The 57,671-nt window shown below is 55.8% G+C and carries 49 protein-coding genes and 1 tRNA gene; 27 read left to right on the top strand and 23 right to left on the bottom strand.

The features are described from left to right. Window positions 1-167 precede the first annotated feature (167 nt). Entirely contained in the window at window positions 168-1,820 is a 1,653-nt protein-coding gene (locus tag VFA76_07340) for a carboxypeptidase-like regulatory domain-containing protein (protein ID HZR31651.1), read from the bottom strand. 502 nt (window positions 1,821-2,322) lie between these two features. On the opposite strand from VFA76_07340, the gene VFA76_07335 reads away from it, so the two are divergent. From VFA76_07335 to VFA76_07295, 9 genes are all read left to right on the top strand, one after another. Continuing rightward, window positions 2,323-3,078 carry a hypothetical protein gene (locus VFA76_07335; protein ID HZR31650.1) on the top strand — a complete coding sequence of 252 codons (756 nt, stop codon included), beginning with the start codon at window positions 2,323-2,325 and terminating at the stop codon, window positions 3,076-3,078. 379 nt (window positions 3,079-3,457) lie between these two features. Continuing rightward, complete coding sequence (gene recA, locus VFA76_07330) at window positions 3,458-4,564, top strand: recombinase RecA (GenBank protein ID HZR31649.1); 1,107 nt, start codon at window positions 3,458-3,460, stop codon at window positions 4,562-4,564. A 120-nt stretch (window positions 4,565-4,684) separates the two neighbouring features. Next, the gene (locus VFA76_07325) at window positions 4,685-5,011 is read left to right on the top strand and encodes a GIY-YIG nuclease family protein (GenBank protein HZR31648.1); all 327 of its coding nucleotides are present in this window, start codon (window positions 4,685-4,687) and stop codon (window positions 5,009-5,011) included. A gap of 318 nt (window positions 5,012-5,329) precedes the next feature. Continuing rightward, complete coding sequence (gene coaD / locus VFA76_07320; GenBank protein HZR31647.1) at window positions 5,330-5,854, top strand: pantetheine-phosphate adenylyltransferase; 525 nt, start codon at window positions 5,330-5,332, stop codon at window positions 5,852-5,854. A gap of 1 nt (window position 5,855) precedes the next feature. Continuing rightward, window positions 5,856-7,058, top strand: a complete 1,203-nt coding sequence (locus tag VFA76_07315) for a pyridoxal phosphate-dependent aminotransferase (GenBank protein HZR31646.1) — start codon at window positions 5,856-5,858, stop codon at window positions 7,056-7,058. Between the two features lie 98 nt (window positions 7,059-7,156). Beyond that, window positions 7,157-8,161, top strand: a complete 1,005-nt coding sequence (locus VFA76_07310) for a type I phosphomannose isomerase catalytic subunit (GenBank protein HZR31645.1) — start codon at window positions 7,157-7,159, stop codon at window positions 8,159-8,161. Between the two features lie 56 nt (window positions 8,162-8,217). After that, complete coding sequence (locus VFA76_07305) at window positions 8,218-9,324, top strand: mannose-1-phosphate guanylyltransferase (protein HZR31644.1); 1,107 nt, start codon at window positions 8,218-8,220, stop codon at window positions 9,322-9,324. 27 nt (window positions 9,325-9,351) lie between these two features. Then, window positions 9,352-10,776: a phosphoglucomutase/phosphomannomutase family protein gene (locus VFA76_07300; protein HZR31643.1), complete on the top strand. Its 1,425-nt coding sequence runs from the start codon at window positions 9,352-9,354 to the stop codon at window positions 10,774-10,776. 31 nt (window positions 10,777-10,807) lie between these two features. Further along, entirely contained in the window at window positions 10,808-11,962 is a 1,155-nt protein-coding gene (locus VFA76_07295; protein HZR31642.1) for a M48 family metallopeptidase, read from the top strand. Here the strand turns inward: VFA76_07295 and kdsB are convergent. After that, entirely contained in the window at window positions 11,932-12,687 is a 756-nt protein-coding gene (gene kdsB, locus VFA76_07290; protein HZR31641.1) for a 3-deoxy-manno-octulosonate cytidylyltransferase, read from the bottom strand. The genes VFA76_07295 and kdsB overlap by 31 nt on opposite strands. 125 nt (window positions 12,688-12,812) lie before the next feature. Between kdsB and VFA76_07285 the strand changes: the two genes are divergently transcribed. Beyond that, window positions 12,813-12,889: transfer RNA gene (locus VFA76_07285), tRNA-Met, on the top strand. Between the two features lie 165 nt (window positions 12,890-13,054). Here the strand turns inward: VFA76_07285 and VFA76_07280 are convergent. Next, window positions 13,055-13,612: a dihydrofolate reductase family protein gene (locus VFA76_07280; GenBank protein HZR31640.1), complete on the bottom strand. Its 558-nt coding sequence runs from the start codon at window positions 13,610-13,612 to the stop codon at window positions 13,055-13,057. Between the two features lie 166 nt (window positions 13,613-13,778). On the opposite strand from VFA76_07280, the gene VFA76_07275 reads away from it, so the two are divergent. The 3 genes from VFA76_07275 (at window position 13,779) to VFA76_07265 (ending at window position 16,867) form a co-directional block, all read left to right on the top strand. Further along, on the top strand, window positions 13,779-14,891 hold the full coding sequence (locus tag VFA76_07275; GenBank protein ID HZR31639.1) for a PP2C family protein-serine/threonine phosphatase: 1,113 nt from the start codon (window positions 13,779-13,781) through the stop codon (window positions 14,889-14,891). A 110-nt stretch (window positions 14,892-15,001) separates the two neighbouring features. Further along, window positions 15,002-15,802 carry a methyltransferase domain-containing protein gene (locus tag VFA76_07270; GenBank protein ID HZR31638.1) on the top strand — a complete coding sequence of 267 codons (801 nt, stop codon included), beginning with the start codon at window positions 15,002-15,004 and terminating at the stop codon, window positions 15,800-15,802. Between the two features lie 9 nt (window positions 15,803-15,811). Then, window positions 15,812-16,867, top strand: a complete 1,056-nt coding sequence (locus tag VFA76_07265; protein HZR31637.1) for a radical SAM protein — start codon at window positions 15,812-15,814, stop codon at window positions 16,865-16,867. Between the two features lie 17 nt (window positions 16,868-16,884). Here the strand turns inward: VFA76_07265 and VFA76_07260 are convergent, their stop codons facing one another. The 9 genes from VFA76_07260 to VFA76_07220 all read right to left on the bottom strand — a co-directional run bounded on the left by VFA76_07260 (window position 16,885) and on the right by VFA76_07220 (window position 24,358). After that, window positions 16,885-17,619, bottom strand: coding sequence for a hypothetical protein (locus VFA76_07260; protein ID HZR31636.1), 735 nt, complete (start codon window positions 17,617-17,619; stop codon window positions 16,885-16,887). Window positions 17,620-17,649: 30 nt separating this feature from the next. Beyond that, on the bottom strand, window positions 17,650-17,811 hold the full coding sequence (locus VFA76_07255; GenBank protein ID HZR31635.1) for a GIY-YIG nuclease family protein: 162 nt from the start codon (window positions 17,809-17,811) through the stop codon (window positions 17,650-17,652). 599 nt (window positions 17,812-18,410) lie between these two features. Next, entirely contained in the window at window positions 18,411-18,992 is a 582-nt protein-coding gene (locus tag VFA76_07250) for a type 1 glutamine amidotransferase family protein (GenBank protein ID HZR31634.1), read from the bottom strand. Between the two features lie 196 nt (window positions 18,993-19,188). Continuing rightward, window positions 19,189-19,539: an extradiol dioxygenase gene (locus VFA76_07245; GenBank protein HZR31633.1), complete on the bottom strand. Its 351-nt coding sequence runs from the start codon at window positions 19,537-19,539 to the stop codon at window positions 19,189-19,191. Window positions 19,540-19,700: 161 nt separating this feature from the next. Then, the gene (locus tag VFA76_07240; protein HZR31632.1) at window positions 19,701-20,942 is read right to left on the bottom strand and encodes an epoxide hydrolase; all 1,242 of its coding nucleotides are present in this window, start codon (window positions 20,940-20,942) and stop codon (window positions 19,701-19,703) included. A gap of 139 nt (window positions 20,943-21,081) precedes the next feature. Beyond that, window positions 21,082-22,386 (bottom strand): glycosyltransferase 87 family protein, encoded by a 1,305-nt coding sequence (locus VFA76_07235; GenBank protein HZR31631.1) that lies wholly within the window; start codon window positions 22,384-22,386, stop codon window positions 21,082-21,084. Then, window positions 22,383-23,111, bottom strand: a complete 729-nt coding sequence (locus tag VFA76_07230) for a TIGR04282 family arsenosugar biosynthesis glycosyltransferase (GenBank protein HZR31630.1) — start codon at window positions 23,109-23,111, stop codon at window positions 22,383-22,385. Before VFA76_07230 ends, VFA76_07235 begins: the two co-directional genes overlap by 4 nt. Window positions 23,112-23,128: 17 nt before the next feature. Then, the gene (locus VFA76_07225; protein HZR31629.1) at window positions 23,129-23,836 is read right to left on the bottom strand and encodes a glycosyltransferase family 2 protein; all 708 of its coding nucleotides are present in this window, start codon (window positions 23,834-23,836) and stop codon (window positions 23,129-23,131) included. Between the two features lie 15 nt (window positions 23,837-23,851). After that, window positions 23,852-24,358: a DoxX family membrane protein gene (locus tag VFA76_07220; GenBank protein ID HZR31628.1), complete on the bottom strand. Its 507-nt coding sequence runs from the start codon at window positions 24,356-24,358 to the stop codon at window positions 23,852-23,854. A gap of 325 nt (window positions 24,359-24,683) precedes the next feature. Between VFA76_07220 and VFA76_07215 the strand changes: the two genes are divergently transcribed. Beyond that, on the top strand, window positions 24,684-26,351 hold the full coding sequence (locus VFA76_07215; GenBank protein ID HZR31627.1) for an FAD-dependent oxidoreductase: 1,668 nt from the start codon (window positions 24,684-24,686) through the stop codon (window positions 26,349-26,351). Further along, the gene (locus VFA76_07210) at window positions 26,352-27,740 is read left to right on the top strand and encodes an ATP-binding protein (protein ID HZR31626.1); all 1,389 of its coding nucleotides are present in this window, start codon (window positions 26,352-26,354) and stop codon (window positions 27,738-27,740) included. Window positions 27,741-27,832: 92 nt separating this feature from the next. On the opposite strand, the gene VFA76_07205 is transcribed toward VFA76_07210, so the two are convergent. Then, the gene (locus VFA76_07205; protein ID HZR31625.1) at window positions 27,833-29,374 is read right to left on the bottom strand and encodes a radical SAM protein; all 1,542 of its coding nucleotides are present in this window, start codon (window positions 29,372-29,374) and stop codon (window positions 27,833-27,835) included. 277 nt (window positions 29,375-29,651) lie between these two features. On the opposite strand from VFA76_07205, the gene VFA76_07200 reads away from it, so the two are divergent. The 3 genes from VFA76_07200 to VFA76_07190 all read left to right on the top strand — a co-directional run bounded on the left by VFA76_07200 (window position 29,652) and on the right by VFA76_07190 (window position 32,937). After that, window positions 29,652-30,644 (top strand): transglutaminase domain-containing protein, encoded by a 993-nt coding sequence (locus VFA76_07200; protein HZR31624.1) that lies wholly within the window; start codon window positions 29,652-29,654, stop codon window positions 30,642-30,644. A gap of 169 nt (window positions 30,645-30,813) precedes the next feature. After that, window positions 30,814-31,536 (top strand): response regulator transcription factor, encoded by a 723-nt coding sequence (locus tag VFA76_07195; GenBank protein ID HZR31623.1) that lies wholly within the window; start codon window positions 30,814-30,816, stop codon window positions 31,534-31,536. 21 nt (window positions 31,537-31,557) lie between these two features. Further along, on the top strand, window positions 31,558-32,937 hold the full coding sequence (locus VFA76_07190) for a family 1 glycosylhydrolase (protein ID HZR31622.1): 1,380 nt from the start codon (window positions 31,558-31,560) through the stop codon (window positions 32,935-32,937). Here the strand turns inward: VFA76_07190 and VFA76_07185 are convergent. The 3 genes from VFA76_07185 to VFA76_07175 form a co-directional block, all read right to left on the bottom strand. Continuing rightward, window positions 32,934-33,593, bottom strand: coding sequence for a glycosyltransferase family A protein (locus tag VFA76_07185; GenBank protein ID HZR31621.1), 660 nt, complete (start codon window positions 33,591-33,593; stop codon window positions 32,934-32,936). The genes VFA76_07190 and VFA76_07185 overlap by 4 nt on opposite strands. Next, a complete protein-coding gene (locus VFA76_07180) occupies window positions 33,529-34,338 on the bottom strand; it encodes a UDP-2,3-diacylglucosamine diphosphatase (GenBank protein ID HZR31620.1) in 810 nt (269 codons plus the stop codon). The genes VFA76_07185 and VFA76_07180 overlap by 65 nt, the downstream gene beginning before the upstream one ends. 360 nt (window positions 34,339-34,698) lie before the next feature. Then, window positions 34,699-35,106 carry a TraR/DksA C4-type zinc finger protein gene (locus VFA76_07175; protein ID HZR31619.1) on the bottom strand — a complete coding sequence of 136 codons (408 nt, stop codon included), beginning with the start codon at window positions 35,104-35,106 and terminating at the stop codon, window positions 34,699-34,701. A 48-nt stretch (window positions 35,107-35,154) separates the two neighbouring features. Here VFA76_07175 and VFA76_07170 point away from each other — a divergent pair, with 48 nt between their 5' ends. The 3 genes from VFA76_07170 (at window position 35,155) to VFA76_07160 (ending at window position 38,823) form a co-directional block, all read left to right on the top strand. Beyond that, window positions 35,155-36,105: an NADP-dependent oxidoreductase gene (locus tag VFA76_07170; GenBank protein ID HZR31618.1), complete on the top strand. Its 951-nt coding sequence runs from the start codon at window positions 35,155-35,157 to the stop codon at window positions 36,103-36,105. Between the two features lie 143 nt (window positions 36,106-36,248). Next, a complete protein-coding gene (locus VFA76_07165) occupies window positions 36,249-37,016 on the top strand; it encodes an SDR family oxidoreductase (GenBank protein HZR31617.1) in 768 nt (255 codons plus the stop codon). A gap of 127 nt (window positions 37,017-37,143) precedes the next feature. Further along, complete coding sequence (locus VFA76_07160; protein HZR31616.1) at window positions 37,144-38,823, top strand: tetratricopeptide repeat protein; 1,680 nt, start codon at window positions 37,144-37,146, stop codon at window positions 38,821-38,823. A 3-nt stretch (window positions 38,824-38,826) separates the two neighbouring features. Here VFA76_07160 and VFA76_07155 read toward each other — a convergent pair whose 3' ends face one another. After that, window positions 38,827-41,574 carry a PIG-L family deacetylase gene (locus VFA76_07155; protein HZR31615.1) on the bottom strand — a complete coding sequence of 916 codons (2,748 nt, stop codon included), beginning with the start codon at window positions 41,572-41,574 and terminating at the stop codon, window positions 38,827-38,829. A gap of 339 nt (window positions 41,575-41,913) precedes the next feature. On the opposite strand from VFA76_07155, the gene VFA76_07150 reads away from it, so the two are divergent. From VFA76_07150 to VFA76_07140, 3 genes are all read left to right on the top strand, one after another. Next, the gene (locus VFA76_07150; protein ID HZR31614.1) at window positions 41,914-45,231 is read left to right on the top strand and encodes a TonB-dependent receptor; all 3,318 of its coding nucleotides are present in this window, start codon (window positions 41,914-41,916) and stop codon (window positions 45,229-45,231) included. 62 nt (window positions 45,232-45,293) lie between these two features. Further along, window positions 45,294-46,175, top strand: a complete 882-nt coding sequence (locus VFA76_07145) for a creatininase family protein (GenBank protein ID HZR31613.1) — start codon at window positions 45,294-45,296, stop codon at window positions 46,173-46,175. A 158-nt stretch (window positions 46,176-46,333) separates the two neighbouring features. Continuing rightward, window positions 46,334-46,924, top strand: a complete 591-nt coding sequence (locus VFA76_07140) for a DUF4256 domain-containing protein (GenBank protein ID HZR31612.1) — start codon at window positions 46,334-46,336, stop codon at window positions 46,922-46,924. Between the two features lie 209 nt (window positions 46,925-47,133). On the opposite strand, the gene fdhD is transcribed toward VFA76_07140, so the two are convergent. Genes fdhD through VFA76_07110 form a run of 6 tightly spaced genes read right to left on the bottom strand, consistent with a single transcriptional unit; the run spans window position 47,134 to window position 53,808 of the window. Beyond that, complete coding sequence (gene fdhD / locus VFA76_07135; GenBank protein HZR31611.1) at window positions 47,134-48,072, bottom strand: formate dehydrogenase accessory sulfurtransferase FdhD; 939 nt, start codon at window positions 48,070-48,072, stop codon at window positions 47,134-47,136. Window positions 48,073-48,128: 56 nt separating this feature from the next. Further along, a complete protein-coding gene (locus VFA76_07130) occupies window positions 48,129-48,935 on the bottom strand; it encodes a formate dehydrogenase accessory protein FdhE (protein HZR31610.1) in 807 nt (268 codons plus the stop codon). After that, window positions 48,932-49,612, bottom strand: a complete 681-nt coding sequence (locus VFA76_07125; GenBank protein HZR31609.1) for a formate dehydrogenase subunit gamma — start codon at window positions 49,610-49,612, stop codon at window positions 48,932-48,934. Before VFA76_07125 ends, VFA76_07130 begins: the two co-directional genes overlap by 4 nt. After that, complete coding sequence (gene fdxH, locus VFA76_07120; protein HZR31608.1) at window positions 49,609-50,481, bottom strand: formate dehydrogenase subunit beta; 873 nt, start codon at window positions 50,479-50,481, stop codon at window positions 49,609-49,611. The genes VFA76_07125 and fdxH overlap by 4 nt, the downstream gene beginning before the upstream one ends. Before the next feature lie 24 nt (window positions 50,482-50,505). After that, window positions 50,506-53,178 (bottom strand): formate dehydrogenase-N subunit alpha, encoded by a 2,673-nt coding sequence (gene fdnG / locus VFA76_07115; protein ID HZR31607.1) that lies wholly within the window; start codon window positions 53,176-53,178, stop codon window positions 50,506-50,508. Window positions 53,179-53,226: 48 nt separating this feature from the next. Then, a complete protein-coding gene (locus VFA76_07110) occupies window positions 53,227-53,808 on the bottom strand; it encodes a twin-arginine translocation signal domain-containing protein (GenBank protein HZR31606.1) in 582 nt (193 codons plus the stop codon). Between the two features lie 1,006 nt (window positions 53,809-54,814). Between VFA76_07110 and VFA76_07105 the strand changes: the two genes are divergently transcribed. The 3 genes from VFA76_07105 to VFA76_07095 all read left to right on the top strand — a co-directional run bounded on the left by VFA76_07105 (window position 54,815) and on the right by VFA76_07095 (window position 57,448). Then, the gene (locus VFA76_07105) at window positions 54,815-55,723 is read left to right on the top strand and encodes a hypothetical protein (GenBank protein ID HZR31605.1); all 909 of its coding nucleotides are present in this window, start codon (window positions 54,815-54,817) and stop codon (window positions 55,721-55,723) included. A 19-nt stretch (window positions 55,724-55,742) separates the two neighbouring features. After that, window positions 55,743-56,270 carry an Hsp20/alpha crystallin family protein gene (locus VFA76_07100; protein HZR31604.1) on the top strand — a complete coding sequence of 176 codons (528 nt, stop codon included), beginning with the start codon at window positions 55,743-55,745 and terminating at the stop codon, window positions 56,268-56,270. Window positions 56,271-56,401: 131 nt separating this feature from the next. Continuing rightward, on the top strand, window positions 56,402-57,448 hold the full coding sequence (locus VFA76_07095; GenBank protein ID HZR31603.1) for a sigma-70 family RNA polymerase sigma factor: 1,047 nt from the start codon (window positions 56,402-56,404) through the stop codon (window positions 57,446-57,448). Window positions 57,449-57,671: the final 223 nt, after the last annotated feature.

Raw genomic sequence — 57,671 nt, 5'->3', positions numbered from 1 at the left:
AATTTGAAATTTGAGTTTTCAGAGGAAAATGTTCGGGAGGGTGAGCGCGTTGTTTCTCGGGCCCAAATACGTACGGGATCAAAGAATATAGTCTTTAGAACGCGGAATGCACCCGCTCCTGGGATTGCTGTCATTGTATGGCGAAGCAATTGCGAACGGATTAGTGGCTATTCTGCAAAGAACATCACTTTCTTCACGTGAACTGGCTTACTCCCCTCAGCACCAAAATGAAATGGGTTGTCAGGCGTAAAACTCTTTTGCAGTTTCCAAACTCCTCCCAATACCCGGCGTTGCGACAACTGTGCGATGTACTCTGTGAGTTCTGTATTATCCGGGTCTCGATTGTTGGGAATAAACGGTTCCCTCTCGCATAGGTCACATCCTGTACTCGCGAGGTCCTCCATAGTGTCAAGTTCCACGACAATGTACCCGGGTGGCAACCTCGTATCAGTCTGAATCGTAGCCACCATCGCATAGGAAAGGCCTTTGTCATTGGCAGGTACTTGTCCTTCCGAGAATCGAAGTTCTTTCGGGTCGGGCCGTGGAGCGACTTGTAGTTTTAGTTTTTTTCCCATTCTTTCCAGATACTCTGTCACCCACAGTGCTACGCCACACTCACTCGGTGTTTGGTCGGGACGGAGATTCCTTTTGAAGTGCTGCTCATAACTGAACTCACCCTCACCTTCCTTCGCAGACGGAAGGCGATTCAAGATCGAGTCATGTAACTTTTGAGTCTCTGCGGCACAGCATTCCCTTATCTCGCTCCAAAAGGAAAATTTAGCGCCCTCCCCGCTGGCACCTGCGTCAAGTTCCCGACGCCGTGTGTACTGGCATTCGTGCTCCTTATCGTTTATCTTCTTTGTTTCTTGAATCATCCATTCGGCCACCTGCAAGTCGATGCTGTTGGGGAAAATAGGGTCGTTCGGAGCGACGGGCCCAGGCAGATTTAGCGTATTCCCAACCACATTGCCATTGCCGATTACCGCATTGTTTCCGCCTCCGCTCTGATTGATGTTTCCTGTCCTTTCGATTTGGGATGCCAATGCCAGACCAAAACCATTTGTTATTAGGATCGAGCCGCCAACACGTTCAACATCGGCCAATTTCAGGATATTGGCCGGATTAGCATTTCTCGGCAGAAAGACCAAAGAGACATGTGCCATCTGAGGGGCATGCGTCGAGGCCCGCTGTAGAAAAGACTGACTTAGCGTCATCTCCATTTCAAACTGCGCTTGTGTCGGAGAAAATAAGACACTCTTTTCAATTGCTGTGTCCTGCATCTCGTCAATTGTGTTATCAACTACTCGGCATATCAACATTAGATGGACAGCCCCTCTATATGGAAGGAATGGCTCTGCTCTCGCCACGACGCGCACTACATTCGGTGGTTTGGCACCCCACTCAGCCATCCATCCATCTCTCGGCATCTTGATATTAACTTCACCGAAATGAGCGCTATCCGTGTGCTTGACAGGGGCCCGCGGTGATAGCGGCTCCAATGGAACCTGAAGTGGAATGGTGGTGGAGACGGCTACCCACTTGTCGTACACCTTATAACCGGCCTTTTCCACGCGAATGCGAACGGAGCTGCCTTCCTGTACCCCTACAGATAGGTTCAGGACAAAGGAACCTTCTCGATCGGTCGTACCCAGATTGGCTTGATTTCCAACAAGGGTAATTGCAGCACCCTCAACTGGGGCGTGGGACTGCTGATCGCTGACAACGCCGGACATTGTCAGCCTCTTTTGCACCTGAGCGTCGGCAAAGACTAGGAGCACCAGGGTAAACAGCACAACCGCTGCTCGGGAATACTTTCTCATTGTTTCTGAAGCTGTAGCACTAGACTTTCGGCGGGAGGGTTTACGCTGGTGTCAGCCGGTTTAAAACCGCTCTTAGTGACGTGCAGGCGAAGAGGCTTTGACGCTGTGCGCAGATCAATCCTGAAGTTCCCCGAGTCCTCCGTTACGTACTGCTCGGTTCGGCCTGCTATTGTAATTATGGCTTGACCTATACCTTGATTCGTATCTTGATTAACCACAATTCCAGCGACAACGACGGATTCGGGTATCATCTTGTGATCCCGGAAGGAGGGAAAGATTCCTATCAGCGCCGCCACAATCAGGGCAACGGACGTTATGATGGCCGCAATTATTGTCGCCTTGCGCATGTTCTTCGGGAACAATGATTATAGTGGAAAAATTTGCGCTAGGCATTCTACTGCAAGAGATTGCTACTCAACGAGTTGCTTGCATCAGCTACTTCTAAATTTGTAATTCCCACCCCAACAAAAATTGCTATTCTTGGCGTTGCCCTTGGAGGAGAATGCTACCCTGCGTTGAGATGATCAAGACGAGGGTTAAGGCCTCCTTACTGTTGGTACTGTTGGCTTGCGGCGGTAGCGCAACGGAGCTTGTTGTGCTCTCTGCGCCCAACATGATTCTCATTGGAGCAGATAGTAGATACTCCAGGATCGGGCAAAATCCCGGAGCCGAGCTAGCGTGCAAAATCCACCAGTCCCACAATCTTTTTTTTGCATCGACGGGCCTCTATAGCGACAACATAAGCGGCTTCAATGTCGAAAGAATTGTGGAAAAAGCTCTCGCGAACAACAGCGGCACACCAGAGCAGTTGCTACAATCTCTTCGTGCGCGACTTATCGCCCCCCTGCAGAGAGAAGCGGCATTCATCAAACGTAAAGACCGAGCGCTTTACAACTACCTCTTACATGACAGAAGCATCCTGACTCTTGTAATTGTGCCTTACCCAAGCACCACATTTGCTGTGTACAGTTTGGACTTTCCTTTTGTCGGGACGAAGGTTACCGCTAAACCTGTCGAGCGTATTTGTGAACAGGGAGAGTGGTGCATACGAGTCATGGGGTCAGCTGCCGCCGCAACCTATGTTCGGTCTCATGACGAGCTTTTTAACATGGACGGCGTAAAGGTTATTGATTCGTTAATGGAAGTTGGTGCCAGGAACGACCCACAATTTATAGGCCTTCCCGTCAGCATCATCCAATTCTTGCCTTCTCAACCTGCAAAGTGGTTAAGGCAGAATGGGTGCCTTTACGTTCGGTGAGCGGCAGCAAGTTGAGTGATCAAGTCTCTTCAATATTGGCCGAACAATCCCGCACGGAATCAGCTCGAACTCACGAATAGGGGGCTCTGACTGCCCGCGACTTACGGAGTTTCCACCAGAGATGGATTATCCTCAAAACCCTTTCCAGCATGCCAAGTCCGTGAAGGCCGTATAACTGGCTTAGTCAGTCGATGCCAAAGGTCACCACCAAAAGATCGCGATTCTCCTGCCTTTGTGTCTCGGTGGTGACCCCCTTTTCCACAAACCGTGCCAAAGTGGGCCAAAAATAACAATGGCCGGAATGCATATTTCGCTTTTTATTCGCTGTGCAGCAGATTTATAATGCGCCTAAATCACCACCTCACAAGGAGCAGCAATCATGGCCGATGAGCGGACGGAGAAGGTGCGGGCAATTGATCTGGCCCTTTCCCAGATTGAGAAGCAGTTTGGCAAGGGTTCGATCATGCGGCTGGGAAGCAAGGAGGCGGTGGTCCCTATTGCCATCATTCCCACCGGCGCCATCTCTTTTGACGCAGCTCTGGGTGTGGGCGGCTTTCCCCGCGGCCGGGTGGTAGAGATCTTCGGACCGGAGTCGTCCGGCAAAACCACGATTGCGCTGCAGGTGATCGCCGAAGCACAGAAAACCGGGGGCATGGCAGCTTTTGTTGACGCCGAGCATGCCCTGGATCCCATCTATGCCAAGAAACTTGGTGTAGATGTGGACAATCTGCTGGTCTCGCAACCGGATTATGGGGAGCAAGCACTGGAGATCGCCGAGGCGCTGGTGCGCTCGAACGCCATTGACGTGCTGGTGGTGGATTCGGTGGCGGCCCTGGTGCCTAAGGCTGAACTGGAAGGCGAGATGGGCGACAGTCACATGGGCCTGCAGGCCCGGCTGATGTCGCAGGCTTTGCGCAAGTTGACCGGAATTGTTTCCAAGTCGCGCACCTGCCTTATCTTCATCAACCAGATTCGCGAAAAAATCGGCGTCATGTTTGGCAATCCCGAGACCACCACCGGCGGGCGCGCGCTCAAGTTTTATTCTTCGGTGCGCATTGATATCCGGCGCATCGCCGCCATCAAAGAAGGCGATGTGGTCGTGGGCTCGCGGACGAAGGTGAAGGTCGTAAAGAACAAAGTAGCGGCACCCTTCCGCGAGTGCGAGTTCGACATCATGTACGGCGAAGGAATCTCTCGCGAGGGGGATCTGATTGATCTCGCGGTGGCCCACAATATCCTGGAGAAGTCCGGCTCCTGGTTCAGCTATAAGGGCGAGCGCATCGGCCAGGGACGGGAGAATGCGCGTGCGTTCTTAAAAGAGAACAAAGACATTACTGCCAAGGTCGAGCTTGAACTGCGAAAGACGCTGGGTTTGATTAAAGACCCGGCCAAAGAGCCCACAAACGGTGCGGAAAAAGTTGCCGTGGGCGGTCCTGTTCCGCCACCCAGCCGTGCTGTGGCCACCATGCCATCGGCGAGACGGTAACTTAGGGTTGTCATCCCGAGCGTAGGGTTGGAAAAAATGTCATCCCGAGCGTCGCAACGCTGAGCTTGCGAAGCGGCGCAGCGAGGGACCTAGGTCTTTCTCTCCCCAGAAGGGACGCTTGTGTCCGGAGGGAAGTCCTACTACGTCTACATTGTCACCAATCCTTCCCGTACGCTGTACACCGGAATTACCAATGACCTGTATCGCCGAATCGCAGAGCACAAGCACAGAGAAATTCCCGGATTTACCGCGAAGTACCACATCTCCCGGTTGGCGTACTACGAGATTTTTCTTGATGTCCGCAAGGCCATAGATCGAGAGAAGCAAATCAAAGCGTGGACTCGAGCCAAGCGCGTTGCGCTAGTGGAGTCAATGAATCCAAGGTGGGATGACCTCAGCCGCGAATGGGAGGTGGGGCACGTTTACAGTCCTTCGCTTAAAACCTAGGTCCCTCGCTGCGCTCCTTCGCAAGCTCAGTCGCCCTACGCTCGGGATGACATTTATTTATGGGGAAATGGCGAAATAGCTATTTATGGGGGAATGGCGAAATAGCACAAAAGGCCTAGCAGTCCTGACAAGCCTTCTGTCTCCCAAATCCGTCCCTTCCCAATGTCATCCCGAGCGTCGCACCGCTGAGCCTGCGAAGCGGCGCAGCGAGGGACCCAGGTCTTGTTCGTTCTACAAGTGCGGCCACCCAATTCGCTTTGCTGCTACGCGCCGCTCAGTTTAGAATCCACTTTCACGAAATTTCTTCGCTGAGGCCGATTGAAGCCGGTCATTGCTATCTATCCGGGCTCTTTTGACCCGCTCACGAACGGGCATCTGGATCTCATCGAGCGGGGCAGCAAGATTTTCGACGAGTTGATCGTGGCCATCCTGCGCAATCCGGAAAAGGAGGCCCTGTTCAGTCTGGATGAGCGCCTGGAGATGCTCCGGGCAATGACCAAGGGTCACGCTAATATCCGGGTGGATAGCTTTGACGGCCTGATGGTTGACTACGCGATGAGGGTGAACGCCAGCGCCGTACTGCGTGGCATCCGGGCGATAAGCGACTACGAATACGAGCTGCAGATGGCACTCATGAACCGCAAGCTGGAGCCGCGGTTGGAAACTGTGTTCATGATGCCTGCCGAAGCTTATTCTTACTTAAGCTCGCGCCTGGTAAGGGAAATTGCGACCTTGGGTGGCTCCGTAAGCGGCCTGGTACCCAACATGGTGGAAGAGAAATTACGCAAGAAGTTGCACCCCGCCATCAAACGGCGGGAACGCAGACAGAAAACGGGGAGATGACATGGCATCCACGACGGAAGCGCGACCGGTGACTACCTTCACAGAACGGATCGGCAGGATCGAAGTCTCCGCCACCATGGCCGTGGTCAGCGAGGCTGATAAGCTGCGCGCCCAGGGCATTGATTTGGTGGACTTTGGCGCCGGCGAGCCCCATTTCTCCACCCCGCAGCATATTAAAGAAGCTGCCATTGCCGCCATTCAGGCGAACTTCAGCAAGTACACGCCGGTCGGGGGCACGGCCGAGCTGCGTGACGCAATCGTGGCCCGCCACGCGGCGGATTTCAATTCGGGGTATCGCCGCGAGGAGGTCATGGCATCGGTGGGCGGCAAGCACGCGCTGTTCAATGCCGTTCAGGTGCTGGTGGACCACGGGGACGAAGTCATTATCCCGGTTCCGTACTGGGTGTCGTTCAAAGACATCGTTCGCTATGCCGGCGGCAAACCGGTTTATGTCGAGACCGACGAACGTAAGGACTTCGCGCTTACTGCGGAGATGATCGAGCGCGCCATCACCCCGCGCACCAAGGTGATCATCCTTAATTCACCGTCCAATCCTTCGGGGGCGGTTCTGAGTCCGGAAGACATGACGGCCATCGTCCGCATGGCTGCCCAGCGAGGCATTTGGGTAATCTCCGACGAGTGCTACGTCTATTTGAACTTCACCGGCAAGAGATTTTCCGTAGGAGCGTTACGCGAATTCCGCGACAACATGGTCATAATCGGCTCGCTCTCTAAGACTTACGCCATGACCGGCTGGCGACTCGGCTATTCATTGGGGCCGGCAGCGGTGGTCAGCGCCATGCAGAAGCTGCAAAGTCAGTCCACTTCTAACCCGACTTCTATAGTGCAGAAGGCGGCAGTCGCGGGGCTCAAAGGGCCGCAGCAGTGTGTGGAAGAGATGCGGGCGGAGTACATCAGGCTACGCGATCACGTGGTGGCGGGACTGCGTGGTATTCCGGGAATTGGCTGTGCCAAACCGGAGGGAGCCTTTTATGCCTATCCGAATATTTCGGCATTTTTTGGCCGGGGCGGACTCGATTCTGCTTCCCAGGTGGCCAACCGCCTGCTTCGCGAAGCCCACGTGGTAACCGTCCCAGGCGAAGGCTTTGGGACCCGAGAGCATGTTCGCGTCTCCTACGCCACCTCGGCAGCCGAAATTGACCGAGGGTTGGAGCGGATACGTAAGTTCTTTGCCTCCTTATAGCCAAGAATGCTGATCCTGCGGCAACTACTCTGCTTGGATTGAGCTTCTATACTTAGTGGACAGGCCTGCGCTAAGGCCAGCCGTGTCTCTTATCCCTAATGGCGGAACTATATCCACTTCTATTATTGCCTGAGTTCAGCCCCCGTCCGTGGGGTGCGCTCGACCTTTCTCCTATCTACAGCGGCCGCAAGTTCACAGAGAAGATTGGCGAGGCCTGGCTGACCGGGGACGAATGTCGGGTGGCGAACGGCCCCCTAGCGGGACAGCGCTTGGCTGACGTCTCCGCGAGGTACGGGCGCGACCTGGTCGGCAAGTCGGCGCGAGACGCGAATCAGTTCCCTCTGCTCCTGAAGTTCTTATTCCCACACGACAAGCTTTCTGTTCAGGTCCACCCGGACGATGAGTGCGCCCAACGCGTGGGTCAGCCTTGGGGAAAAACTGAATGTTGGTATGTGCTGGCTGCGGAGCCGAGGGCCCAGGTAGCCTTAGGACTAAAGCCGGGAACCACGCGGAACCAATTGCGCGAGGCCATCGAGCAGACCCGTGCCGAGGAATTGCTCAACTGGATTGACATCCATGAGGGCGAGATGATCTATGTGGCCGGGGGCACGGTGCACGCGATTTCGCCGGGATCCATCCTGGTGGAGACGCAGCAAAGTTCCGATACCACCTATCGTTTATATGACTACGGAAGGCCGCGTCCTCTGCATCTGGATCAGGGGCTGAACGCCGTGAAGGAACGCACTGGATCAGGCAAAGTGGTGCGCTCGTCAGAGGACACTCTCAGGACAAGCAACAATGGGAACTCCTCAGAGCTCATTACGTCGCCTTACTTTGTGGTGGATAAATTTGCGCTGAAGGAGCCGAAAGAATTCTCGGCACATGGCGGAGTAGACCACGCTTCGGTGCAGATTCTGGTTGCCTTGGAGGGCTGCGGCGTGGTGGAAGCCGAGGGCACGGAACCGGTGACGTTTGCTCGCGGTGATGCGGTCGTCATACCAGCATCCATTGACGACTACCGCGTGCGGCCGCAGTGGACGCTTGAGTTTTTGCGGGCCCGCGTGCCTTCGGGGCCGCTTCCCGAGCCTGTAACCAGGATTTGATTTACGATGGTCGCTTCGCATGAGTCGTCAGCAGCCGTGATTCGGCGCCAACACACGTGAAAAAAAACAATTTCTATCCTGTAATCCTGGCGGGAGGCCGCGGCACGCGTTTCTGGCCGCTCAGCCGCAAACGTCGCGCCAAGCAATTGCTCTCCCTCGACGGGAAGCGGAGCATGATCCAGCAGACCGTGGCAAGGCTGCGTCCTCTGGTCGGCCCGCGACATTTTTGGATCATCACTAACCAGGACCTGTATCGTGAAATTAACCGCCAACTCCCTGGCATTGACCGAAAACAAACCATCCCCGAACCTGTAGGCCGCAATACGGCGCCAGCCATTGGGCTGGCAGCATTTATCCTGCTACGTCGCGATCCTCAGGGCGTGATCGGAATGTTTCCTTCCGATCATGTAGTTGCGGACGAAAGCCGCTTTCGTGCTGTCCTTGCCAAGGGGGTTGAACTCGCGGCCGCGGGTGACAACATTGTGGTGATGGGCATCAAGCCCACCCGGGCGGAGACCGGGTATGGCTACATCGAAACTGGGCAGCGTGTTTCGCCCGACGTGTACCACGTCCGGCGCTTTACCGAAAAACCGAATCTGCAGCGCGCTGAGGAATTCCTGGCAGCGGGGAATTACTTCTGGAATAGCGGCATGTTCTTATGGCGGGCCAGCACTCTCGCCCGGGCTCTGAGGGAGCACCTCTCCGAAACCGCGCCCTATCTGGAAGAGATTGCCGCAACCTTCGGTACCTCCAAGTTTGCGAGCACATTCCGGCGGCTCTATCCGAAATGCGAAAACATCAGCATTGACTATGCCGTGCTCGAACCCCGCTCTGCCAAGGGGGAACATGCATCCAATCTTTTTTGCATTCCGGTCGAGGTGGGATGGAATGATCTGGGCTCCTGGGCGGCGCTCTACGAGTTCCGAGCGCCCAACCGGTCACGCACAGAAACGAATGTAGTTGATGCTGCGGGCGGCTTCGCTTTGAATGCGCGGGGCAACTTTGTGCACGCCCCCGGCAAGTTCGTGGCCACGGTCGGAGTGAGCGACCTGGTGGTCGTGGAAACCGACGACGCTTTGCTCATCACCACCCGTGAGCACTCCCAGGATGTGGGAAAAATAGTGAAATATCTGGACGACAAGAAAATGGCGAATCTGGTATGAGCCGACGATCAGGAAGTGAACAAATATATGGCTGAGATTAAATTCGGCACCGATGGATGGCGCGGCCTGATTGCCGACGACTTCACCTTCGACAACGTTCGCCGTGTCGCCGGTGCGATCGCCTCCTACGTGCTGAAACACGAGGATGCCCAACGCGGTGTCGTGGTCGGCTATGACACTCGTTTTGCATCACCACGCGCAGCCGAGGTTGTCTCCGAAGTGCTGGCCGGCGCGGGGGTGCCAGTCACGCTGGCCAACGACTACACTCCTACCCCGGCGGTATCTTTTGCAGTTCGGCAGCGAGGCGCAGCCGGCGGAGTGGTAGTCACCTCCAGCCACAATCCTTTCAACTGGAACGGAGTGAAGTTCAAAGCCAAGTTTGGTGGCTCGGCAACGCCCGCGATCATGAAGTTAGTAGAAGCAGAATTGCACTCCGGCGCGAGGCCCAAGGCGGCGGTTCCCGCCCGCATTGAGCGAACCGACCTGAAGGATGCGTATCTTTCAGCCATCTGCAAATTCGCCGACTTGCAGAAAATTGCCAAAGCCAATTTCAAGCTGGTGATTGACACCATGTACGGCTCGGGTCGCGGCGTATTGGCCCGCGCCTTCGATTCCGCCGGCGTGCGTTACATCGCCATCCGGGATGAGGTCAACCCGCTTTTTCCCGGCATCAATCCCGAACCCATTGAGCCGCACACCGCGATGCTTCAGGAAACCGTAGTGCGCGAGGGCTGCCACGCCGGTCTGGCTACGGACGGTGACGCGGATCGAATTGGCGCAGTCGCCGAAGATGGCAGCTTCGTGGATTCGCACAAAATCTTTTCCATCTTGCTGCGCTGGCTACTCGAGCGTAAGAAATGGCCAGGGGACGTGGTGCGCGCGTTTAATACTACCCGCATGCTGGACCGCATCGCCGCTCGCCACGGCCGCAAGCTGCATGAGACCAGCATCGGCTTCAAGTACATTGCTGACATTATGCTGGCGAGCGAGGTCCTCATCGGGGGTGAGGAGTCCGGCGGGATCGGATTCTCCCGCCACCTGCCAGAACGCGACGGAATTCTGAATTCGCTGCTGCTGGCGAACGTGATGGCCGATGAAGACAAAACCCTGGGCCAATTGGTCGCCGACCTACAGAAGGATTTCGGGGAACATTACTACGGCCGTCTCGACCTGCACATTCCCGATGACGTGAAGCAAGCCGCCATCGTGCGAGCACGAGGCGATCTCAACCGCCTTGGCCGCTACCCGGTGCTCCGCAAAGAAGGCCTGGATGGAGTAAAGTTATTTCTAGACGCGCCGACCAATGGCCAGGGCGCGGAAGCCTGGATCTTGTTCCGCGCTTCCGGCACCGAGCCGCTTTTGCGGCTTTACGCCGAGGGCGCCTCCCCCGAGCTGGTAAAGGAGATGTTGGGCAATGGTGAGGCGTTCGTATTGCAGCGGTCGGCGGCTTAGTTAATCTGATTCTCTGGCCCCTACTTATCGAATGACAGTCGTAGATTTGCAGAATTCCACCGACACACCCGAAGCGCAGCGCTACAACCGTATTCGCCGATACTTGGGGATTGCCGACGTTGCAGTCGGCCTGGGGGTACTGCTGGCGTTATTGATTACCGGCTGGACGGGCACCCTACGCGACATTGCCTATCAGGGCGCTCACCAGAATTACGTGCTCGCAGTATTTCTGTATGTGGCCGCGTTGATGGTGATCAGCAAAATTATCGGATTCGGCCTGGATTATTACGGCTTCCGGCTGGAGCACCGCTTCAAGCTCTCCAATCAGCGCTTTAGTTCCTGGCTTTGGGACGAATTCAAAGGCTGGCTTGTGGGATTGGTTCTGGCGGTCGTGCTGGTGGAGATCGTTTACTACATCATCCGCGCCTCGCAGCAGTACTGGTGGTTGATCGCTTGGGCGGTATTTATCGGATTCTTTGTCTTGATGGCGCAAATCGCGCCGGTGGTACTGTTCCCAATCTTCTACAAATTCAAGCCGCTGCAAAACCAATCGCTAAAGGACCGTCTGTTGCGGCTCAGTGAGCGCGCCGGAACGCGAGTACGCGGGGTCTATGAATGGAAGCTCTCGGAGAAAAGTAAGAAAGCGAACGCGGCGCTGACCGGACTTGGCAAAACGCGGCGCATCATCCTCGCCGACACGCTGCTTGAAGGCTACTCTGAAGATGAAATTGAGGCGGTGCTTGCCCACGAGCTCGGTCATCACGTTCACCGCCATATCCTGAAAAGCATCGGTATACAAGTCGCAGTAACCTTTGTGGGGTTCTGGGCAGCAAATGAAGTGCTGCGTTACGCGGTGAGCCACGGCCAAATGTTCATTGGACTGTCGGATTTCGCCAATCTTCCGCTGCTGATATTGGTCTCAACCATACTTTCATTGTTGCTCGTTCCGGTGCTGAATGCCTATTCGCGGCACAACGAGCGTGAAGCCGATCGCTATGCTTTTAACTCCATAGCCAGCGTGGAACCATTCATCTCGTCCATGAACAAGCTGGCTGACCAGAACCTGGCGGAGCGCACCCCCTCAAAGTGGGTGGAACTCTTGTTCCATTCGCATCCGCCGATCTCGAAACGTATCACCGCCGCCAAAGCTCACGGTCAGCGTACTCGAGTGCTGGCCCGTCGCTGATCGGCGCGCGCGGTCAGGGCCGCTTCGGCCCTGGCGAGATCCTCTTCCGTGTCCACCCCGATGGTGTCGTAAGGTGTTTCGGCAACGTAAATGGGAATTCCATTCTCCAGAAATCGCAACTGCTCCAGTCGCTCACTGCGTTCCAATGCGGACTCAGGCAGCGAACAGAAACGGTCGAGCGCCGCTTTGCGGTACGCATAAAAACCCAAGTGCTTGTAATAACGCGAAGCGCCGCTGTGGTCTCGATCGAATGGAATGGTGGCACGCGAAAAATAGAGTGCCCGCAGGTTAGCATCGGCGACAACCTTGACGGCGTTAGGATTGTTTACATCTTCCGGCGCGCATGGTGTGCACAAAGTCCCCACCTCCACCGCCGGATCTTTCATGCGCTCCAAAAGCGACGCAATGTGCTCCGGGCGCACCATCGGCTCATCGCCCTGGACATTTATGTAAACATCGGATGCCAATGATTCCGCAACTTCGTGCACGCGCTCGGTGCCACTGCGGTGAGTCGTGGAAGTCATCCGCGCGTGCAAATCCTTTTCCCGGCACACTGCCATGATTTCTTCCGAGTCCGTGGCCACCAGCACGTCGTCGAGGAGATCGCAGGCCCTCACTGCGCGATACACCTGGACCAGCATGGGCTCACCCGCGATGGTGCGCAATGCTTTGCGCGTAAGGCGGGTAGAAGCAAGACGCGCCGGGATGATGGCAACGGCTTTCATCGCAGAGGTCAATGTAACATTGTCCGCGAGCCATTCCACCCGCGGGCACGAATCCTGCAGGGCTGCGGGTGCCCCAAAACCGGATGTTAGAATTGATTCTCGTCTCTATTTTTGGGGGCGTAGTGGGCGGCGTAGCTCAGGTGGCTAGAGCGAGGGTCTCATAATCCCTAGGCCGTTGGTTCGAGTCCAACCGCCGCCACCAATTGTCTCAATCACTTCCGGCAATTTCTCATCAATGCGAGCTTCACGTGGTTGCGCTACCCAACTCCCGTGCAGCCATCCGAAGAACTCGTGGTCGAGCTTGATATGGGATGGTTTAGGAAAGTGGGGAAGATGAACCCCGGTGTGGGTGAGGCTGAACAGGTGATCAGTACGAACGGCTTGTAGAGCGATACCGCAGAGCTACCGCCCCCGAGCTGAACTCCAGCCGGCCCACGAGCCTCAAGTCAATATGCTTCGATAGCCCCGCGAACAACCTCGGCCCCTGGCCCACTAGCCTGGGCTGCACTACGAACTCGTACTCATCGATCAATTCTAGCTCCGCCAAGGCCAGCGGGAGCTTCACGCCTCCCACGAGCAATCCCTTACCCGACTCCCGCTTGAGCTGCCGAACGGCCTTCCCTAGATCCCCGCGCACGAGCTCAGCGTTCCAATCGACCCGGTCCAGGGTGCTCGATACGACGTACTTCTTTGCCGCGTCTATCGTCCGGGCGAAGGGTTCCATCCAATCAGGCCTCGCTCCCGCCCGCGCCGGCAGCCGGAACGCTGCCTCCATCATTTCGTAAGTCACCCGCCCAAAGAGGAGGGCATCGGCTTGCTCGAGGTTCTCGACCGCGTGACGATGCAACTCTTCGTCTGCGGGAATTGCACGATGATCGCAGCACCCGTCCAAAGTGACGTTGATGGAATACCGAAGGGGTCGCATTACAGAAGGGTACCTCCGATGGGATGGCATGCGCCATCATGCGGAGACCACAGCATTCGACCCGAGGTAAAGCGATCGCGGCCCTCGCGTTACAATCGGTTGAGTCCCTTCACGGCGGTAACACCGGGTCCAAATCCCATCGGGAATGCCACGAATCGGAGGAGTGTTGAAAGGACAGAACTCAGAACCACCGGTTTTGACGACGGCGTACACCGTTCCGAGTATTGATGAATACTTGCGTGAGCGGTTGATGCCCGTCGAAGGTGCGATTCCGCACATTCGCGGCATCGAGATGTTTGGCAATTCCATCCCTGCAGGAACTGTCGGTGGCGACCTTTTCGAGTACATCAATTTTCAACAGCGTTACGACATTACGGTGCGTATTCAGCGGGCCCAACGCCTAGCGAAGGAGTTTCTCGAGCCGCTTCCGCCAGGCGTCCCGGTGCGCAATTCGGTTGACGATCACGTGCAATGGCTGAAACAAACCCCCGACTACAGGCCCGAGATAGAGGCCGAGTATAGATTTGCCAGGAGCTCCGAGCAGTTGCGAGTGGCGGAGGACTTGCGCGAGCTTTGCTCGACGGCGGGTGTTCTGGTTGTGGACGCGGAGGGACACGGAATCATCTCAGCCAAGATTGCGTCTACGGTGCACGACACATTCCATGCTTTGATGCTCACCGAACTGGATCGCTACGGAAGAACCACGCCGGACCTTCTGGAAAACCTCAATCTGCGGCTGGCGCAGTCGGTCACCGCGCGTAACGCACTGGGAATGACCGAAAAAGAAAATGCGCGTGAAATCGCGACCATGCTATATGGCGAAGTACGGCCTGGCGGCCATTTTCGTTTCGTGAATTTTGGGCATCCTCCGCCGCTGGTGTTCTCGGCGGAGTATCGCAAATTCATGAACATAGGTGAAAGCCGCATGGTGCAATTCCTTGCGCTCGGGCTGCAGATCCCGGCAGATCATCCGGACCGTAAGAAATACTACTCCGTGAGCGTCCGGCACAAAGAGTTCGACCGTTCCGATGTCGCCGAGATCACGCTATTGAGCCCGGGAGACATTCTTGTTCTCTACACTGACGGAGTTTACGACGGCAGCGACAAGCAAGCACGCGAGCAACTTGAAGCGGTTTTGCGTGAGCATTACCGAGAGTCGGCTAAGGACATCTGCAATGCTTTGCTGGATCAGGCGATCAAGCAAGATGACGAACTCCGAGCGAACGGCGACGAGGCGTTGATTGACGACAAGACTGTGCTTATAGTCAAACGAACATGAAAACGCCGAAACTACTTATACCGTTGCTCCGCTCGGCGAGCGATAACAAAGGATGCCCAATCCCGTACCTGCGATAGTATCGTCTCCATTCTCAGTGGCATTTTAAGAAAATGATTACCGATTCCGACGGCGAACGCTTCCGGAGTGGCGCGGACAAGTACGCCGCCTACCTCAAGACGCCCGAGGGGAGATTGCGCCTCGACCTCGGCTTCGCCAATTTACAGGAGTTTCTCCCGCCGGCCACGCGGTCTTTGCTCGCTTTAGATATTGGCGGCGGTACGGGCACGACCGCGGTGCGCCTGGCCCGGCTCGGTTTTCACGTCACGGTGCTGGATGCGTCCATGCCAATGCTGGATTTAGCCACACGTGCAGCGCAGGAGGCGGGAGTAACAGAGAGGATTGCGCTGAAGCATGGCGATGCCAACCAATTGCCAGACTTGTTCCATGCCGACTCGTTTGATGTGATTCTTTGCCACAACATCCTGGAATATGTTGACGATCCATGTGCTGTTTTGCGCAGTGCGGCCCGCGCCTTGCGAGATACGTCCAGCATAATGTCAGTATTGGCGCGTAACCAGGCGGGCGAGGTGTTAAAGGCCGCAATACAAGATGGCGACTTGGCGGCGAGCGAACATAATCTCACTGCTGAATGGGGAAATGAGTCCCTGTACGGAGGAAGGGTGCGGCTGTTTACGGCAGAGGGCCTGCAAGCCATGCTGCTAAAATCCTCGCTTGCAGTAACTGCACGACGAGGCGTACGGGTGTTGTCGGATTACTTGCCGCCCAGCGTTTCGCGAGATGATGAGTACGAGCGGATTTTTGAGCTGGAGCGCAAGCTGGGCAAGCGGCCGGAATTTGTTGCCGTCGCCCGCTACACGCAATCCCTGGGACATCGCACCGTCCCGTCGTGAAGGACGTGCATGCATAACGTCACAGCCCAGTATTCGTCTTTCGGAACTCGCATGACGCCTGAGGCCGGTATTGCACTCGGGCTAGGTCTTACGAACGAGTGTAATCTCGCCTGCTCGTTTTGCTACCGCGATCCGACTCGCACCGATCGTCTCTCCCTGGATCAAGTTAAGGCAGTCATGGAACGCTTGCCCATACGCTCGGTGAATCTCGGCACCGGCGAGAACGGCATGCATCCGGACTTCAAGGCCATACTGGCCTATCTGCAAACGAAACCGGTGAAGCTCACCATCACTTCCAACGGCCATAGTGTTGCTGTTCTGGAAGACGATGAACTGCGCGCCTTCCATGACATTGAATTCTCTCTCGATTACCCAACGCAAGCCAAGCAGGATGAACAGCGGGGTGAGGGCAATTGGACACTTATCCATGCGCAGGCAGAACGGTGTCTGCGGCTGTATGTTCCTGTAACCATCGTTGCCGTGATGATGAAGTCAAACTACTTGCGTTTAGCGGATGTGGCACGAGTAGCCAAACCGTTTGACGCGCCTTTGCGAATCAATGTGTACCAAGCCGTGCGATCGGACGTCTATGCTCTGAGCTACGAAGAGTACTGGCAGGGGTTTCGGCGCCTTTTCGAAGAGACCGACGTGATTGCTATTGGCGAACCGCTGGTTCGCGCAATGGTGGGACTCCCACCGCTCCGGGGCGGTTGCGGCGTGAGCACCGTACGGGTGACACCACGAGGCACGACGCAACCGTGCGTCTATTGGCCGGGTTCAGGGGAGCCGCTTTCAGCCTTGATCTCTGCAGGGGACAACATCCTGAACTCAACGCCTTTCGAGCACGCACGGACACTTCCTCAAGCGTGCGAGGCTTGCGAGTTCCGTGAGCCGTGCCACGGCGGATGTGCCGGACGGCGACGCTTGCAAGGCGCACTGCTACAGCCTGACTTTTATTGCCCGATCGTTCGGGGTGAGCGCCCACGCCTCGAGATCCGCATGGCCGCTAACCGCGATCTGCCCAAGATAAGTAGTTCCTGCACCACGGTTGTGATTGCCAGGTAGTCTGATTCGCCTGCCGCTTATTTCGCGTTCACCCACGTATCCGAGCCCGCGACCTTGACCGCCACATCCGAAAGGAAGATGTGCAGGGGCTTGCCATCGGCTTTGCCGCGGTGCTCGGTTGAAATCAGCAGAGGCCCTGCCTGTTTGTAGCCTGTCCAGTTGACAGTGACGAGGCTCGGCTTCTTGGGGCCGCCGCGGTGGTAAACCATTTGCTGAACGCGGTTGTCTCTGCCCACATAGAGATCCCAGGTATCGCCAGGCGTATAACCTCCAGCCTCCTGAGGATATTTCACAGACACCAGCGTGGCCGAGCCGGCGCTCATCGGTAGTTTATGTCTTCCTTGATCGGTCACGGTGGCGCTGGTGTCCCAATAAGCATGCAAGGGGAACAGAAGCCAGTAGTTGTCGTTGACGAAAGCCGGTTCGACTTCATTCTTGATGTTGTCTGGCTGGCTGCCGAGCTGGGAGCTCATGTAACTGACCTTGACCGGCTTGCCGTCTTTATCCTTCCCCTCGAAGGAGATCTTGCCGGTCTTGGGCTCCCATTCCCACGCGTGCGCCAGTTTGAAGATTCCGGGAATCTCCCCATTCCACGTGTAGCGGATGGCATCAATTTGGCCATACGAATCCAGGCCATAGGCCTTGGCAATCTTTTCGAGAATCGGCGGGCGCTGTTGCGCCCAGGACATTCCAGCAAGGATCAGTACCACAAAACCCGCAAGACAAATCAGCTTTGCGCGGACATGTGCCATGGCGGTGGCTCCTCGGTGAATTGAAAGGACTCAGTGTAGATGATGGGCAAAGGTTTGTGGATACAAGAATCCGGGAATTTCTCTGTGCTTGTGCTCTGCGACTCGGCGATACAGGTCATTGGTAATTCCGGTGTACAGCGTACGGGAAGGATTGGTGACAATGTAGACGTAGTAGGACTTCCCTCCGGACACAAGCGTCCCTTCTGGGGAGAGAAAAACCTAGGTCCCTCGCTGCGCCGCTTCGCAAGCTCAGCGTTGCGACGCTCGGGATGACATTGGGAAGGGATGGATTTGGTGGAGACAGAAGGCTTGTCAGGACTGCTAGGCCTTTGTGCTATTTCGCCATTTCCCCATAAATAGCTATTTCGCCATTCCCCGTAAATAAATGTCATCCCGAGCGTAGGGCGACTGAGCTTGCGAAGGAGCGCAGCGAGGGACCTAGGTTTCAAGCGAAGGAAATCCGGGCGAGATCATGTTGACGCGGACACCCTTTGGCCCAACTTCGTTTGCAAGGCCTTTGTTGTAGGTATTGAGAGCGCCTTTTGCCAGTCGTCGTCAGAGAGGGCTTTGTATCCGCCGTTCGGAGCATCTGATCCCCCGACATTGTTCACTAAGACGTCGAGTCCACCCCACTGGTGCTGAATGCGGCTGATTACACGGAAGCGCAACTCGTGCTGAGAGCTTTGCTACTCGTGAATAACGGCAATCCCGAAGCCATCGTTGGCACTTTCTTGTTTGCCTACGAACTGTCCCGGACCCGTTTTCATCGGAGATTCCAGACATTGTGGCTTTTAGTCATCAAGCAGACCACGCGAATAAAGGCCCTCGTACGTCGCTATGTCGTCACCTCGATCAGGTGCTACAGTTCGAAAAACTTCGGCTGCAAACGCAAAGGGGGCAAGGCCGTTTGCGGTGATCACGTTGCCGTCCCTCACAGCGCGCATCTTCTGGTAAAGCTGATGACCTTTATATTGCGGTACATGTTTAGGGATAAAGCCATTCCCATTACTCGTATGACGATGGTGGTCAAGAAGCCCCGCATGTGCCAAAGAGAGCGTCGCCCCACAGATCGCCGCTACTGGCCTGCCCGCCGCTGCAACAGCCCTTATGAAGGCCGTGACCTCTTTCATTTCTCCGCGCATCCAGGCATCCCCGCCTGGAAGGATCAGAATATTTGTAAATTCCGGCTGGGCGTCGGCGATGGGAAGATCCGGAAGAATGTTCAGCCCGCCCATACTTTTTACTGGATCTCTTGTAAGCCCGACAACCTGGACGGAGAATCCGAAGGTTCGGCGCAGCTCGGCTAATACGGACGCGGGTTCCCAATCCGCAAAGCCGTCGAAGACGAACAGGCATGCTGTTTGGGCATCCATACGATGTTACCTATCCCGGAGCAAGAGATTTTCTTCATTGTCTCACCAATGTGGTCGGTCCGATGACGGGCCAGGTTACTGTTCCTCGATAACGGGCAAGCAGAAAGTAACCGAATTACTTCCGGGTTGCCGACATTCGGGAGTCAATCAGTCCAAAGTGTGCCATGCTCGCTGGGCAATTCAGAACACGGACGTTTCATTTCAAGCCTATAGCTAAGGGATGCTTTGGCTGGTACAGGCCAACCAAGCCACCACCGGGAAGGCGCATCCTGGTAATCGAACCCCATCGCGCTTCCTGAACTTCAGAGCACTTAACATCTTTCTTCGCCAGGCAAGCCATCTCGGCTTTCAGGTCGTCGCAAATGAAATACAGTTCGTGAGCGCCATTCTTATCGGAGGGATGGAATGCAGCTTCTCCTGGCGGGAGCGCGAAGACCAGCCACCCATGACCCGCATCCACGGATTTGAACCCAAGAACGTCGCGGAAGAATGTACGGTCCGCCTCGGCGTTTTTGCTGTAGACAACTATATGCGCGGCTGAAATCATTTTGCCCCTCCGAAAACGCTTTGGGCCGTCAAGCGTTCGCAGGCTGATACTCGCCCTCGCCCTTCTCGACGTGCCTCCAGTTTAGTTTTTCCAGAGCAAAAAAAGTGCGGAGTCCATTCACTCCGCACAAGGCTTATCGCAATTTGCGTGCTAAGCTGCGACTAGGCTGCTTTTGCCAGCTGGCGCAATGATCTGAAGCTCGCGCGCATCTCTTCTGAAAAGAGTTGCGGCTGCTCCCAGGCAGCAAAGTGCGTGCCTTGGTCGAGCCTATTGTAATGGATGAGTTTGGGATACGCCTGCTCTGCCCAACGCTGTGAAACGGTATAGATCTCGTTCGCAAAGACGCTCACCGCAACCGGGATGCGGACGCCCTTAGGCGCGAAAATTCCCAACTTGTTTTCCCAGTAAAGACGAGCCGAAGAGACCGCCGTGTTGGTTAGCCAATAGAGTGTGATGTTGTCGAGAATGTCATCTCGCGTGAGGCCTTCAGTTTTTCCGTCGAAGACGCGTGCGATCAGCTGGTAGCTGCGCACGTCGTGATCGATTATCCACGCCGCAAGGCCGATGGGTGAGTCCGCAATCCCGTAGAGCGTTTGCGGGTGATTCGCCATTTCCAGGAGATAGGCGAGGCCGTGCTTATAGAAGAAAGCAAGCCGGTCATACCCTTCGCGCTCTTCGGTTGAAAGACCGGGCGGCGGCGGAGCCCCGGTAAAGGCCGCCGTGTCAACTTCGGTGGGAACCGCGCCAGCCATGTTGGTGTGGATGCCGAGCAATTCCGGAGGCGCTTGTAGGCCCATCATATCCACAATAAGCGCACCCCAATCGCCGCCTTGCGCCACGAATTTCGTGTACCCAAGGCGCTTCATCAACACGGTCCAGGCACGCGCTATGCGCTCGGGGCTCCAGCCGGTAGCGGTGGGCTTACCTGAATAGCCGTAGCCCGGCATGGAGGGAATCACCAGATCGAAAGCATCAGCCGCGCTCGCGCCATGTGCCGTAGGATTGGTGAGTGGATCGACAATCTTCAGTTGCTCGATGACCGAGCCCGGCCATCCGTGGGTTACGATGAGCGGCAACGCATTTTCATGTTTCGACCGAACGTGAATGAAATGGATGTCGAGCCCATCAATCTCGGTAATGAATTGCGGCAAGGCGTTGAGTCTTGCCTCGCACTTACGCCAATCGTGTTCCGTTCCCCAGTAGCGCGCGAGCGCCTGAATCGTCGCTAACTGAACGCCTTGGGATTCATCCGTGACAGTTTCCCGTTCTGGCCACTTTGTAGCATTGATGCGCCTACGCAATTCGGTGAGTTCCTCCTGCGGAACATTCACCTGGAACGGACGAATCGCAGTCTGGTCAGATGTCTGCGCGCTGGCTTTCTGTGTAGCGATGGTTTGAGTCATGGTGTCCTCCTTTCGTGCAATTGTGGATGTTTGATTTGACATCGAGGAGATTCGGCGTACACGTCCTCCCGTCTTTCGAGGGCACATTGTACTCCCGAGTTCGTAAAGTGTTGTTAACGGGCGATTGCACTCAACCCGGTCAACGAGGGTAATCGCGAGGGGCTCGTCTGAGTCGGCGCAACCAGAGAATTGCACCCGCCATTGCAACGCATCCGTATTCCAGCAGCATTACCCAACCGGGAAGCGCCCCCCACGGACGCCCAAGTGCGCGCAAGTGCCACATGATGTAAGTGGGGGCAATGCTCACGGTCCAGATGATGATCGGCAGCGTCGAGGCCGACACCAGAAATGGCAGCAGCCAGAGAAGATACCAGGGGAATACGACGGGTGCGAACAAAAGAGATGCTGCCATGGGCCAAGAAAAAATGGGCCAGACAAATACGTCGGAAGACGACTTGGGCACCGCGCGTCTTCTTAGCCAGCTGGCAGTCGCTAATCCGACGAGCACTGCCAGCCCGGCTAGCAACGGCGGAGGCGCCACTCTATCGAGAATCGCGAACACGGGACCATTAAAGCGAAAGCCCCGCAGATACGCACCGAGCGAGCCGACCGGAATGCGGCCGTGATCAAGAAACGGGACATACAGCAGTGCGACCACGGCAGCCGCCAGCGCAGCGTCGCGAATGCGAATCCGCTTCCAGTAAAGGGGCAGCAGTACAATCGGCAGGAATTTCACCGCAACAGCCAGGCCAAACGTCAGGGCTGCGGCCGCACGCCAATTGCGCGCGAGCGCGGCGACAGATATCACCAACAGCAGCGCGCCCAGAATGTCAATGTGGCCGCTTCCCGCCACCTCAATGGCCAACAATGGGTTCCAGGAGAACGCCAGAGCCAAGTGCGCCGCCTTCTGGTTAGAACGCAGCACATCGAGCAAAACGAAGACAACTGCGAACTCGCAAACCACGAATGCTACTTTCAGCGCGAATGTCGATTCGCGAATGGCGGTCACTGCGCGAAAAAAAAGCTGGGCTCCTGGTGGATATGGGCTCGGCAGATCGGGGTTGTTCAAGTTACGGGTTTCCGGCGTATGCAGGCCCTTAACCGCAGGATCGCTGGGAAGGACAAGATAGGGATTGTAGCCTAGCCTCTGCAAGCGGCCATCCCAGACATAGCGATGAATATCGTCATCGGCGCCCGAGGGCAGCCGAAGAAATTCAATGTGCCACGCCGCAGCCAGGACCAGCCCAACCACGACAACGCCTCGGGACAACTTTGGTGCAGCGAAAAACTCGCGGACCGCCAAGAGGTACACCATGCCCGCAAGCGTCAAAGAGGCCATGAAGTACGGCCCCCCTCTATCGCCGAAGTTGCGTGCGCAGATGCTCAGCGCCACAAGCAAGATGGCGCCGAGTAAGTACACTCTCCACGCGGGGGTGATCTTCACATTTCTCCGCTGCCGGTCCGTAATTTTGCCGCCCCAAGCTCCCACTCTTTAAGCCACATCGCTGTGCGCGGCGCTCTCGCCGGAACCAACCGCAACTCCTCTGCCAATCGGGTGAGGTCGTCAACTACATCAATATCGTAAAAAGGAGCTGCGAAACCTACGGAGAGCTCGAGAGCTCGTGCGCGCGATAGGAGTCTCTCCAGCGCGCTACTCGTGCCCATTCCGTCGTGTGCGAAAAGCGTGGGATGAAAAACTTTGGCTCCGACCAGATAGTAGCCACCGTCGTACGTTGGCCCGACGGCTACGTCATGCGCCGCGAGGGTTTCGAAGGCCTCTTCGAGAACGGAACGCGGCAGATGCGGGCTGTCGCTGTTGAAGGCGATGGTGCGTCGCTGATGACCTTCTGCGAAGTGCGCGAACACGGAAGTCAGGCCGGCAGCTAGACCCTTGCCCTTCTGCGCAACTACGCTCGCTTGCTTGCCTGCCAACTGCGCCAGCTCGTCTACGTCCGACTCCGGGCACATGATGGCAACTTCCACATCGCCCAATGACCGCGTCAGCGCCAACGTGTCCTGTAGAAGACAGCAATAGAAGGAGGTCACCGCCGCAGGAGAAAGACTGGAAGCCAGGCGGGTTTTAACCTCGCCGGGCCTGGGCGCTTTCGCCATGATTACCAGCACACGGTCACTACCTGACCGCGCGGCGGTGTCGCCGGGAGATTTCATAAAATTCTGACGCGGAGCTACGCTGGCCGTGGTGTCGCGGCTCTGCGGTGACGGAAATAATACAGCGCTATCAAGCTGAGAATGAACCAGCCGGCGCCGACCGTGCCCTTCAGCGTGCCGCCGATCTTCGATCTTCCGATACGCGGATGGTAGCTCACAGGGACTTCAACCACGCGGAAGCCAGCGAGGGTACCTTTGAGAATCATCTCAACCGCCCAGCCATAGGTGGTCTCTTCGAGGGCGAGCGCGTGAAGTACATCGGCGCGGCCAGCGCGAAACGGGCCGAGATCGCTGATTTCCAGTCCATAGAGAAGCCTGATCAGGCTCGCGGCGAGACGATTACCAAACACCTGATGCCAAGGCAACGCTCCCGCAGAAGGCCTTTTCTGCAGACGCGAACCGAGCGTGATGTCAGCGCGTCCCTCAATAATTGGCGCTAAGAGAATCGGAAGCTCAGAGGGGCGATCGCTGTAATCGCCATCCAGGAACACAACCACGTCAGGAGAATTGGCCGCGGCCAGACCGGTAAGGCAAGCTCGCCCATAGCCGTGGCGCGGTTCCTGAATGACACGGGCTCCCATGCTTGCGGCGATCTTGGGAGTCCCGTCATTCGAGTTGCTGTCTACAACGACGACCTCGGTGACGAGATCGGAAGGCAGATCGGCAAGCACACGGCCAATTGCCTGAGCTTCATTATGGGTAGGAATGATGATGGAGACTCGCACGTGGACTTGGCCCAATCACCACCACGGAGAAGATGGCCACCGTTGCGCGAGCCACGCGTCAACGCCCCATCTCCGGCCAGCACGTCCGATGGCCAGCCCGAGCGATGCGAGCACCGGAACCAGCAGTTCCCATATCCACGAGGTGCCCCACTCCGATACCCAAAGGCTCGCAAGATACAGGAACGCAACGAAAGCAGCCGGGCGCGTGAGCAGACCGATGACCAGCAGGACTCCGAGTGAGATTTCTGTGAGACCCTGCAGAGGAGCCGCAATGGCAGCATGGCTGGCCGCCTGGGCCATCACCGCTTTCCAGGCAGCTGGGGAGTGGCTCGCTTTTAGGTAGTAATTGATCAGACCTGCGTAACCCGCCGCGGTATACAGGCCTTTCCCAAGATTCTCGAAAAAGACCCACACGAACATCGCCCCGATCGTCACGCGCACGATGGCCAGACCGTTTGCTGCCTCGGGCTGCGGGGTCACGGCGGTTGCGTCACTTCGCATTGAGGTTGCGCTGGTTGTCATGGTGAACCTCGTCCAATGGATGCTATACCAGGTTAGTATTCGTTAGCTGAAATCTTGTCTCGTCGGGAAAGCGGGAGCCTGATCTGTATAGGACCAGCGCGGCGGTCTTACCTGTCCGCGAATCATAAAGATGATGACAATCGTGGGATTTCGACTGGGGCTCGGGGATTCGGGACTCACCCGGATCCCTGCTATGAGGTTCCGCCCTTTTCCACCTGGTGCTCCGCTAATTAGGCGACCGAATGGGGTATTTTGTATCTAATTGAATCGTCTGATGCAGTCGTGCACTTTGTAATCACGCCTTTGCCCAGAACTGAGATCGAGCATGGCAAAACCAATTCTCGTGAGTGTCGATGACGACTCGGATGTTTTGCGCGCGATCGAACGCGATCTTCGCTCCTACTACGGCGCTGAATATCGCGTGATCGGAAGTGATTCTCCTGAGGGCGCTCTCGATCTGCTGAAGCAACTGAAAGTTCGCAACGACAGTGTCGCCTTGCTGCTTGCCGACCAGCGCATGCCGCGTATGGACGGGGTGGAATTTCTACAAAAGGCAATGGAAATCTTCCCGGGAGCAAAACGCGCGCTGCTTACTGCATACGCCGATACAAACGCCGCGATCAGCGCCATTAATCATGCCAGCATCAACTATTTCTTTTTGAAACCGTGGGACCCTCCCGCGGAGCACTTGTATCCGCAATTGGACGATCTGCTTGATGATTGGCGAGCTTCCTATCACCCAACGTTTCAGGGCATCCGTGTGCTGGGCACTCGCTGGTCGCCACGGTCCTATGAACTCCGGGATTTCCTGGCGCGGAACCACGTTCCATATCAGTGGATAGACGTAGAGCATTCTGCCAATGATCCGGAGACCAAGCGCCTGCTCGAGGCTCTTGGCCCGGAGGTGGCTAACCTTCCTGTGGTGCTCTTCCCCGATGGGACGAAGCTTCTGGAGAGTGTACCGGCAGATATCGCACAAAAGGTCGGATTGCGGACACGCGCACAGACCGACTTCTATGACTTGGCGATCGTTGGCGGCGGACCGGCTGGCTTGGCGGCTGCCGTTTATGGCGCCTCTGAGGGTCTCCACACAGTCATCATTGAGCGGGAAGCTCCTGGCGGCCAAGCCGGGATGAGCTCTCGTATTGAGAACTATCTAGGATTTCCCGCCGGGCTCAGTGGCGCCGATCTGGCGCGGCGTGCTGTCGTACAGGCCCAGCGTTTCGGAGTGGAAATTCTAACGCAGGAGGCGGTGGCTGTCCGGACGGAAGGGCCATACCGGATCATCAAGATGGCGGACGGAAACGAGATCTCATGCCACGCTCTGATGATCGCGTCTGGAGTGCAGTGGCGCCGCCTCGCCGCGCCGGGAATAGACAGGTTGCAGGGCGCCGGAATCTACTACGGTGGAGGTGCTACTGAGGCACTCTCTTGCAAAGGCGAGATCGTGTATGTGGTGGGCGGTGCAAACTCGGCCGGGCAGGCGGCAATGAACTTTGCCCGATACGCGGCACGCGTCGTTATCCTCGTGCGCGGTGAGTCGCTTTCCAGCACTATGTCGCAATACTTGATAGACCAGATTCAAGAGACCTCCAATATCCAGATCTGGACTCATGCCAGCGTCGCCGAGGGGCATGGCGACACCCACCTGGAAGAGATTTCAGTCCTTTGTACCGATACCAACAAAGTTGAGCGTGTCCCCGCCAGCGCGATGTTTATCTTTATTGGCGCGTCGCCACGGACGGATTGGCTGGCCAATGAAGTTGAGCGCGACGATCGCGGCTTTATATTGACCGGTCCTGATCTTATCCGTGACGGGCAGCGCCCGAGGGGATGGGCACTCGACCGGGATCCATTCTTGCTTGAAACCAATGTTCCCGGCATTTTTGCGGTTGGTGATGTGCGACACGGTTCCATAAAACGTGTGGCCTCTGGAGTCGGTGAAGGATCGGTGGCGGTCCAGTTCATCCATCAGTACCTGAGCAAAGTCTAAATGGCCGACAAATCAGAACTACTTCGCGTCCCCGCATTCGCGGATTTACCGGACGACCAGATCGCCTGGTTCCTGAGCCAGTCGCAAGAGGTGCTTGTGAAGGCAGGAGACATCTATGTCCGTCAAGGTGATCCGGCGGATACGATGTTCGTAATTCTCGATGGCCAGTTCCAGTGGCGAGGCGAATTTGGTGGTGAAACCGTTGTGCTTTCCGGCAAGCCAGGCGACGTGACCGGGGTCCTGCCCTTTTCCAGGATGAAGCAATTTGCCGTAACCGGTCGAGCTGTTACCGCCGGACGACTTCTTAAATTCCCAACTTCGCTTTTTCCCGAACTCGTGCACAAAATGCCGGAGTTAACCACGCGCCTGGTGGGCTTGATGTCAGACCGAATCCGTGAGACCACTCGGATTGAACAACAACGTGACCGATTGGCGTCTCTGGGGAAACTTTCCGCCGGCCTTGCTCATGAACTCAACAATCCTGCCTCGGCAGCCAAGCGCGCGACCGGCCAATTGCGAGACATACTCAAGAAGATCAGGGATGCGAGTCTCGAGCTGGGAAGACGCGATCTCACGGCGGCACAGAAATCCGAGATTGAAAAATTGGAAGCCTCGTTCACCCAGCAGGAGATACCTCCACCCGATGCCCTGACTGCAAGCGATCTGGAAGACCAGATCGACTCTCTGTTGCGCAGCCATGGACAGAACGACTTGTGGCAACTGGCGGCCGCCCTAGCGGGGAAGAATATCAAGCCGGAGGTGCTTGAATCTTTGTTCGCAAACCTCGACGCAGATACAGCTCGAGCCGCTCTGGTGAGGATCGCGGCTTCCGTGGAAGTTGCGAGCTTGTTGCACGAAATCGAGAGCAGCACGTCGCGGATTTCGGATTTGGTGCGTGCGATCAAGGAATACACCTACATGGACCAGGCGGCGGTACAAAACGTGGACATCGTGAAGAGCCTGGAGACCACGCTCACGATCATGAATCACAAGCTGAAACAGGGGGTGGTTGTACAGCGCGACTATCAGCGCGTTCCCCTGCTGGTAAATTCGTTTGGAAGCGAGCTCAACCAGGTCTGGACTAACCTTATTGATAACGCCATTGACGCCATGCACGGCAAAGGCGAGCTTCGAGTCCGAACCTATCGCGAGGATAGCTGCGTAGTGGTTGAGATCGGCGACAACGGCCCAGGAATTTCACGCGAGGTGCAGCCCCACATCTTTGAACCTTTTTACACCACTAAAGGGGTCGGGGAAGGTACAGGGCTAGGCCTGGACACAGTACAGAGAATTGTGAAGCAGCACCGTGGAAATATTGAGGTTACTTCCAAACCCGGTGACACCCTTTTTAAGGTCTGGCTCCCGCTCTCCGAAACATCGATTCAATAAGAAGCGACTCCCGAGGCGCCAGTTTGTACACGGCGAGATTGAAAATGGCGGCAACTCACGGGCGTCTCACATCCCAACACCTCGGCTGCCAACTACACCCCTGCCGATACAACCGAACCCGTCATCAACGGCGTTTTATTGGTTCGCAGAAGGCGTTCTCGATAGCGCACGTGTCGCCGACGTGTCAGCTCGACCAGCGGCGACCATACAGCATGCACGAGGTCATGTTTGATCAGCAGATGCCAAAAGCGGTTCGATCGCTTGTACAGATAAGACATAGCTAAATAGAGAGGCACGGCGTGCAGATCTTCTGGACGCCGACGCCAGATGGATTGGTGAGAGAAGAGGCGCTGATAAACCCAAGCGTACCCGTGCTCCAATTCTTCTGCGGACATGTGGCGGGGCTGGAAGACCGCATGGGCCGTGTCATACAGACTCCAGTCGCGGTGCAGCAAACGTCCCTCTGCTTCCATCTGGCGGAACAATGGCGTCGCCGGATAAGGTGTAAGAATATGGAACGTGGCACACTCCAGACGGTTCTCCTCAATCCATTGCGCGGTCTGCGCAAAAACATCTTTACGATCGTGATCAAATCCCAAGACAAAAGATCCGTTTACCTGTATCCCGTAATCGTGAAGAAGGCGGACACGGCGCGCGTAATCTGACGTCTTCGGAGTTTTCTTTCGAGCTTCGGCTAGATTGTCGTCGGAGAGTGATTCGAAGCCAATGAAGACCCCGGTACAGCCACCCAAGGCCATGTCGCGAATGAGATCGGGATCATCAGTAACGTCGATTGAGACTGCTGCGCTCCATATTTTCTTCAGCGGACGTAGGGCGTGGCAGAGAGATCGCAAGTAGTCCCTGCGGGAACCGAGATTGTTGTCAATGAATACAGCATATGGCTGGTTGTCAGACACGAACTCGTCCACCACGAGCTTTGGGTCACGTACGCGATAAGGCATGCGCAGACCGTCCGTCGCCAGATAACAAAACCCGCAGCGATTGTGGCACCCGCGAGTAGCGATGAGGCTGGTGGTCGTTAAGAAGCTGTGCCGCGGCAGAATGGAGCGGCGTGGTAGTGGATCTTCAGAATAGTCGTTGTCATATCCTGCAAAGTAGCGTGACCGTAGCTGTCCACGTTCCGCATCCTCGAGAATGCGCGGCCAGAGTTGCACGCCGTCGCCAAGCGCCAGGGCATCAGCATGAGGCGCGCATTCTTCCGGACAGGAGAGAACGTGTAAGCCCCCTAGAATGACTTTTGCTCCCCGCTGCCGATACCAAGCTGCCACCTGGTAAGCTCGAGCTGCAAAGGTGAGATGAACGGTGATGCCGACAACCTGCGGAATCGGCCTGCATGGCGGAGGACCGTCCAACAGATTTTCGTCCCAGTGCCGGATTCTCCAGTGATCCGGCGTGGTGGCGGCGAAGCTGGTCAAGGCCAGACTTGGTGTAAGAGCGTGTTTCCCAAAGCTAGCAGCTGGGTCCTTGCGATAGAAGGGGTTGATGAGCAGCGCATAGTACGGCTCTAAGGGAATCGTCTCTTTAATCTCTGGAAGGGTGGGCGCGACCGTCATCTCTGCGGGCAGCCAGCGGCGTTTCAGAGCCTCAAAAAAAGGAGCTTCTGGCGCAATCATGGGCACAGCTTGACCAGATTGTTGGCGAAGGTCAAGAAGAACTTCCTACTGACTAATAAACCGAAACAATGAATCGCAGGGGACGAGCTTGGGAGCGATGCTCTGTCGGCCTGCCGCGGTAAGGCTGGTCAATTCGCGGAGTTCCGCATGAATCCTGTATCATTCAGCGCGTTGTATTTTTAATTTTATGTCTCGTCATCTGGGCGTCACCTGACGATAGCCCTGCCTGAAGCACCGGGTCGATCCTTTCCCGAACCCCAAACAAGGAGTCGCGAACATGCGCAGGTTTTACGTCTTCATCTTTCTCGTGCTGTTGTCTTGGTCCGCTGCCGCGCAGCAGAGTCGGCACTTCACTTTCCACTATGCTTTTACGGTGCGAAACATCGAGCCGGGCCAAGCAATCGAGGCTTGGTTCCCGCGGGCGCATTCCGACCAATTCCAGAGCGTAAAAATCCTTTCTGCGATCGGCGACCTGCCGGTGAAGAAAACGCATGAATCGAAATACGGCAACACCATGTTTCACGCCTTCACGGGAAGAGCGACGAAGAGTGAGTATGAATTCGACGCGACGTACGATGTGGTCCGCCGGGAACGGATAGGATTGCCGCCTGCGGGCGTAAAACCGCATCTAGTGAAAGTTTCATCGAAGGAAGCAGACGAATACCTGGGTCCTGACAAACTGGTGCCGATCACAGGCAAGCTGGCCAGCATCGCGGAAACGCAGGTCCAGGGTCGGACCGGTACGGTGGACCGTGCGCGAGCTTTATACGATTACGTGCTGCACACCATGCGATATGACAAGTCCGGTACCGGCTGGGGACGCGGCGACGCAGAGTGGGCGTGTGACTCCAAACGCGGCAACTGCACCGACTTCCACTCGGTGTTCATCTCAATGGCGCGATCACAGCACATTCCGGCGCGTTTTGAGATTGGATTTCCTCTGCCCGCTGACAAGAGTTCGGGTGAAATTCCTGGTTACCACTGCTGGGCAGAGTTCTACGACCCCCAGTTTGGGTGGGTGCCGGTCGATATCTCGGAAGCCTGGAAGGACCAAGGCAAAAAAGACTATTTTTTCGGCGCGCATGACGTAAACCGAGTGCAGTTCTCGTTGGGCCGGGATCTTATTCTGAACCCACCGCAGAGGGGCGGGTCGCTCAACTACTTCGTCTATCCATACGTGGAAGTGGACGGAAAAAAATGGGAAAATGTCTCGAACCAGTTCTCCTTCACAGAGGTCGGGACACGCAGTATTGCGGCAACGCACAACTAGTCACCCTGCACGATGTGCTGCACAGCGTTCATGGGACTTTCCTGCTTAAGTCGGGCGTCATCCATTTTGATCCCTCAACCGGCGCTGCTTTTAACGAAAATTCACTACCGCGCAACATTACTGTAACAAAGCCTTTGTATGCTGCACAAAAGAAGGAAGTGCCGCTCACATGGCCAGTGTTTCACCGAGGGTGCCCCCCGGCGGACCAGAACTGCTTTATGTGGTGGAGGACGATAACGATATCGCCCGCCTGGTTCAGCATCATCTCGAGCAGGGCGGATACGCGGTCAGGTTATTTGGTAGTGGAATATATGTGATTGAGGAGGCACGCCGCGAGCGTCCCCGTCTTTTCCTGCTCGACATCATGATTCCGGGGCCGAATGGCCTTGATTTGTGCCGCCAGATCCGCCGCAATGAAATATTGCGGAATGCTCTAGTTGTATTTCTTACTGCAAAAGGGACAGAATCAGAGCGCGTACACGGTCTCGAATCCGGAGCCGATGACTATATAAGCAAACCCTTCAGCCCGAGGGAACTGGTGGCTCGCGTCAGGGCCCTTCTTAGACGCGGACAGGAGTCAGGACCATCCGTACTGACTATCGGGCACTTAGAAATCGACTCGCCTGCAATGTCTGTCAAAGTTCACGGACAAAAGATTGCCACCACCGCAAGAGAGTTTCAGCTTCTCGACTATTTGGTTCGCAATACTGGCCGCGTTTTCACCCGCGACCAGCTTCTTGATGCAGTTTGGGGTGAAAGCTCGCACGTGATTTCTCGTTCGATTGATGTATATGTACGGCGTATCCGTAAGAAAATTGAAACAGAACCAGAGCAGCCACGGTATCTAAAAACGGTTCATGGCGCCGGCTATCGCTTCGATGTATCCGAATGAACGAGTTACAATGCCAGCGTAATGCCACCCATCACCTCCGACCATAGTGTTCTTACATCCGGCTCGCAAACTGAGGTGAAGCTGCCTGCGCGATTTCTTTGGGGTGTTTCGACCGCGGCCCACCAAGTGGAGGGCGGGAACCTCAACAACCAGTGGTGGGCGTGGGAAGCCGCGGGACGAGTAAAATCGAAAGACTGTTGCGGCAACGCATGCAACTGGTGGCTGCAGGCGGAGCGCGATTTCGATCTGGCTCGCGATCTCGGTTTAAACGCCATGCGCCTTTCGCTCGAATGGAGTCGAATCGAGCCGCGGCAAAATGTTTGGGACACAGCAGCTATCCATCGTTACCGGCAAATGCTGCAGGGGCTTCGGGAACGAGGAATACGGCCATTTGTTACTCTCCACCACTTCACTAATCCGCTCTGGTTCGAACACAAGGGAGCGTTTCTCGATTTCGAAGCCCCGCAACTTTTTGAGCGTTTCACTCGCCGCGTAATATCCGAGTTCGGCGACTTATGCGAAGACTGGGTGACGTTCAACGAGCCCAATGTCTATGCTGCTCTCGGCTATGTTGTGGGTGAGTTCCCCCCTGGAAAGCGAGGCGATTTTGTCTCTGCGATCCGTGCGCTAAGCGGCATGGGGCGCGCCCACGCCCTGGCATACCGCGCCATTCATGAGCTGCAGCCCTCGGCACAGGTGGGATGGGCGCACAACTACGTGGTATTTCATCCGGCTGCTGATTCCAAGCTGGACCGCGGCATCGTTCGATTGGTACACGAACTCTTCAATGAAAGTTTTCTAAGGCTGGTTGACCGCGGAAGTCTGGCTTTTCCGCTTCATCTTCTCGATGGCGACACCGGTAACGTTCAGGGGACGTATGACTTCGTCGGTCTCAATGTGTACAGCCGGTTCCGCGTGGCTTTCGATCTGAACTTCGCCTCACAACTTTTCGCCCGGATTTTCGTTTCCGAAGATGCGCCGCAAGGCGATAAAGGCGTCGAAAATCCATATGGCGAAGTGTACCCTGCGGCGATCCGAGCGGCGGTGGAACGTGTCGCCCCGTTGGGCAAGCCGATCTATATCCTTGAAAACGGTGTCCCCGACGCTGCGGACCGCATTCGTCCCTGGTTGTTAATGAACGTACTCCGTGAGATACATTCCTTAGTTGCAGAAAACCACGATCTGCGCGGCTACTTCCATTGGACATTGACGGACAATTTCGAGTGGAGCGAGGGTTGGGGGCTGCGTTTTGGGTTGTTTTCACTGGATCCAACGACCCAGGAACGCAAACCGAGAAGGAGTGCGGAACTCTACAAACGGATCGTCCAGCAGAACGGCCTTTCACCTGATCTCGCGCGAGAGTATGAACACCCGCTAGCCCACGCGACGCGCAATTCCTAAGCTCCCGACTCCCAATATTTGTGGTCGCGTAGGAAGAAGCTATCATTCCACGAGTTCAGCGCAGTGCGAAGGAACAGCCGAACCAACGGGAAGTGCCCCATTTTTTTGAATCTGCGATTGGTCGTCAGCACGTAACCCGGCACTATTCCGAACTTGTTTCGCGCAACATGTTTGCTGAGCATATAATCCTCGGCAAATAGCGCCTGCTCGTGAAATCCGCCCAGCTCTATGAAGCGCTTCCTGGCGAAAAGCATGAACATTCCCGTACTAAACGGCTTGAACAGGCGCGACAGTTGCTGCATAAAGTCGTTGCCGGCATAGAGCAGTCGGTCCATAAAGCTCCCGCCTGAGCAGCGGATATTCGTCGTAACACAGTGAAGTTCTTTCTGCTTCATCAGGTGGACCGCACGGCTAACCAGTGTGGGATCTGCGACCTCAATATCGGCGTCAATAAACAGGAGATAAGAAGTTCCCGCACGATGGGCCCCGTTGTTGCGTCCTACGGCCGGCAACCCTCCTGGGATCACTTCAAGGTTGAGGCGGTCAGCAAACCCGAGCGCAATTTGCACCGTACTGTCAGTTGATCCGGCATCAGCCAGGTACACCTTCGTATTCGGCATCAGCGGGTAATCCTGCCGAACTAGCGAATTCAGCAGAGTCCCAATCAGCTTGGCCTCGTTCTTCGCTGGGATAATAATCGTCAGTTCGTTCGCGGACCTCATGTGTGTTTACCCCCTCACTGTCAATGGTGATGTAAGTAGCAGCAGGCTGAGTCCAGCAGCCTGTATTGAAGTACTCAATTCCATCCTTCTGCATCTGGATTACCTCATGCGTATGACCGCAGAAGATCCGCTGTACGCCACGCTCGCGGGCATACGCGATGGCCCCCTCGGAAACCTTGCTGGTTAGCCGTAGCCATTTCGTATCCAGGCGCTCGAGCAATCGCACAATGTACTTGTGCCGCGTATCCAGCTTTTGCATGCGCAAATAGAATGTAGTCAGCAGCCTGCCCAAGGCGATGGTGTTCACTGAGAAACCGTCAAACTGGTGGCCATGAATCGCCAGATGGCGTTCGCCGTCGAAGTCCCACTCATATTCCTGGTAAACCCTGATTCCAACCAGGTGCGACATAACTTCTGTGAGCCCCTGGTCGTGGTTTCCTTCGACCCAGACAATTTCAATGTTGCGCTTGGGATTAGAGAGTTTTCGTATGTAAGACAAAAAACGCCAGTGTTCTTTCGTGAGGCGTCGAAAATTCAGATCGCAAAAAATGTCCCCGAGGAGGATGAGACGTCGAAAAGAGTTCTCTTTCAGGACCTTTAGCGCTGCATTCGCGCGGCTTATGTCCGACCCGAGGTGCAGGTCCGACAAGATCAACGTGTCGAAACCAGACGCTCCCATGCTTCTCTTATACGTAACTACTGTTACACCAAAATTAATTTCGGCGGGCAAGAGAATGCCTTTGGTAACCTTTGACCATAAATTTACACGCCGTTTACATCACTTTAACCTCGCAGTAACATAGGGCGTTTTAGAAAGCGTTGTTATCGGCGGCCGTTCGCTTTACGATGTGTTTCAGTAGCTAGCGGTGAGAATCGGAAATGCGGCCCAGGACCTCTCAGGCGGCGTTCCGTGGATAGGCACGCACCACAATGAAGTCGAATTTCTTAAGCGTTCCATATTGCGGGCCTCGGCCGGAAGCATTAATTCCTGAATTAGCGCTTCTACTTAGGTGGGGAACATCTCCGTCCCAGGTATTCATCATTGTCCTATCAGTTCCTGACAGGTGACGCAGTAGCGTGCCCAAGGTAGCGCTTCCAATCGCTTGACGCTGATATCGCCTCCGCAGTGCGCACATTCTCCGAATGTCTCCCGCTGAATTCGTTGCAGCGCTTGCGTAAGTGTTTTCACCATTTGCTGTGTGGAAGCGATCTTGTGAGCTAGCATCTGCCGCTCGTACTCGCTCGCGGCTTGGTCAGCCGGATCGGCGCTTCTTGTGCTTAGGGTTTGGGTTTCCTGATGCGCGTCGGCAAGCACGCGGTTGAGTTCCGCAATACGTCCTTCCAACAACTCCCTGAAGTGCGCGGCTTTCTTGTCGGAGAGCACCTGAATCTCGCTTAGCTGATGAACGCACCATACGACGGTGCATTGACTCAGGATATGTCGCATTGGCCGCGGTGTAAAATCGAGCCTTGGCCAAGCCGGGAGTCCGATCGAATGAAAGCAATTCGCATGCATATGCGAGGCGGCCCTGAATTGCTAGCCTACGAAGACGCTCCGAAACCGGATCTCCAGCCCGGAGATGCACTCGTCCGCGTCATCGATACGTCGATAACGAAGACAGAATTAACCTGGGACGAAACCTATACAGATTGCGATGGCCGGCCGCGGATTCCCACCATTCCGGGACACGAATTCGCGGGGATTGTAGACGCCTTGGCCCCGCAGGCTGCGGGGGTGCGCGTGGGCGATGCTGTGTATGCACTTTCGTCGTTTTGCCGCAATGGCAGCGCTGCCGAATACATCGCGATCCGTGCAGCGGACCTCGCGCCCAAGCCGCATTCGCTGAACTTCGAGCAGGCGGCCGCGGTTCCGCTTGCAGGCCTTACCGCGTGGCAAGCCCTTTTTGATTATGCGCAAATTGAAAAGGGACAGCGGATCCTGATCCACGGCGCGGCGGGCGGCGTGGGGACATACGCGGTCCAGCTTGCGAAGTGGAAGTGTGCCGAGGTGATCGCCACGGCTTCACACAAGGACCACAATTTCCTCGGCGAGCTCGGCGTCTCGGAAGTAATCGATTACACCCACGAGCATTTCGAGGAAAAAGTGGAAGATGTGGATGTGGTGCTCGACACCGTCGGCGGGGAAACGTGGCAGCGGTCGTGGAGCGTGTTGCGTCGCGGCGGCATTCTTATCAGCATTGTGAGCCCGGTGGCGGCCGAGAAGGCGGCTTCGCTCGGCCTTCGAGCCGTATTCTTCATCGTTGCGCCGAACCGCGCGCAACTTATCCAGCTGGGTCACCTCATCGACCAAGGTGCACTCCGCGTCGTCGTCGGAGCTGTGCTTCCGCTTGCAAGAGCGCGAGAAGCTTTTGAGCAAGCATCAGCCGGCCACAAGCGCGGAAAAATTGTGTTGCAAGTGGCTGCCGCCGAGTTCGCGAAAGCATAGGGCCCTCGAGCCATTCCAACTGAATAGCAACGAACCAGGTCGAGCGAGGATGGTGTCACAAAGTGCCACTAATTTTGTCTTAGGGATTGCAACAAGGCCAGCCGAGCCTGCAACGTCTTGATCGAGGGTTAAGGAGATAATTTATGAAAATCGTAGTTATCGGCGGTACCGGTCTTATCGGATCAAAGCTTGTCAACAAGTTACGCGGGCACGGGCATGAAGCTGTACCCGCAGCGCCTAATACAGGCGTCAACACTCTCACAGGTGAAGGTCTGACCGAAGTTCTCCAAGGTGCGTCGGTAGTCGTTGATGTATCAAATTCCCCCAACTGGGAGGACGCAGCAGTGCTAAATTTCTTCGAAACATCAACTCGTAACCTGCTCAGCTACGAAGCCACCGCAGGGGTGAAGCATCACGTCGCATTATCGGTTGTGGGAACCGATCGCATGTCAGAAAGCGGCTACATGCGCGCCAAAATCGCGCAGGAGAAGCTGATTGAACGATCTTCCATCCCCTATTCGATCGTGCATGCCACGCAGTTTTTCGAATTCCTCAAGGGCTTAGCCGACATTTCCATGGTTGACGGCAAGGTACGTCTGCCTCCTGTACTCTTCCAGCCGATGTCTGCCGATGATGTCGCGACTGCCGTAGGCAGAGTCGCCGTAGAACCACCGATAAATGGCAGTGTCGAAATCGGCGGCCCGGAACAATTTCGCGTGGGTGAATTAGTCCGGCGGCGCTTGGCCTCGCTCAAAGATCCCCGCGAAGTGGTCGCGGATCCAAATGCGCTTTACTCCGGAGCGAAACTCAGCGAGAAAACATTGGTTCCGGGCAGTAACGCACGACTCGGCCAGACCCGTTTCGAAACCTGGCTGACTCAGCCCGCAGCACAAGTTGCGAAAGTTGCGTAAGAGCGACGTACTGACCGAACACAGCGAGGTGTGCAATGGATGTTGCACATACACTGAAGTTGTCATAGCCTAGGGGAACCGCGGATAGATATTCTTCTCTCTCGGGGTCTGTCCTCTGCCAGCAATTATGCGGCGATTCGTGCCTCTGATCTTTGTCCTTTTTGCTGCCTTTGGGTATTGCCAGTCGCTCTCGCCTGATGCGTCAGTCCAATTGCGGCGTGCCACGGAGCTTTTGCACGAGAATAACGTTTCAGAAGCCGAAGAAACGTTGAAGCGTCTCGCGGAGCGATTTCCAAAATCAGCGGAAGTACAAGAGACACTCGCCGCCGCACTGGACATTGAGGGCAAGCTGGAGGAGGCCACTTCACATTTCCAGCAAGCCGCACGCCTGGAGCCGCACTCTGCGCGGGCTCACCTGAATTTGGGCGCTAACTTGTTTCGTCGCGGCAAACTGGCGGACGCTCAGCCCGAGTTCGAGACTGCCCTCAAGCTTCGCCCGGCGGACGCTAACATTGAGTTCAATCTCGGTGTGACCTACATGGGATTGCGGAGATTTGATTCTGCTTTGCCGCATCTCCTCCACTCTCACCAGCTCCGCCCTGATGATTTTGAGAGCTCATACCAGCTCGCTCTTTGCTACTTTCTGGTCCGCGACTTCGTCGAAGCGGACAAGTTGCTCGACGCGCTGGTCCCGCCGGCGGGAGGCCAGGCTGGTTTGTATCTTCTCCGGGGGCTCACATCTCACGCTCTAGGCAAAGAGGCCGAATCACAAACTGCATTTCGAAAGTTAGCAGAGTTGCCTTCCGCTCCGGACGTTTTCGCGAGGTTAATTGCGATGAATCCGGATGCAGCAACTAGCGGGAAACTGGTGCCGGTCCTGGAAGCAGCCCGCGCACAGAATCCTAATTCATATGACCTCGCCTATACCCTCGCCGCTCTGTATCATCGTTCCGGACAGAATGATAAAGCGCGCGGCTTGCTGCGAGCGGCCCTTGAGACCTTCGAGACGCCTGATCTGCATCATCTCTCTGGCGAAATCGAGGAGGCCCTCGGGAACTATGTAACTGCCGTCAAGGAGTTCCAACGGGCGGCAGAAATGGCGCCCACGGAACCTAATCTTTACGATCTCGGTTACGAATTTTTGGCGCACTGGAGCTGGGACGCTGCCGGGGAGGTGTTTCGGCGAGGTCTGGATCTCACGCCCGATTCTCTTCGCCTGCGTGTGGGCTTGGCCACTGCCTACTACGGGATGTCAGATTACGACAAAGTGATAGACACACTGCTGGCGTTTCCGAGCCATCAAGAGCAAAGCGAAATCGCAAACCAACTGTTGATCAGCGCTTTTCCTTCCTCGCATGACCGAACGAATGTAGTGCGAAAACGCTTGTCCGAGTTGCAGCGCACCAGTAGAAACAATGCCTGGCCAAACTATTTTTATGCGATGGCGTTATTACACAGTCCCGACCAACCTGCAACTCAGGAACAACGCTTAAAGGCCATGCAATTGCTGCGGCAAGCGATCGCGCTTAAGCCTGACGTCGCTCAGTTTCATTACGAGCTTGGATTGTTGTTGTTCGGTGACCACAATTGGCGCGCCGCCGTTCCGCTGCTAGAAAGGGCAGTGAAACTCAATCCTAATTATGTGGAGGCGTATTATCGCCTAGGCCAGGCTTACCAGCGCTCCGGTGACCCGGCAAAAGCGGCCACCGCCCTTGCGGAACATCGCAAACTGCAGCAGCAGTGGCAGTCTGAGACTGATCGCCGCCAATCACAGACCGCGAAGTTTATCTACCACCTTGAAAAGTAGGCCTTATTTTTTCAACTTCTGTTCGGCGTTGGCCACGGACTTGCCGGTCGGACGCGAGCCCGCCAACAGGGTCCTGCGCAGCGAGATCATATTGGCGTAGATGCGCCATGCGCCAGGGACCGCTTCGGGCAGTTGCCGGTACCACGCGTAGGCGCTATAGATGTATACCCCTTTGCCGTAAGGCGCATACATCATTCCACCCTTTTGCGCTTCCTGTCCCTTGTCATGTGATTCCAAGAGCGGCTCGTAATGTGAGTCCCAGGTCTTCAGGAACTTGGAACCACGCTCTTCCACCCACCCACCGAAGTCGGCCATGGTGATGCGGTTAGGAGAATTGAACACCGGATTTTTGGCATCGAGAATCGCGAGTTCCGAGTCTTCTTCGCTCACCTCTTCCGGATTGTTAGTCATTTTGTAGGGATATGGTCCAAAGTTGTTGTCGAACTCAGGCGTTTGATACTGAACGATCAACACCCCGCCATGCTTTACGTAATCCAGCAAGCGGCCGTTATAAGTCTTTAAATCTCCACGCACGGCATAAGCTCGCACACCCAATACAATCGCGTCGTATATCGACAACTCTGCGTTGGCCAAGTCTGACGCTCCCAGCATCTCGGGGTGTATTCCTAGCAAGCCGAGCGCCTGCGGGATATCATCGCCTGAACCCATCACATATCCGAGCTTCAGGTTTGAGGCAACCTTCACATCCACGGCGCGGACATGATGAACCGCAGGACGGTATAAGTTGGCGCGGCCGAGATCGCGAGCTGTCACCGTGCGATACCCATTGCTGTACTCACGACCTTTGTAGGACGCCACCGCGCGGACCTGATAATCCTGCTGCTTGACCTGGGTGGGCACCGTGATCGCGAAATCGTAGTTTGCTTCTTCATCTTCTTTGGCCAGCGAGAATGGTGTTGCCGCTGGCCTGCTTTTCCAGCCAGAGGGCAAATCCAATTTCAGTGTGCCTTGAGCTGGGCCTTTCGCGGAACTGTGCACGACCACTGAAACCTTGTACTGATTGCGGCCGACCGGAATAATTCCCCGCTCGATTGGAAAACGCACCGTAATCGCGGGCGCCACGCTAAGGGGTGGACGAATGGTTCCGAACTGCGGATCGTGCACGGTCACGGTGAGCGGCTCACGCAGTTCGATAGTGGTGCCGGCTACCTGCAGTTTTGCTTGTCCCCAAGCGGGCGGATCGGGAAAAGCCATTCCGAGATCGCTCGGCACATCCACCTTGTACTCCGATTCTTCAATGGAATCGCGGTGCCAGTAGGGCTCACTGGGTTGTGCATCTTCCGCCACCGTGATACGAAAAGTTGATGCCGCCGGCTGATTACTTGCCAGCGTTTTCAAATCCCCCTTGGCGGTCTCGACTTTCCATCCCTGCGGAGCGAGAATTGCCACCGAGACCGGGGTTACGGAGACGCTGCTGCGATTCACCAGCCGCACTTCGCTGGAGAATGTCTGCCCAGGAATGGCCTGATTGAAAGTGGCAGGGTTCATAAACATTGCGAAGGGACCGGTGGGAATCTCGTCCGGTAACACGGTTGCTTCCATATCGATCGCGAGAGCATCTGCGATCGCATCCTGGAACTGCTGCTCTTTTCGACTTAGCAAGAATTCGATGTGTTCTTTGCCCGCTAGTTCAATGTTCGCGGATCTCACCTGGGCCAACAATTTGCGGGTGGCCTCCAGCCCTTGTGCAAGGGGCGGCACAGTCTTTTCCGGCTGCGTAGGAGTGTAGGACTGGGACGCCACCTCAATCGACTCGGTAATTGTTTTCAATCCGGCCACCAGGAACTCCGGCGGATTTGAGCCTGCGCTTTTCGCCATCCCGGTAATCGTTGTATCTATCCCGTCAAAGAAAGATTGCTCGTGCTCGGGGCTGTAACCGGAAATCGCGCTCTTAAAAAGCTTGTAACAACTTTTGAACTCGCCTGGCGGGATAGGACGCCCGCCTCCTGTGCCTTGCGATCGTTGGAAGCTTAAACCTTCGCTGGAAATCTGCGCGTAGGAGCGTCCGAGAACAGGATCATACTGTCCCGTATCTATAGGTAGGGTGCAATCTCCTTTGTCCTCGGGGCGAAACTCCGGCCAGATGTTGTCGTGATAGACCTTCTTCGGTTGCCATGGTTTCAGCCCGGCTTTGATCTGCTCGGGGAAGCGGTTGGGATCGCCGGCAGCCTCAATTACAAGCTGCGCCATTACGCCTGACGCCTGATGATTCCCATGCCCGTCGCGCTGATCTCCGCGGAAACGCGCAATAATTACGTCCGGACGGTCACGTCGGACGGCATAAACAACGTCTCGCAGCAGGTTTTCCTTGCCGCCCCACTTGTCCAAAGACTCTTGTAGTGTCTTCGAAAAGCCGTAATCCACTACATGCGTAAAGTACTGATCCGCTCCGTAGTAGCGGTCGGCCTGCATCAGTTCGAGCGTGCGCAGCACCCCCAGATAGTCGAAGAAGTATGGCCCGATTAGGTCGGCACCGCCTTCGCCACGGTTGAGCGTGAGGAGTGAAACATGCGCTCCCTGTCCGCGCGAAAGCATGGCCAGCATGGGGCCATCCTCATCGTCGGGATGCGCGGTAACGTGCATTGCACTTGCCGTAGTTCGCAGCTGCAACAGTTCCCGCCACAGACCAGCCGCGCCGCGATCTTCAGGAATTTTCTCAGCGCGTGATGCTCGAAGTCCGACAGTGAGCAGTACAACCATCAAACACAGGACAGTGCCATGCCGCTTCATCGCCTTCTCCTGGTTGGCGTTCTGCGATTGCCAAATTAGCAAGCGCAGGTATTATCCATATTCAGCGGAGCCGGTTTACCAAAGCGCTTAGGCCAAGTCAAGCAAACAGATTCCAGGCGCGCTGCTGTTCCTTGCATGCGGCAAAACCAGATTATCGCCGCGATTCGAAGAGCGACGTAGCGCTTACGCGCGGGCGGTTCCGGCGGCTGCGAGCCTCACCACCCCTCGGGATCGACATGCGAGCGTTTTAGTCTTGACAGGGCCGCAGCTGCTCTGCTAAATGGGCCATTACATCTAAGCGCCTATCTCATCAGGCGCCCCAGCAAACGGGGGTGGCAGATGCAACCTAACGGCAGCCGAGTGGCAAGCTCGATTGTGGCAGTTATCTTATGGGCGCTCCTAAACACCATATTATGGGCGCAGACAAACACCGGCACGATTTCCGGAACCGTGAAGGATTCGTCAGGCGCGATGGTTCCGAATGCCCAGGTCACCATTACCAATACGGCCCAGCAAACATCCGAGCGACTCCAAACTAATGACGTTGGAGCGTACGTTGCTCCCTCGCTCGCAATCGGCTCCTATGACATTCAAGTACAGGGAGCAGGATTCCGCAGCAGTGTCCGTAAGAATGTCCTCTTGCACGTGAATGAACACCTGGGGCTGGACTTCACGCTTGTAGCGGGCGGCTCCAACGAGGTGGTTGAGGTTACGACGCAGTCACCGATCATTGATACGCAGTCCGCTGATGTAGGACAAGTGGTCGAAGCCCGTACCGTTCAAGACCTCCCGCTCGACGGCCGGCGTTACATTGATTTAATGTTGCTGGCCCCTGGCGCGGTGCAGGCTGCCGGCCTCCGTAGCAACCCTCGGGAAGGACGCTTCAACATAGACGGTAATCTCTCGTTGCAAAACAATTTCGTATTGAACGGCGTTGATAACAATACGTTCAGCGAGAACGCCCAGGACAAGAGCCCACAGGCTGTGCGTCCCGTACCGGACGCGATTCAGGAGTTTAAGGTCCAGACGCGCACCTATACAGCCGACTTTGGTTGGGCCATGGGTGCCGTGGTCAATGCGGAAATCAAGTCTGGCTCCAATCAATTTCATGGCAGCGGCTGGTTCTTTAACCGCAACGACCATCTTGATGCGATCGACTACTTTGCCAAGCGAGTCACACCAGTTATCAAACCACGCGAGTTGCGCAATCAATATGGATTCACGGTCGGCGGGCCCATCCTCAAGGATCGTACATTCTGGTTCTTCGATTACGAGCACACCCACTCGTTTAAAGGTCAGGTGGCCACGGGCACCGTCCCCACAGCTGGTATGAAGCAGGGTATCTTCCCAGGGGACCGGCCGTTGACCGACCCCTCCGGCGTTATTCCGCTAATTGCCGGCTGCGTTGACACCGCCAGGAACGTCATCAACCTCACAGCGTTGCGTACAGACGGTAAACCTTGCGGCGATCCCGCTGGCATCGCATTAGCCCAGCTTTATCCCGATCCGAATTCTGGCGAGTTCACATTTACTGGTTCGCCGCTTGTACCCAACAATCAGGATTCGTTAGACGCTCGCGTTGACCACAGGCTGAGCTCGCGTGACAATCTCACTTTTACCTACGATTACTACCAAAACGACGGCGTGGACCAACGCGGTCCATTTCCCAACCCCCTGGCAACTGGCGGCTTTAGCGCCAATTTCCATGCTCGTGGGCAACTCGCGTCCGCCGGCTGGACGCACACCTTTCGTCCCAACCTGTTGAATGATTTTCGGGCTGGCTTCAATCGTGTCTTCAGCATCGAGAACCCATTGCCCGGCAACAAAAATCTCGGGCCACAGTTCGGCCTGACCAATTTGCCAGCGTTCTTTCCCGCCGGGCTACCTCCCATCAACGTAGCCGGGTACTCCAAGTTGGGAACTTCGGAGTGGCGCCCGCAAACACAGACCTCGCAGGTGTACCAATTCCTCGACAGCTTGTCCTATCTCCGCGGGAACCACTCAATGAAGTTTGGCTTTGAGTACAAGCACATGCTTAACAACTTCTTGGACATCATGGCCCCCAATGGGCAAATCAATCTGAACAACACTTACACCGGGGACGGTGTTGCCGACTTATTGCTGGGATTGGTGTCTGACGTGGCCGCGACCACGCCCATCGTTCCACACAATTACGTGAACGGCTGGATGCTCTACGGTCAGGACAGCTTCCGTATCACACCCAAACTGACGGTGAATTACGGGATTCGGTATGAGTACTTCACTCCGCTCATCGAACGCGACCGCAAGACCTCAAACTTCTCTCCTACCGCGAACAATGGGCAAGGTGCGCTCCTGACCGCCTTTCGAGGGCCGTTTCCGACCCCCACTTGCAGTTTCAACTGCCTCATCCAGGTTACCGGGGACTCACTTTACGATCGCACGCTGATCAACCCCGACCGTAATAACTTCGCACCCCGGGTGGGCTTTGCATACCAAGCTGCGGAGCGAGTTGTGGTGCGCGGCGGATTTGGCATTTTCTACCAGGCCCTGGATCGGCAAGGTAGCTCCGGACTGATCCAATTGAATCCACCGCAGGACATCAACTTCAACTTTGCGCGTGCCACGTCGTCGTCTGATCCCCCAAAACATTTTCTGCGGGATCCATTCCCGACTTTGCCGACTGCTTTCGATCCCACAAAGATTTTCCTGGAGGGTCGCGACCCGAACGAGCGCGCTCCCTATTCCGAGCAATGGAGCATCGGGCCTGAAGTCCAGCTCGCAAGGGACATTGCGGTTGACCTAGCCTACGTTGGCCAGCAAACCCACAAACTGCGTAAGCTCTACAATCTCAATCAAGGCAGCATCGTAGGTGGCAATTCTGTAGTGTTCCCCTATCCCGACTTCAACCCCGCTATCGAATATATCCGCACCAATGGGAGGAGCAACTACAACGCATTCCAGGCGCAGGTGCGCAAGCGCATGGCAAAAGGATTTGCTTTTAACCTGAGCTATACATGGTCGAAAGCGCTGGGCGACGTAACCGACAACCTCTCAACCGGTACCACCAGCTCGCAGGAATATCCGCAGAACATTAACGACCTTCGGGCTGACTATGGCCGCCTCAATTTTGATCAGCGGCACCGTTGGGTCGTGAACTGGGTCTATGAGTTGCCATTCGGACCGGGCAAGGACCGGTTATCCAACGGAGCTGTATCCAAAATCCTCGGTGGCTGGCAGTTCAATGGCATTTACAGCTACAGCACCGGCGTCCCTGTGACCATTGGTGCCCCTGACCACAGCAACACAGTTTCGTTCAATTCTCGTGCAAACCAGATTGGCGATCCGCTCCCATCCGGGTTCAGCCAGAGCGTTGACCACTGGTTTAACACCGCAGCATTTTCGGATCCCGCGCCGTTTACCTTTGGCAATTCCCGGGTAGGCGTCCTCAGCGGGCCCTCACACAATAACTGGGACCTCTCTCTGTTCAAAAAAATACCTGTGACAGAACGAATCAATTTTGAGTTTCGCACAGAGCTCTTCAACGCCTTCAACCATGCGCAATTCGATCCGCCAGACAATTTCGTCCTGAGCCCTACCTTTGGTCAAATTACGCAAACGGCGGATCCGGACAAACCTGCGCGCGTGATCCAGTTTGGCTTGAAGATGTACTGGTAATTACACGAAGCTGGCCAACGGGGAAGTCAACCCGTTGGCCTTTTTTTGTTTTTCTCAAATCTATGAACAATTCAGCTCAGCAATCTTCCCGTCGGCGTTTTCTAGCCCAAGTTGCTGCCATTCCCGTTGTAGCCGCGCTCAAGCTGCCCGCCATAGGAGAGGCTTCTGTGCCGGCGAGCAGCCACAATTGGGGCGACGTAGTGGGATACGATATTGACGATCTTATCCATCGTTCCAAGCTAGCCATCTTGCCGCTGGGTTCAGTCGAGTTTCACGGTCCGAGTGGACCTGCCGTGGCCGATACCATCCTAGCTGAAGGTATTGCCTCGCGGGTTGCCCAGCGCCTGCCCGCTGCGGTTTTTCCAGTGGTGAGCTATGCGCAGTGTCCGGCAAATACCGCCGGGTTCCACGGCAGCATTTCAATACGGCCAGAAGTGATGACCATGTTGTATACCGATATTCTTCGCGGAATCGTCGCCAACGGTTTTCAGAAGGTGCTTGTTCTGAATGCTCACAGCGGCAACGTTGGGCCGGCACGCGCTGCGGTAGCGGAGGTGACTCAACAGCATGTCGGTACACAGATGATCGTGGTCAATTGGTGGGAGACGTTAACTCCCGAAGTGCTTGATCGCCTCCATCTATTTACTTCGGGAAATGGCGGGCATGGGCACGGTGGTCCTTTGGAATTGTCTGCCACCGCAGTTTTTGCTCCGAATAGCGTGCAACCGGGGCGAGCACCTGACCTCCCCGGCAGCGAGGGCGTAGGCCGGGAATTTCCTTACTACATGGACAAAAGCGGCGCACCCGGGTGGCAGGCCTACTCCGGCAAGCTCAGCGAGATCTCTCGCGACAAAGGAGAAAAGTTAGTGCAAATAGTAGTAAACAAAATCCACGACCTGGTAGCGAACTGGCTTGAACACGATAAAGAACCCGGTAACTGGTGACACGAGGCAGAGCGGATCAGAGCTCTCGAAGAATAAGGATCAGGGTCTCGGGAAAAAGGGGACCCACTCTTTCAAATAGAAGGGGGTACCGCTTGGACCAGAACCACTCTACCGCGTGTTCCAGGTAGCCGTCCGTAGCGCTCGGTAAAGCGATGACTATGAGAGGAACAAAAGGGCGGAACACGAGTAGCAACAAAAAGGAGTTGTCAGTACAACAACGCGAAGAACTACTCAGAGTGTTAAAAGCCCGTTTTGAGAAAAACACGAACCGCCATCAAGGTCTCGCGTGGGCCGACGTAAAAGCAAAGCTGGAAGCTGATACCGAAAAACTGTGGTCACTCGGTGAGATGGAACGAACTGGCGGTGAACCGGACGTTGTTGGTCATGATAAAAAGACCGGCGAATACATTTTTTATGATTGTTCAGCGGAAAGTCCCAAAGGCCGCAGAAGTGTCTGCTACGACCGTGAAGCGCTGGAGTCAAGGAAAGAACATAAACCTGCCGATAGCGCCATTAATATGGCAGATGCCATGGATATTGAGCTTTTAACAGAAGAACAATATCGAGACTTGCAGAAACTGGGAGAATTCGATACCAAAACCTCGAGTTGGGTGAAAACACCTTCCGCTATCAGGAAACTCGGCGGCGCCATCTTTTGTGATCGCCGCTACGATACAGTTTTCGTGTATCACAACGGTGCGGAATCCTACTATGCTGTCAGAGGGTTCCGGGGAGCGCTGAGGGTATAACCTTTGCCCGACGGCGGCGGACGTTGAGTTGAGCTTGTGACAGGGCGATCGACTTGCCCCTGCTTGCTCTTCTCCATCATTATGCTGTCGGGCTTGCGTGCTTCATCCATGGCAATCTACCGGCTCTACTGTGTGCTCGAGCACGCTCGGCGGAGCGAGAATTAATATTTCGCTACTGCGCAGCGACGCGATTTATAGAGGTTGCGCGCTCATGCCTCTTTCTCTTGTTTTGCCGGACCGCGAAGGCGATATGTCCCGGAATATACGTTGAAGCGTTCTCCGCGTAGAAAGCCAACCAGAGTCATCCGGAATCTCAGGGCCATCTCGACTGCGAGACTCGATGGAGCTCCAACCGCAATCATGATCGGAATGCCGGCCATCAGGGCTTTCTGGACCAACTCGAAACTGGCACGCCCGCTGACCAGAATCACGCTCTCGCGAAGTGGGAGTGCCCCCTGCAGAAATTCGTATCCGATTAACTTGTCCACAGCGTTATGCCGGCCCACATCTTCTCGCAGGCTCAACAAGCGACCAGAAGTGTCGAAAAGTCCGGCTGCGTGCAATCCCCCAGTTCGATCAAAAACGGATTGGGCCTTGCGAAGAGAGTCGGGCAGGCCCGGTATCAGAGATACTTCTATGAGGGGCGTGTCAAAGGGCAATGGAAAGCAGATTTGCGACCGTACCGCTTCAATTGACGCTTTCCCGCAAACACCACAGCTGGAAGAGACGTAGAAGTTTCGTTCCAGCCGCCCGAAGTCATAATCAACTCCCGGCCGTAACTCGATGGTGACGCCGTTGCGATTCCCCGGTGTGCTGGACACTGGATCGGTGTCGCCAATGCTAAGGATTTGGTCGGCACTGTGGAGAATTCCTTCGGAGAAGAGAAAACCTGCGGCCAGCTCTGGGTCATGACCGGGAGTGCGCATCGTGATCGCGAGGTCTTTCTCGACGCGCTCGCCTTCCCGTTCATAGCTGAGTCTGATCTGCAGTGGCTCTTCGACAGCAACTAAGTCTTGCCTGCGACTTAAGACAGGACCCTCGGCCGTTTCAACCGGTACGGGCAATATGCTTCGGCTGCGATCGTGGGAAGTCGCCAGGCGATGGGAGTCGCCAGGGCCGGAGATCGGCGGGATGGTCTCTTTCTCCATCAGAACCTCAGAACACCAGGCAGCTATAGAACCAACCGCATCCCTGGCCGATGACGCTAGATCCCCAACAAGTTCGTCTGCAATTTCGAGTACCCATGCTCTTCCGCCCAAAGGCTCAACGGGATCGCCGCCAATTCGTCTACTACCGGAACTGCGTTGCCATTCTTCGTCAAATCGATGGTCTTGATGTAATGGTGGCAGCTATCGCAGGCTTCAATCCGAACGTGCTGGAACTGGTCAGCAGTGTAAATTACAAGCTTCTCGACGTTTTCTTCTCCGCACGAGGGGCATAACAATCGCCGGAACTCCCATTCGTTCGCACAAAGACTGCAAATGAGCGAACGCTTTCCTCCATCTCCCTCGGGCCGAAGGATTCCCGCCTGCGGCCTACTTCCACAAACCGGGCACAGCGGCTGAACGCGTCCGGATGTGGGTTTCTGAGTGTAATCGGCAAGAAATTCCGCATAAGGCTGTAGAAATAGTCGAGAGAGCACAGCTTCGGCACTGCTCGGTTGCGATTCGCTATCTGCCCAGCAGGCCTGCAGCAACTCTTGCCAACGCTGAGCGCCTTGAGCAATCAGTTCCGCAGCGGAGTGAGCCAGGGGCGCAGGGGCGATTGTCTCAACCAGTGCAAGGAACTGAGGAAACTTCGGAAGGAGAATAAATAAATCCAGTTCGTCGCGCAGCACGCCCTCCGTGCGGGCCCTCTTCGCATCCCCGCAGGAGGACTCAAGGTCGGCGTAAAGGGCTTGCTGAAAGCTAGTGATACGCGTGTAAAACTGCAACACTTCAGCTGCAAAGGGATGCGCCCTCGCCAACTGATCAGCACGCCGCATCCGCTCGTCCCACTTGGATCGCTTCATTTCTCGGCCGACGTCCCCTTGGTGACCTGCTCATACCAGAGCCGGTGATGCGTTTTAGCCCAGATGGACGAGACTTCACCACGAACCATCGAAGTGAAACTCCCGCGCACAAAGGCTGTGCTCATGTAAACGTGAATGATGAAGCCGCCGATGGTCGCCAGCGCTGCCGTGACGTGTACGGTGATCGCTAGATAGCGCAGCCAGCGCAGGCTCCAGGGGATGGATTCGACGAACCACAATCCAAAACCGGAAAGCACCAGTAAAATGGCGCCATAAAACATTAGCCAGAACAATAATTTCTGGCCATAGTTAAAACGGCCAATCGGCGGAAGTCTCTCGTCCTCATTCCGGACGTAATAAGGGATCAGTTTCGACCAACGGCGGTCAGCGTCGGTTGTGCGCATGTCACGCCGCCACATCTCGTACATCCATAGCGTCGATATGGTAAAGATCAGGCCAACCCAGGGATGCCAGAAGCGGGCAGTCGGCCCGCTGCCGACCACGGCGGCCAGCCAATACATGTAAGGTGACCAAAAAGCCAAACCCGTCAGCAGGCAATAGACGTAGGAGAACGTAGCGATCCAGTGGTTGACGCGCTCGGTAAGTGTGTACCGGACAACCCGGTCGCCTGAATGGCCACTGCTTTGCGCAGGCGAAAAGACTCGCGAAGTGCTCACGGCTGTCCTCTTTTCCTGTCCTTATCGCTCTCAATTTCCTTGGGACCGAATCGCAGATAATGCAGGGTCACGCCCACAACCCCAAACCAGATTGCGAAGTTTCCAATCCACTTAGCCGGCCCTTTCCAAAAACGGACAACCCATGGAATACGAGGGTCCTTGGGTAATCCGCCATACGCCTCCGGATTAGAAACATCATGGAGAACATAGATGACGCCGGTTCCCCCGACGCCCGGCGGATCATACACTCCAGCTTTCTCCAGACCGTTCCCGCGAAGTTGCTGCGCCCGGGCCTCAGCAAGGCCTCGCATATCGTCTTTCGTTCCGAAGTGCAGACAGCCCGTAGGACAGGCCTTAATGCAGGCAGGCTCCAGCCCCTGTGAGACGCGGTCGGAACAAAGGGTGCATTTGAACATCTTTTTAGTCTGCTGATTGAACTTGGGAATATTGAACGGGCACCCGCTGACGCAATAGCCGCAGCCGATGCAGTGCTCCTGCTGAAAATCAACGATACCGTTCGTATATTGAACGATGGCGCCGTCCGCCGGGCACGCCGCCAGACAGCCCGGCTCGGCGCAGTGCATGCACTGGTCCTTGCGCATGAGCAAACTTATAGAGCCGTCTGCGTTCTCGTGCTCGTTGAATTTGATGAGATTCCAGTAATTCCACGTCGTCTCCGGCATCGTCTGGTAACTGTTGTCGAACACGGTCTCGGTGAATGTGTAACCGTTCCATTCGAGACAGGCCACTTCGCAGGCTTTGCAGCCGATGCACGTGGTGGTATCCACCAGCTTGCAGACTTGTTCGGCGCGCTCCACTCCCGCCCCAGGCACCGGTCCGGGATGGCCGGAGATTCTATTGATTTGCAATGTTGCCTGGCTCATCAGTTCACGCTATGCCTTTTCCAGTTTGACCAGAAAGCCCTTGAACTCCGGCGTGTACGCGTTGGGATCGGTCACCGTCGGAGTGAGCCGGTTGGCGATGGTCCTCGCGTCCTTGCCTGCGTCCTCCTGAATGCCGCGATAACCCTGGTGGATCGGAATCCCGATCTGATAAATCTTCTTGCCGTCAATGCTCATGGGCTTGATACGCTTGGTGACGAAAGCCTTTGCGATGTAATAGCTCCTCGCGCTGGTCACCTTCACCTTATCGTTACCCTTGATTCCTAATTCCTGCGCCAACTCAACCGGGATCTCAACGAATGGCTCCGGTATGAGCTGCACGTTCATCTGATTGTTTTTGGTCCAGTAGTGGTAATGCTCGGTGAGCCGATAAGTGGTGCAGATGATGTTGAAGCCTTCGCTGGTGGTGCCGTACTTGTCCGCCGGCGTGGAGAATTTCTTGACCACCGGGTTGTTTGAGTGGTTCGGATGCAGCGCGTTCTGAACGGGACTCTCAAACGGTTCGTAATGCTCCGGGAATGGACCGTCAGCGAAAGACGCCAAAGGCCCAAAGATTCGCCCGACCCCTTCCGGGTTCATGATGAATGGTCCCATGTGTTCTTTGGGGGGTGAGTCTGCCTTGAAATCCGGTACGTCATTTCCGGTCCAGAGGTTTGCCGACTCATTCCACCAGACCTGTTTCCGTTCCGGATCCCAGGGTTTTCCCGACGTGTCGCAGGACGCGCGGTTGTAGAGAACGCGGCGGTTCGCCGGCCAGGACCAGGCCCAGTTCTGGTAAATGCCAAGGCCAGTTGGATCTTCGGTGCCGCGGCGTGCGAGTTGCGGTCCCGCTTCAGTCCAGCATCCGGAATAAATCCAATTGCCGCAGGAAGTAGTACCGTCATCTTTTAACCATGCGAAGCCCGGCAGTTGCTGCCCCTTCTTGATGATCTGCTGGGTCTTTGGATCCGTAAGGTCCGCGAGGGCTTTGCCGTTGATCTCTTTCGCTAACTCCGCCAGAGACGGATGCTGAGGATCTGTGTAGGACCATGTCAGGTTCAGGATGGGATCCGGGAACTTGCCACCTTCTTTCTTATACAGTTCGCGGACCTTGAGGAAGATCTGCGCGACGATGTCCTGGTCCAGGCGGGCTTCCCCCGGTGGCGGGAGGGCGACGTTCTTCCATTGCAGCCAGCGAGAGGAATTCGTCATCGATCCATCTTTCTCAGCGAACCCAGCGCAGGGCAGGCGATAGACCGTGGTGTTGATGGTCTTCATTTCTTCCGGCGAGATTCCCGGCGACCTCCAGAATTCGCTGGTCTCATCGGGATAAATCTCGCCTACAACGAGCCAATCGGCTTTTTTGAGGGCGTCAATATTTTTCTGTGAGTCGGGCCCAATGGCGACGCCGTTCATGCCGAAGGCAAACATTCCCTTTACCGACCCGCGGTACATGTTGTCCCAAATCTGGGTCCACGAGTAGTTGCGGTCCGCCTTTGGCATATAGTGAAAGGCCCAGTCGTTTTGCTTGGTGGCAGCGTCCCCGTAGAAGGCTTTAAGCAACGAGACCGCAAACTTCGAGGTGTTCGTCCAATAATTGTATGAATCCCAGGGAGCGGGTTTGGACGCAGTGGGCGTAGTACGCTTCAGGTAGACACTCAGGTTTATATCCGCAGGACTCGGAGTCTTCAAATAGCCAGGCCAAATGTCAAACACGCCGCCCATGTCGGTCGCGCCCTGAATATTGGAGTGTCCACGAAGTGCATTGACACCCCCGCCCGCTCTCCCCACGTTTCCGAGTAGCAGTTGCAACATTGCTGCAGCGCGGATGATCTGCGTCCCGAATGTGTGCTGCGTCCAACCCACCGCGTACATGATGGTGGCAACCCGCTTCATGTCTCCATCTTTACGAACCGAAGTAAAAAGGTCGGCGGCCTTCAAGAACTGATCTTTTGGTATGCCAGTGATGCGCTCCACCATTTCCGGGGTGTAGCGCGAATACTGCTGTTTCAGTAACTGAAAAACGCAACGCGGATGCTGCAAAGTTAGGTCATAAGCTACGGTTGGAGGAAGCATGGGGGTGGGCTTGGATGACTCAGTCGCCTTCGCGCCTGTCGGGCTCGCTGCCTGATAGCTCTGCCCCTCGCCACCCGGCTTCTCAGGCCCGCTCTGGGCTCCACTTCCGCCAGCGTGCGCAGCCGAGGAGCTGTCTCTATCGTGGCTAACCATCGCCGCGCCGTGACCGGCCATGGCTGCTGCGGCCGGGACGGCTGTGCCACTCAAATCGCCACCCTGCTCGTAATTCCAAGTGGATTTGTCGTAGATCTGTGTGGCTGGATCGAAACCCGAATACAAGCCGTCTTCTGGCAGCTTGAAACCCTGCTTTACGATGAAGGCGGCATTGGTAAAGTTCGTCAGGTATTCATGCGCGATGCGGTTATTTTCGATTGCGTAGCGGATAACTCCGCCCAGGAACGCGATATCGGATCCAGCTCGGATCTGCAGGAATAGATCGGACGTGGCAGCTGTGCGGGTGAAGCGTGGATCCACCACGATCATCTTGGCGTTACGAGTTCTCTTGGCTTCGATGGCCCACTTGAATCCGCATGGGTGGTTCTCGGCAGGATTGCCACCCATGATCAAGATCATGTCGCTATTCTTGATGTCGGTATAACCATTCGTCATGGCCCCGCGCCCGAATGTTGGTCCCAAACTTGAGACCGTGGGTCCGTGTCAAACCCGCGCCTGGTTTTCGATGTAGCAGACCCCCATGCTGCGCATACTCTTTACGACGAGATAGTTCATTTCGTTCGTGTCGGTGCAGCCACCGATAAACGCAATCCCTTCACAGCGGTTCACGGTGTGCCCCTGCGGGTCTTTGGTCACAAACGTCTCGTCGCGCGATTTCTTGACCAATCCGGCGATCTCATTGATCGCATCGTCCCAGGAAATGTCTTGCCATTCGGTTCCACCGGGCCGGCGAACCTGAGGCTTGGTGAGGCGTCGCGGGTTCGAGATTTCCTGCTCGAGGGAAGCGCCCTTAGGGCACAACGTGCCGCGATTGATGGGATGATCCGGATCCCCCTCCACATGGATCACCTGTGGAGTCACGTTCTTGGCCTTATCGCCCGAAGTGTAGATGATGACGCCGCAGCTCACCGCGCAATAAGGGCAGGTGGACCGGGTCTCCGTGGCACGCGCGATTTTGAGTTCCCGCAGTTGCGCATACGCTGGCGCCAGATCAAAACCGAAGACCGAAGCTGCCACGCCGCCCAGAGTCGCAACTTTGAGGAAGTCTCTTCTGGTTGCATCCATGACTCAGACCTTCCTTCCTTTCGCCGTCGAGGTATCGAGCGCTCCTCTGTGGGGTCAGAGCATCACCAGAGAATCACCCACAGCCGAGAATGAAAGAGCTGTAAACGCCCCATTCGCATTCCACCAGTTCGTGGGACTTCCGGCACATCCGATGAGCTTCTACTCGTCTCAACGGCAGCCTGCAATAGACCGTTTGTACTGTGGCCTGAGCCAATCGTTTACGCCAAAACTCGGAATTGAATACGCCAATATTGCCATCCACGGCAATCAGAGTGCTCCTGTCGAATTCACTTTCTTCTGGACAGTAGCAATCGTTGGGAGGGACACAATTACCTTGTAGGCATCCGGCGGAAGCACGAAGTCCAGTGGCCGACTGAGGCGTGAGCACTCGAACCCACCATTCTGATGCGTGACTTCATGATCGCCAACTCTCTGACACGCATCCTCCGGCCAGAAAGTACGGGCGGGCCTCTCATCAGCGGTCGAGGATGTAGGTTCAGCGAAGTAGCTCAGTGCAGACGGGCGCGATTCGGTCTAGTGTTGTGAAGCGGGTGAAGGCGGCGGTGCAGGCTGACTACGTAGCCACCGGTGACCCCAGCGCGTTTCTTAGTGGGCCGACACCATCGAGGAAAGCAGGTCATTTGGTTCACCACGACAACCGCTCGCCCTAGAGAGTCCGTCGGGTTCTCTGTCTTCTAGTTCGTGACAATCATAATGCCAATTGAAACGAACGTAGCATTGCACGAAGCAAGCATCGGGCTCAGCATGAACTTATGGCGAGCGGGATGTCCAAACGGGAGCGTCGAGGCCGCGCAAACGCCGCACGTCTGCGGTGGTTATGCGAGAGCGCATTTGTAAACAGCTGGAGGCCAGAGCAGTGAGGCAAAGGTCATTTTCGATCACGCCCGTACCACCCTTTCGGTTGGATTTCACGGTTTGGGCACTTCGTCGACGTCCGGAGAATGCAATCGACCGCTGGGATGGAAGGACCTACCGGCGTGTTTTGATGATCGACAGTCTGGCAGTGGAAGTGGCCGTACGCCAGAGTGGCGGTCCAGAGGAGCCACAACTGGAAGTCGATTTGACCGGCCCTCGCCTAACGGTGCAGCAAAGAGATACGGCAAGAGCGTTGCTCGAACGCATGCTTGGAGTGCATAAGGACTTGAACCGCTTTTATAGGCTGGCAACGGGCGATCCAAGACTGCAGCCCTTAGTCGACAAATTCCGCGGGCTCAAGCCACCCCAATTTCCTACCGTATTTGAGGCCGTGATCAATGGCATTGCATGCCAGCAACTCTCGCTGTTGGTAGGAATTCTGCTGCTCACCCGCTTGGCGCAAAAATTTGGCCTCATATCCGCGGACTCGGAGCATGCACCGCACGCCTTCCCCGATCCGACAGACTTTTCAGGGGTGAAGGTGCAGTCTTTGAAATCTCTGGGATTCAGCGCCAACAAATCGCGAGCGTTACTGGAGATCAGTTCGGCGATTCGCGATCGGCGCCTGAACCCGGAGTCGTTCGTCAAGCTCGACAACCAAGGGGCGCTTGAAAGATTAGTAAATCTGAAAGGGGTGGGCCGCTGGACTGCAGAATACGTCTTACTCCGGGGGCTCGGGCGATTGGACATTTTTCCAGGAGATGACGTTGGCGCCCGCAATAAGCTAGCTCAATTCTTGCGTGAGAAAAAAGCTCTGGACTACGACGCGGTACGCAGGACCGTTGCCGGATGGCAACCCTATGCGGGTTTCGTTTATTTCCATCTGTTGTTGGCTCGCATAGAGAATGCGGGATGGCTCTGTTCTCCTGACGCTCGGCGCGCGGCACCAGCCAGGAGTTCACATTCGCACCCTGCAGGAAGGGATCTGAAAACATTCTCATCACAGAGCATGAATACATATGAAACAGGCATGAATTAAGAGAAATGGAGAAAATGTCATGAAGCGCACAATGGCAACAAACGCACGCCCTACCACTCAACCTGCCATCTTCAAACTTACAGCAAGTGGCACCTTGGTCCAACGAACGCAACAGATCTCCGCAGCGATCGCCCGTCGCGCCTACGAACTGTTCGAAGCCCGCGGCTCTGAGCACGGACATGACGGTGAAGACTGGTTTCGCGCCGAATCTGAGTTGCTGACTCCAATCCCGGCGACAGTGGTCGACACCGGCGGAGGGTTTACAGTCACAGCCGAAGTCCCCGGCTTTATAGGCAAAGACGCGGAGGTTCTGGCCGAGCCGAGGCGCCTGATCATCCGCGCCAAGAAGCAGGAAACCGTGGAACAAGAGAAGGGAAGAACGGCGTTCCAGGGAAAAATGTCCAATGAGATGTTCCGCTTTCTGGAGTTACCGCAAGAGGTAGATCCAAAGAATATGACGGCGACTATTAAGAACGATGTGCTGGAAGTCACCTTGGCAAAAGTTAACCCGGACAAGAAGACAGCAGTCGGAGTTAAAGCTGCCTAGGGATTGGAGGGTGGGACGCTGAAATGTCGTCACCAACCATTCTGCTCTCACCCTTTTGAAAGGTTAGAGCTTACCGCGCCAGCAGCATTCAATCCCTTGTCGCGGTGATTGAAATCCATGGAGAGCACGCTATGGCTACAAAAGTTGTCTCTCGTACCGATGTAGACGCCATGCTCCGGGGTGCACAAGCGGGGGATCATCAGGCATTCGAGAGCCTCTATCACCGACACAAGCGAATCGTATACGGTACTTGCTTCCGAATGCTGAGGAGCACAAGCGAGGCCGAAGACTCGATGCAAGAGGTGTTTCTGCAGGTTTATAGAAAAATTTCCACGTTCAGGGGCGATGCAGCTTTCAGCACTTGGCTGCACCGTTTGACCGTCAATGAAGTGCTTATGAAGCTTCGAAAGCGAAAATTCAAACCGGAACCAGAGCCACTGGAGACTTACTCCGAGGCAGAGGAGGACATTGTCGCTGCGAAACAACTTGGCTCTATCGACCGAATCCAGGCAGGCACTATCGACCGCGTTATGCTTGAGCAGGCGATTGAGGGGCTCTCCCCCGGATACAGAATGGTATTCATCCTTCACGATGTAGAGGGATACCAACATCACGAAATTGCCGACCTGCTCGGCTTCAGCGAAGGAAATTGCAAGGCGCAGCTACACAAAGCCCGACTCAGAATCCGAGCTAACCTGTTAAAACGACACGGAGGGATGGCAGGCGCATCGTTACCGTACTTCACTACATCCGCCAGAGGAAATCGCGATGCAATCTGCCGTGCAAAAAGAGATAAGCAAGGAGTTGTAACCGACCCGTTGGAAATTCCAGACTGCAAGGTCAATCCGACCGCGATAAGCAGCGCGAAGATGGCGAGAATCTTGTCTATTGGACCAGACGCTGATGCAGTAGCAACTTGCAGCCGCATCTTGGCCGGATTTGGGCATAACGTCCAGGGTGCTGCTACTCGTTTCGCTGCGTTGGCCGCAGCCAAGTCGCAGCAGTTTGACATTGTACTGCTGTGTAGCGGGTTTCCATTAGGGTATGTAGAGCAGCTCACGGAGGAGTTGCGAGCGATTCTACGAAGGCGCGTACCGATTATCAGAGGTACTGGGCCGACCTGCGTCGACGACGTCGATCAGGTCCTGGAGCAAACGAAGGTTCGGAAGGCGGCCTAGGTCGTACTCACGGCGGACACAATTCGGACCATTCGAGCAATTTAACACACCTTGGTTTCAGTAAGTTACATCTTCTAAGCAGGACGATGTCGATCCGTAGGGACGCATGGCCTGTGTAAAGGATCCGGGCAGTGTCACGTGACGTCGCCTCCCAGCATACAGTGGCTTGCTTGCTCGCTGTCGTAAGACCCGCGACCCATCTGATTGGTTGACCGCAAGCCCC

The organism is Terriglobales bacterium (assembly GCA_035651655.1).
Taxonomy (GTDB): Bacteria; Acidobacteriota; Terriglobia; order Terriglobales; family Acidobacteriaceae; genus DASRFG01.
The sequence above is the reverse complement of the archived record's forward strand: the minus strand, read 5'-3'. Positions and strand labels throughout refer to the sequence as shown.

Coding starts and splice junctions, on each gene's coding strand:
- VFA76_07140 (HZR31612.1), top strand. CDS start 46,334: ATGAGAGGAACAAAAGGGCGGAACACGAGTAGCAACAAAAAGGAGTTG.
- VFA76_07265 (HZR31637.1), top strand. CDS start 15,812: ATGCATAACGTCACAGCCCAGTATTCGTCTTTCGGAACTCGCATGACG.
- VFA76_07315 (HZR31646.1), top strand. CDS start 5,856: ATGGCATCCACGACGGAAGCGCGACCGGTGACTACCTTCACAGAACGG.
- VFA76_07240 (HZR31632.1), bottom strand. CDS start 20,942: ATGACTCAAACCATCGCTACACAGAAAGCCAGCGCGCAGACATCTGAC.
- VFA76_07150 (HZR31614.1), top strand. CDS start 41,914: ATGCAACCTAACGGCAGCCGAGTGGCAAGCTCGATTGTGGCAGTTATC.
- VFA76_07310 (HZR31645.1), top strand. CDS start 7,157: ATGGCGGAACTATATCCACTTCTATTATTGCCTGAGTTCAGCCCCCGT.
- VFA76_07335 (HZR31650.1), top strand. CDS start 2,323: ATGCTACCCTGCGTTGAGATGATCAAGACGAGGGTTAAGGCCTCCTTA.
- VFA76_07195 (HZR31623.1), top strand. CDS start 30,814: ATGGCCAGTGTTTCACCGAGGGTGCCCCCCGGCGGACCAGAACTGCTT.
- VFA76_07105 (HZR31605.1), top strand. CDS start 54,815: ATGATCGACAGTCTGGCAGTGGAAGTGGCCGTACGCCAGAGTGGCGGT.
- fdnG (HZR31607.1), bottom strand. CDS start 53,178: ATGACGAATGGTTATACCGACATCAAGAATAGCGACATGATCTTGATC.
- VFA76_07340 (HZR31651.1), bottom strand. CDS start 1,820: ATGAGAAAGTATTCCCGAGCAGCGGTTGTGCTGTTTACCCTGGTGCTC.
- recA (HZR31649.1), top strand. CDS start 3,458: ATGGCCGATGAGCGGACGGAGAAGGTGCGGGCAATTGATCTGGCCCTT.
- VFA76_07280 (HZR31640.1), bottom strand. CDS start 13,612: ATGCGACCCCTTCGGTATTCCATCAACGTCACTTTGGACGGGTGCTGC.
- VFA76_07270 (HZR31638.1), top strand. CDS start 15,002: ATGATTACCGATTCCGACGGCGAACGCTTCCGGAGTGGCGCGGACAAG.
- VFA76_07165 (HZR31617.1), top strand. CDS start 36,249: ATGAAAATCGTAGTTATCGGCGGTACCGGTCTTATCGGATCAAAGCTT.
- kdsB (HZR31641.1), bottom strand. CDS start 12,687: ATGAAAGCCGTTGCCATCATCCCGGCGCGTCTTGCTTCTACCCGCCTT.
- VFA76_07110 (HZR31606.1), bottom strand. CDS start 53,808: ATGGATGCAACCAGAAGAGACTTCCTCAAAGTTGCGACTCTGGGCGGC.
- VFA76_07220 (HZR31628.1), bottom strand. CDS start 24,358: ATGACAACCAGCGCAACCTCAATGCGAAGTGACGCAACCGCCGTGACC.
- VFA76_07130 (HZR31610.1), bottom strand. CDS start 48,935: ATGAAGCGATCCAAGTGGGACGAGCGGATGCGGCGTGCTGATCAGTTG.
- VFA76_07250 (HZR31634.1), bottom strand. CDS start 18,992: ATGGATGCCCAAACAGCATGCCTGTTCGTCTTCGACGGCTTTGCGGAT.
- VFA76_07205 (HZR31625.1), bottom strand. CDS start 29,374: ATGATTGCGCCAGAAGCTCCTTTTTTTGAGGCTCTGAAACGCCGCTGG.
- VFA76_07260 (HZR31636.1), bottom strand. CDS start 17,619: ATGGCACATGTCCGCGCAAAGCTGATTTGTCTTGCGGGTTTTGTGGTA.
- VFA76_07145 (HZR31613.1), top strand. CDS start 45,294: ATGAACAATTCAGCTCAGCAATCTTCCCGTCGGCGTTTTCTAGCCCAA.
- VFA76_07200 (HZR31624.1), top strand. CDS start 29,652: ATGCGCAGGTTTTACGTCTTCATCTTTCTCGTGCTGTTGTCTTGGTCC.
- VFA76_07155 (HZR31615.1), bottom strand. CDS start 41,574: ATGAAGCGGCATGGCACTGTCCTGTGTTTGATGGTTGTACTGCTCACT.
- VFA76_07245 (HZR31633.1), bottom strand. CDS start 19,539: ATGATTTCAGCCGCGCATATAGTTGTCTACAGCAAAAACGCCGAGGCG.
- VFA76_07160 (HZR31616.1), top strand. CDS start 37,144: ATGCGGCGATTCGTGCCTCTGATCTTTGTCCTTTTTGCTGCCTTTGGG.
- VFA76_07215 (HZR31627.1), top strand. CDS start 24,684: ATGGCAAAACCAATTCTCGTGAGTGTCGATGACGACTCGGATGTTTTG.
- VFA76_07170 (HZR31618.1), top strand. CDS start 35,155: ATGAAAGCAATTCGCATGCATATGCGAGGCGGCCCTGAATTGCTAGCC.
- VFA76_07180 (HZR31620.1), bottom strand. CDS start 34,338: ATGGGAGCGTCTGGTTTCGACACGTTGATCTTGTCGGACCTGCACCTC.
- VFA76_07095 (HZR31603.1), top strand. CDS start 56,402: ATGGCTACAAAAGTTGTCTCTCGTACCGATGTAGACGCCATGCTCCGG.
- VFA76_07295 (HZR31642.1), top strand. CDS start 10,808: ATGACAGTCGTAGATTTGCAGAATTCCACCGACACACCCGAAGCGCAG.
- VFA76_07210 (HZR31626.1), top strand. CDS start 26,352: ATGGCCGACAAATCAGAACTACTTCGCGTCCCCGCATTCGCGGATTTA.
- VFA76_07230 (HZR31630.1), bottom strand. CDS start 23,111: ATGAAATCTCCCGGCGACACCGCCGCGCGGTCAGGTAGTGACCGTGTG.
- VFA76_07100 (HZR31604.1), top strand. CDS start 55,743: ATGAAGCGCACAATGGCAACAAACGCACGCCCTACCACTCAACCTGCC.
- VFA76_07300 (HZR31643.1), top strand. CDS start 9,352: ATGGCTGAGATTAAATTCGGCACCGATGGATGGCGCGGCCTGATTGCC.
- VFA76_07175 (HZR31619.1), bottom strand. CDS start 35,106: ATGCGACATATCCTGAGTCAATGCACCGTCGTATGGTGCGTTCATCAG.
- VFA76_07190 (HZR31622.1), top strand. CDS start 31,558: ATGCCACCCATCACCTCCGACCATAGTGTTCTTACATCCGGCTCGCAA.
- fdhD (HZR31611.1), bottom strand. CDS start 48,072: ATGGAGAAAGAGACCATCCCGCCGATCTCCGGCCCTGGCGACTCCCAT.